Raw genomic sequence first — 57671 nt, 5'->3', positions numbered from 1 at the left:
TGCATCAAGCCACCCATTACCACATCACGTGTGATGCGTTCCGGCTCACTTGGTTGCGCCACATTGCATTAGAGGGAGTAACCATTACAGATCCGCAAAATAAGCCCCTATTGACCATGCATGCATGTAAAGGTCGGTTTAATCTATTGAGTCTATTTTTGCTAAAGCCCGATATAATTGATTCCGTTTCAATCGTAGGGGGGCAATGGTATGTAGAAAAAAACCTTGATCAAGATGTGAATTTAATCAGCCTATATACCAATGTTATTTTACCCTTTCTACCAGAAACAAATAGAGATCTATATCTTCATAAGATTCAATTACAAGACATCAACCTATCTTACCATGATCACATAACGCAACAAACGGTTAAGGTAGAAAATATAAAACTAGCTATAAGCCATTTCCGATATGTTGCGGATCATTATTCAGGTAACCTCACGACCCTTTCTTGTCAAGCAACCAGTGCCATACCGTTGGTATTACAAAACCTAGAGGCCCAATTTAGCATTACGCCCCATAATATAGTGCTTAAAGATTGCCATTTGATTACCAAGCATAGCGACCTACAAGGGGATGTTACACTGAGGTACGCGAAACCACTTGGTACTGAGAAAAATATTGCCTTGGAAGCCATATTACATCAAACAGCCTTATCATCGCTTGAACTCAGTAAGTTCTCGGATTTTTTTAAGGGTTCCCATACGTTATATAAGCTGGATGGTGTAATCTCCTGGACTCCTCATGCCACGGCATGGAAAAACTGTGCACTTGTGTTTGGCGATAGTTATATTGAAAGTACAGGTTGCTATAATGGAATAGATGCAGATCTCTTTGTACAAGCAGGTAGACTCTATATGCATGACCTTCCCAAAAAGCCAGCAGGTTATCCGCCTCAGTTGCAATACATCGGTATCACCAATGCCAGAGTGGTAGCTAATACCAAAAAGGCCACACTAGCTGGTTCGTTTACTACGGATATAGGTGCCGTACAAACCGATCTAATCGTAGACCATTTAGGTACACCTAGGCAAAGTGTAAAGGGTAATGTAACCCTACATAAGGTAACGATAGCAGCTGTGCTGCCCTCGCTGCCTATTCAATCCCTTTCGGGCAAAGTGATGATCAAAGTGGAAGGTAATCAACCGCATACTTTAGATGCAGTAGCCCATCTAACAGAGCTCACAATCAACCATTATAGTTATAAGCAGATAGAGGCCTCCTGTAGGCTTTCCGATGCAATGGTAACCTTTAAGCTACATAGTAAAGATCCTAATGCCCAACTAACCGTAGCAGGTAGTTACCATATGGCTCAAAGTTTACAGGCAGATGGAATCATAGAACAAGTTCGTCTAGAAAAACTTGGTTTTACCCGAACTCCCTTATCACTTAGTACGAAATTTTCACTCGAAATCAGAAATATAATAAGTAACCGTCCACGGGGTACGGTTAGGTTGCATCAATGTGTTCTTCAGGGAATGGACCAGAAAGTGATCTGTAAGCAAGTGGTCATACAGGCTATAGAAAATGGATACAAAGATCTATTGCTCCTCACCTCTCCATTGATAGACTGTAGCCTACAAGGGACCTTTACACTGCGTGACTTAGTCCATCATATCAGGTATCTCGTTGCACGGCTTAACCATCCAGCGCACCGCCTGACGATACCTACTAGGTTGCATCTAGACTACGCCATCAACTGCAAAAAGATATTACCAATACTAAGATGGTTTTCAGATGATTTATATATATCCGATGCGACAAACTGTTGGGGTCATTTTTCCTACGATAGAGACTATCATTTCTCTTTCCATTTACCTGCCGCATCCACTATCTGCTTTAAACAGTGTAGGTTGGAAAATATCAAAATAAAATTGAATGTAGGTCATCTGATGGATACTAAAAAGCGGTTGATCCGGTTATATATTGCTTCAAACCATCAAGATTGGCGTCAAATCGTGCAAACGGATCATCTATCCTTTCGTTTCCTTATGGATAAAAATGCATTTACCCTATCCAATCAGTTGTTCAATGGCCACAACCACCTATCTATTGCCTGCTCCGGTACCCTGATGGATGATGGCATACAAGTTGACCTACTCCCTTCTAGGTTAACGACTAAGGAGCAAGTGTGGGTTATACAAGCAGAAAGCAGCAGTTTGATTTCTAAATCTGCCATAGCCATTGGAAATGTATCTATAACGAGTGGCCAAGCATCCATTTGTCTAGGGGGGCAACTTAACCAATTGCCCACAACAGATCCCTTACACTGCACCATACGTCACTTTCCATTCAACTATTCTTCATCTGTAGGGCCGCTGAAAGCTATAGTAGACACCAAGCTCGTAGTCCATCGTAACAAAGATCAGCTCATAGCTACGGGTAGATTACGGCTACAAGAGGCTACGATTCAAGATCATGTGATGGGCACTTTATGCACGAAAGTAGATTGGCATTTATTTGAGCATAAATTATCCCTAGCAGGCATACTTCAAAAAGATGGTAAGCAACTGCTACAGATAGATGGTTGGTATCATCTCCTCCAACCCACTGATCAGCTAGCCATAACGACTACGTTCAACCAAATGGATCTGGACCTATTGAATCCTTTGTTTGCATCTGTCTGTTCAGATATAAATGGGAAATTAAGCGGCCAGTTTCAAGTAACAGGTAGCCTCATGGCACCTAAGATAAATGGTAAGGGCGTCATAGATCAAGGTACATTTAAAATTAACTATTTGAACACCTGTTATCAAGTGGCTGGAGCCATTACAATCCAAGAGAATGCCTTACAGGTTGACCAACTTACGTTGCATGATGGCGCATCGGGTCATGCCACCTTATCTGGTCATATCGTAATAAAAAATGGATTTCCATTGACCCTTTCAGGTCATATGCAAACTTTTCATCTGTTAGATACCACGCGCATGCATAATCCGGACTTCTATGGAGATCTATATGCCACTGGAACGATACAAATGGAAGGTTCTATCTATGATTTACTTCTTAAAATGAAAGTCACCGCCGATCAAGGGACCTTTACCATTGTTGCACACGATAAAGAAGACATGGAGAATACCACAAAATTGGTAGAGATTGTCTATAATAAGCCTAAAGATCAGTCAGATCAATTGGCTACAACAAATGAAGATAGGTCGGCCATTAAATTCATCCTTGACCTAACCATACTGCCTACTATAAAGGCCCAGGTATTATTTGGCGGATATAACCATATCAGCGATAGTTTACAAGGTCAAGGTTCAGGAGCCATTCACCTAGAAGTAGGTACCAATCGCAAGCCTTATATGATGGGCAATTACCTCTTTCAAAGTGGCACGTATACGGTCTCTGTTTATAATCTCATTCAAAAAACATTTACGATTACACCTAATAGTCAAGTTAACTTTAACGGCTATCCCCAAGAAGGGATCGCTCATATTGGCGCATCTTACAAACAGGTTGTCTCTGTAGCAGAGCTTTATCCCCAAAGTAATGATAAACGCCCCCTTCCAGTAGAAATTCTGCTTTCTGCATATGGTACACTAGCCCATCCACATATTGCTTACCAGCTTTTCTTCCCAGTAAAAAGTATGGATTTTGAACTCAATACTGCTTTAGAGGAGTGTGCCGCAAAAGCGTTATTAGATAAAACCTATCTCAATAAGCAGATTTTAAGTCTGTTAATAGCTAAAAGGGTCTATAATGAAAAAAAAATAGATGGCTGGGATGCACTAAGCAATAGCATTAATGATTTCCTTTCTCAAAGCATACAAAATTTAATAGCTAAGATTGACCATAATCTAGAGATAGAAACTGATTTAGGTATGAATCAATCGGGTCATCAAAGTATATGGAAAAAAACCAGTATTAAAGTAAGTTATCTGTTGTTATCAGAGCACCTTAAACTTTCCAGTACAGTCGGGAGGAACTCTCGTTTCATTAATGATTGGGAAATTTCCTATCGCATTTCAAAAGCCCACCGTATGCATGTCAAGCTGTATCAACAACCCTTAAGTAGCGCACGGGCTGATCTGACGCTTTTTGGTGTCAGCTTTGCTTATACGAAGCAATTTGGGTAATAAGATAGATGCATTTATTCATTCATCTTTAGCTTGCGTAACCGCTTGGATATATCCAAGTACGTTTTCCATGCCTAGTTTATTGTGTGTAGAGACCATAAAGATAGGTGGCATGGTAGCCCATTCTTGTTGCAAGGTACGTGTTAAGGCCATGTAGTGTTTATGAGCGACCATTTTATGTTTCTTATCCGCTTTTGTAAAAATAATGGCAAAAGGGATATGATGCTGACCCAGCCAACTGATGCATTCAAGGTCAATGGCTTGCGGTGCAATTTTTGCATCCATCAACAAAAAGGCAGTAGACATATTTGGTCTGTGCAAGAGATAGTCCCGCAACATTTTCCCCCATCTTACTTTTGTAGCATGGCCTACCTGTGCCCATCCATATCCTGGCAGATCTACAAAATAGAGTTGGTTGTTCACTAAGAAGTGATGGATCAGTGCTGTTTTCCCAGGCATTTTAGATACCCTAGCCAATTGTTTCCGCTGTAAAAGCGCATTAATTAAGGAGGATTTGCCTACATTAGAACGGCCTATAAAAGCAACTTCTGGTTTAGTATCCTGGGGACACATTGTATAGCTCGCATTACTAGATATTAGAGCAATAGAATGGATTTTCATATACAAATTTCTAGTCATTAACCCAATGCGTATCATCATCTATGATTCATCTGTATCTGTTCACGATACTGTCTCATAATGAATTTTATCCCACTTTTTTCTTGATAAAAAAGTGGACAAAAAATCAAGCCCTCGGTAAAAAACCGCTGAAAGTGCCATCTTACAGATGGAAAAACAGAAAGCACCCCCTTTGGGGGCTTCAAAGGAAACTGTTTTTCCAAATCATCTGTATGATGACACTTTCTACACCACGGCTTTTTACAGGGGCGGTTTTTTTGACGCAAAAAACCATTGCGCTGAACATATACCCAAAGTTAGTGTTTATTTTAAATGCACCATTACTTATAACCAACTTCATCGACAAAGCATTACTTTGGCTAGTTGCAGTAGTGCTCTTTTCTATCCCATCTTAGTTGGTGCTATATGCGCCTGTCCTATAAAAATCATGCGTATGACATGAAAGTAAAGCAAACTGAGATAAGGAAAATAAAATAGTATAGGTAAAAGATTGCCTATTGTTTTGTTTTTTACCGTTACTTATTATAAATTCTATACATAATAGGTATCATATAAAATAAGTAGCAAAAATTCAAGTTGTGCATTATTTAGGCTACATGCATTTCAAATAAAGAGGTAAGCAGTCTGTTTAAGCCACCTGAGTAGCAGGATATGAGCCGAGATAATAAATAAACAGGCGATGGCTGGCCTGTCTGTATCGTCTAATCGATGGAATATGCATAAGCATTGCACAGGGAACGTAGCGCAATCTAGTTATGCAGAAGGCATAGATATCTCCCATCATCAAGGCGCAATAGATTGGCATCAGTGCACCCCTGGTAGCAGTGGTAAAACGTTTGTTATTGCTAAGGCAACAGAGGGTGCCACCTACCAAGATCCTAATTTCTTACAAAATGTGCAGCAGATGTGTGCGGCAGGCTTCCGGCCTGGTGCCTATCATTTTTTAAGGTTTGGCTCGAGTTCACCTGAAGCACAAATGAAAAATTTTGTATCTCAGCTAAGCAGCACAGGGCTGTTGGCTGACAAGGCCTCCATTATCGCACTAGATGTAGAGGAACACGACGGCGCTGATTGCACTTTAGTGCAGCATGTCACAGAACAAAGTGTACGGTATCTGAACCATTATGCCAAGGTAATGCCTTACATCTATACAAGAACATCTTTTTGGGATACGCATGTAGCAGTGACCCCTGATATAGTGAAACAATGTCCATTATGGATTGCTAGATGGCGTGAACAGCCGCCCTTAGCAGATGAGCTGCCAAGGGGTTGGTGTGATTGGACCATTTGGCAATATGCTAGCGGAGGATCTGTCCGGGGTATTATGGGTGCAGTAGATCTGAATAGGATGAAGGGGGGTATGAATGTGATTTGGAGAGGGGAGTGATTTGACCTATTTGTTCAGCGTAATGGTTTTTAAGAGTTGGTAGTACCTGTTCACGCAATGTCGTCAACTTAAGGGACATCTATTCTAACACAGGGATAGACATGGCTAATGTGTATGCGTCGTTGCCCATGTCCGCCAATAAAATTTGGCACACAGTAAAAGTAATGAAACGAACGGTTGTGCAGTGGGAAAAACAGAGACCTCCCACCGCGTGGGCTTTTAATGAACTGTTTTTCTAATCCGCTGCACGACGGTTCGTCTAAAGACTACAAGTTTACTGAAGCGCCAAGTTTTTTTATCGGTGGACATGAACGCTTTAAATGGACGGAATGGAAACAAACGCCCATTAAAACGACAGATACCTAATAAAAACCACTGCGCTGAATACATGCCCGCTATTGCGTGCCCCCTGCCGGAATCGAACCAGCAACCTACTGATTACAAATCAGTTGCTCTACCAGTTGAGCTAAGGAGGCAACTAAAAATGGTATCTGTTCACATTACTGGTTAATGATGAACTTTATCCTATACCACGATTTTTTACAGGGGCGGTTTTTTTGACGTAAAAAACCACCGCGCTGAATACATACAAAAAATGCACTGCTAGAAACAGTAAATCCATATATAAATATACAAAAAGGACGTTGTAACGCCTATCTAAAAAGGTGAGGTAAAACGAATTCCTGAATGGAAAGAAAGGTTACAACAACCACTATAGGTATATGCAACAAAATGCCTTATCTCAACTCTTTAATACGTGCTGCTTTGCCTTGTTTGCCGCGTAGGTAATAAATTCTAGCTCTACGCACACGGCCTTTCCTCTTTACTTCTATTTTATCAATGTTGGGACAAAGCAAGGGGAAAATACGCTCTACACCAACCTCCTTAGATACTTTACGTACGGTAAAGGTTTCCCCATTAGTATTAGGGTTTTTCCGTTGAATAACTGCTCCTTGAAATTGTTGAATACGAACCTTGTTCCCTTCTTGTATTTTTACATGTACGTTGATGGTATCTCCAGCCTTAAAAGAGGGGAATATACGGGCAGGTTGAGGGTTACACATCGCCTCAACATATTTTATTAAGTTATTCATGACCGGTTAGAAAATTACATAAAAGTTAATGCAAAGATAATACTATTTTTTAAATTCCGTACCTTGCAGTACCATAAATGGTAAGACAGATCAAGACCTTGTTCCTTGAATTAACTAAGTTTAATGAAAAATATTCGAAATTTTTGCATCATTGCACACATTGACCATGGCAAAAGCACCTTGGCAGATCGTTTACTAGAAGCGACCAAAACGGTGGATATACGCGACCAAAAAAATCAAGTGCTCGATAACATGGATTTAGAGCGTGAACGTGGCATCACGATTAAAAGCCATGCGATCCAAATGGAATATATGTACGATGGTCAGTCCTACTTACTTAACTTAATTGATACACCTGGGCATGTAGACTTTACCTATGAAGTATCCCGCTCTATTGCTGCATGTGAGGGGGCACTCCTGGTAGTTGATGCGGCACAGGGGGTGGAGGCACAAACCATTTCTAATCTATATCTGGCCTTAGAGCAAAATCTAACCATTATCCCTGTTTTAAATAAGATTGACTTGCCAGGGGCCATGCCAGAGGAGGTAAAAGATCAAATCGTAGAACTCATAGGATGCGATCGAACCGATATTCTTGCTGCTAGTGCCAAACAGGGTATTGGGATTGATGCCATACTCGAAGCTGTAGTGAACCGTATACCTGCTCCTAAAGGGGATGAGCAAGCGCCACTTCAAGCAATGATTTTTGATTCATTATACAATACTTTTCGCGGGGTAGAGGTCTATTTTCGCCTCTTTAATGGAGCAATTAAAACGGGTGATCAGATTAAATGCATCAGTACAGATGCAGATTATAAAGTGGAAGAGGTGGGTATTTTAAAATTACAGCAAATACCTAAGCCATTTTTAGCAGCAGGTCATGTGGGCTATATGATTGCTGGCATTAAAAATGCAAGCGAAGTAAAGGTAGGAGATACGGTTACCCATGTAGATAAAGCGGGCCGTCCGGTAGGCACAATGATCAAGGGGTTTGAAGAGGTAAAACCTATGGTTTTTGCCGGAATCTATCCAGTAGATACAACTGAATACGAAGCATTACGAGATGCTATGGAAAAGTTAAAGTTAAATGATGCTTCATTGATTTGGGAACCAGAGAGTTCTGCTGCTTTGGGTTTTGGTTTTCGATGTGGTTTCTTAGGCATGCTCCATATGGAGATTATCCAGGAACGGTTAGAGAAAGAATTTAATATCATCATTATCACTACCGTACCGTCGGTACAATTTCATGTAATAGACGTAAAAGGTCGCCTAATAGATGTGCAAGCGCCTGCAGATATGCCTGATCCTACTACCATTGATCGGATTGAAGAACCACTTATGAAAGCACAAATTATCACAAAGTCAGAATTTGTGGGTGGTATTATGAAACTTTGTATGGATAGAAGAGGGATTTTTAAAAATCAAGTTTACCTAACGGCTGATCGTGTTGAACTTACTTTTGAGCTGCCCCTAGCAGAAGTGGTTTTTGACTTTTTTGATAGACTGAAAACCATTTCACGCGGCTATGCCTCCTTAGATTATGAAATATCTAGGTTTGCAGCTGCGGACCTAGTAAAGTTAGATATTTTATTACATAACGAAAAGGTAGATGCCCTTTCGGCTATTGTACATAGATCAAATGCTTATGAGCGGGGTAAGGTCTTATGTAAAAAGCTGAAGGAAATTATTCCTAGACATATGTTTGAAGTAAGTATTCAAGCAGCTATTGGTACGAAAATTATTGCCAGAGAAACGGTAAAATCATTGCGAAAAAATGTGATTGCCAAGTGTTATGGTGGTGATATTTCACGAAAAAGAAAACTTTTAGAAAAACAAAAGAAAGGTAAAAAACGCATGAGGCAAGTCGGTTCAGTAGAAATCCCACAAGAGGCTTTTATGGCGGTGTTGAAGTTGGATGACTAAACTGAAAGGGGTTTAGTGGGGGACTACGCTTTGGCACTTTCTTGATAGTAGGCGCAATATGCTTTAATAGGGCATGCCGTACAGTTGGGGTTTCGTGCTTTGCAAATATACCTGCCATGTAGTATAAGCCAATGATGGGCATGTCTGCGCCATTTTAAATCTATGATTTTTAATAGTTCGTTTTCTACTTTTTCTGGTGTGGTGCCCTTTGCCAGACCAATCCTTTTGGCTACCCTAAATACATGGGTATCCACCGCAATAGTTGGCTGGTTAAATAAACAATTTAATAGCACATTGGCTGTTTTTCTGCCTACACCGGGTAATTGCAAAAGTGCTTCAAAGCTGTTGGGCACACTGCTATTATAATGGTTGATCAATCGTTTGGATAGAGCAATAATATGTTTGGCTTTATGGTTAAACAAGCCAATGGATTTGATATACTTTTTTAATCCTTCTTCTCCCAGGCATACCATTTGCTCTGGTGTATCACACCATTCAAATAAAGGCTTTGTGGCTATATTTACCGATACATCCGTAGCTTGTGCAGATAATATGACCGTTACCAATAGGGTAAAGCCATTTTTATAGACTAGCTCTGTGGTAGGGTTTTGATTTTTATGGCTTAAAATCTCAAAAATTTTATCAACTATTGGTTTTTCCATAATATATTGATGGTGAAAGAATCATAGGGGTTACATGAACGTTACCATATACTGAATGGTTCCATCTATAGGTTGTAGCATAGATGATGCACCAACCTTGGCAATTTACAATAATAGCAGATCAACAATGAGTAATTTAATACATCCTGAAGCAGAGAGTAAAGTGCTACCAGTAAAAAAATTAGTAGTATTGTTGCACGGTGTCGGTTCTAATGGCCATGATTTGATCAAATTAGCTCCATACCTTAGGGAGGATTTACCAGATTGCCATTTCATGGCTCCACATGGAATAGAACCCTACGATATGGCCTCCTATGGACGGCAATGGTTCAGTCTACAAGATCGCACACCATATGTAATGCAAAGATTACTGGGAGGCAATGTAGCAGCAGTGACAGCTATTATTAAGCAAAAACAAATGACACTAAACCTTACCAATAAAGATACCATTGTGATCGGGTTTTCACAGGGGGCCATGATGGGTATCTATCTAACCCTTATACAGCCGGAACCTTTCTTATACACCATAGGCTTTTCTGGGTTATTGGTAGCCCCTTCGCAATGCATCAATGCCACTACACCCATTTGTTTGGTTCATGGCGTATTAGATAGCGTAATAACCGTAGACGCCATAGATCATGCCATAGACTATTTATCTGACCATAAGGTACCATGTAGCGCACATAAGTTAGCCGATCTTGCCCATTCGATAGACCATAGGGGGTTAGCCATTGCAGTTGATTTTATAAAAAATAGAGGGCTAAAGGCATAAAGGGTACAACAAACAAAGCAAGGGCAAACTGCCCTATAAGCTCCATTACCATAGAAGTGGTTATAAGGCATGGTTAAGCTGACCTTTTGTTTGATAAAAAAGTGGCCACCCTATGCCTTTACTTGGTACTATTTTTTTTACACAAAGATGCCAAATATATTTTAGTAATCGGTTTGATCATACCCAGTGAAAGCAAAGAGCATAAGACAAACCCTACAAACGGATGGGCTATACCCCATACAGGCGGAAGCACAATCCAAAATGGTACCAAAGTACCAATGCCATAAGCAAAAGATTTGACCACTGCATCCCCCACTAAAATAACATGGGCGAGTTTGTCCTTTTGCGTTAAAGCTTGCCCTATAATCGCAATAGCCGTTCTGAATAAATAGAGTCCCATGCCATACAATAATGCCGTTGCCTGAAGATAACCTGGCTGCTGCACATAAAAAGCGATAATCGAAGCTACTACGATACAAATAGGGCTAATATTAAAAAAACAAATAATACACTTAGGTCTTCTTTTTAAGATCCATGACCCACATATGCCACTTAGAATAAAGCCTAGGTGCATCAAACTCATGCTATAGCTATGCAATTGTGCATTGACTTCGCTATTGCCGTTAGCCATTCTAGCAACCAAAATGGGCAAACTGACCGTATAGGCTATCGTTGCAATGTAGCTCACCAGGCGAAAGCTCGTGATACGTAATAGGCCAGAGTTTTGAACGATTTCTTTAAAGCCTGTCAACATACCAGATGGCTGTACTGCCATTTCTTTTGCACCAAGGTCTCGGAGCAACTGCCAGGGTATGATACGCAAGATGTAGATACCACTACAAAGTAACAAAAGCATTTTGAAGCCCATCATGGCCAGTAAGTTTTTCGCTACTATAGGTGCCAACACATTAAAACACTGTAAAAAAATTTGAAAAGTGGAAAAAAAGAAAGGCTTATCATGCGCCCCTATTTGTCTACTCATAAAAGCAAAACCATTGGAGTGTTCAATACTCATAATGCAGGCAAGGGCCCATAATGTGAGGGTACAAATGCGTAGATTCACATCATTGTATACCGACAAGATGCACAAGGTAGCAGTTGCGCATAATAGCGCACCTATACCTATGGTATAGGAAGAAAAACGTTTGAAAAAAAAACCACCAATTAAACCAGCAAAACCAATCCCTAACAAACTAGCTGGCTCCAAGTAAGCTGCAGAAATACCACTGCTATCTTTTTCAAACAAAGTGATTGAAAAACCAAGTACTAAAATAGTAGGTACTATTGTACCCAGGCTATTTAAGACCATATAAATAGGAATAATGTGTTTTGTTTTCATAGACATACCTTATTTATTTGGGTTATCATGCCTAGTAGGCCGCTTGTGGAACGCGATGGCTGATGGCCATTTTGAGGCTTCTCTATGCTCCTCAAATAGCGTAAGTATGCTGCAGTGCACGACAGCGCTTTCCCTAAACATTGCTTGCCACAAATAGGTTGCAAAAACGGCCTATTTGTGGCAATGACGTTATCGATTTTGGCATTCGGTTGTGATCTACTATTTGGTAGCAGCAAACTTACGACCAAAATCTGCTAAAAGAGGGGCTGCAATGCAGATAGAAGAATAAGTGCCAAACAATACACCTAGTAATAATGCAAAAGAAAAGCTTCGTAATGCTTCTCCCGCAAAGCAGAACAGCACAGTGACAGTTAATAAGGTTGTAAAAGAGGTAATAACTGTCCTACTTAACGTTTCTCTAATCGCATCATTAATAATGGACCTGGATATATCCGTAGCCTTATTGGCTAACCTTTCCCTTATACGGTCAAAGATAACCACTGTATCATTTATGGAATAGCCAATAACTGTAAGGATAGCAGCTAAGAAGACTTCATTGACTTCATAACTCATGCCAAAAGCACGTGCGATACAAAATCCAGCTATGACCGCTAAAGCATCATGTATAAGCGCCAACACAGCTGCTAAGCCAAATGCCCACCTTCTGAAGCGAAATGTAATATAAAGAAATATACCTAATATGGAAAGAACCATGGCTTTTTTTGCGCTTTTTTGCACATCCTGTGCCACAGTAGCACCTACTTTGGTACTACTGGTAATCATAAAGGAATGGTCGGTTGCCAAGGTATGCTGTTCCTTCAATTTGGTTAAGGTTTGCAACGCAGTAACTAGTTTGTTACGTACTTTTGCATCGGAGGTAGCCATATCCTCATTGCACAAATAGTTGGTCGTGATTTGTATCACATTATTGGCACCATAGGTACGCGCCTCTACGCCTTGCTTAAATTGAGCAGATAGCCCCTCCTTAAGCATAGAGGCCTCTATAGGCTTAGCAAAATGAAACGTATAGGAACGACCTCCGGCGAAATCTACGCCCAGAGGGAGCCCTTTATAGTGGTAAAAGCAGCAAGCGCCAATGGCTATGAATAATAAAGAACATGCGTAAAAACGGCAACGATTTTTGATAAAATCAACCTGCACATTTTTAAAAAGTATAGGTAGGCATGGATACGAAAAGGTCAATTTTGGGGTACGATAGTGGTCCATAAAGAAAGAGAAAATCAACCTGGTAATACATATGGAAGCAAATACAGAACTGATGATGCCAATCATTAAGACAAGGGCAAAACCACGAACTGGCCCCTGTCCCAAATAATAAAGTATTATCCCAGCAAGAAAAGTGGTAATATTGGCATCAATAATAGAGCTATATGATTTGGCATACCCCCGTTGGATGGCTTCTTTAATGTGCACTTTTTGCATGCGTTCTTCTCGTATTCGTTCAAATATCAATACATTCGCATCTATGGACATACCAATGGTAAGGACCAAGCCAGCAATACCGGGCAGGGTTAAAGTAGCATCCAATTCCGCTAGAATACCCACAATAAATAGTAAATTAAATAAGAGGGCTACATTGGCTATAAGTCCTCCTTTTGCATAATAAACGAACATAAAAAGCAACACCAGACCCAAACCTACCGCTGTGGCCACCAGGCCTTGTTGTTGGGCTACTTTACCCAAACTAGGCCCTATAATTGCTTCTTCTACCATTCTAAGTGGCGCTGGCAAAGAACCTGTTGCCAACACACTGGCTAAATCTTTGGCTTCTTCTATCGTAAAATGGCCAGATATCTGAGAATGCCCATTTGGAATTTCTTGATGGACTACTGGGGCAGAATAGACCCGATCATCTAAAACGATCGCGATACGTTTGCCAACATAACTTGCCGTAATACGTTTCCAGCTATGTGCCCCTTTCTGATTCATTTTTATATTGACTATTGGTTTTCCACTATTTTGATCAATGTCTTGAGCCGCATGTGTAATAATATCTCCTTCTAAAAGGGGTTTCTGGTCTCTGGTGCGTTGAATCGCATAAAGGGTTACTGCCTGGGTATCATCGTTTAAGGTTTGTGCTTTTCTTTCCCACATCCAGGTAATCTCTTTAGGTAATAAAGCTTGCACTTCTTTGCTGCGCAGCAGGGCCTCTATTCGGTTCATCTCTTCAGGCGCATAGGCTAACATATAAGGGAAGGGGGCTTTACAAAGCCTTTTGAGTATCGACTCTTTAGGCATGCGTTGCGTTTTCTCGGCATCTGTAAGTCCAAGGGTTGCGGCTATGGTTGCTTTTTCCTTTTTCAGTAACAAGGCATTCACAGCTTCTAATGCGGAACGATAGGCATCAGCCTCTGCTACTGCCCAGAAACGCAACTGCGCTACACCCTGTAGTAATTTTCTAACCCGATCGGGATGGGTAACACCTGGCAACTCTATTTGAATTCTTTCACTGCCAGATAACTTTTGCATACTGGTTTGTGTAGCGCCAAAGCGATCTAATCTAGCACTTATAATGGTAAGCGAACGATCTAAGGCCTTGGCAATTTCTTGATCAATGGTTTTTATAATATCTTCTTCACTAGAAAAAGCCCTTACCCCAGCAGCAGTAAAAATATCGGTTAAGCTTCCGTTCGGGGCAAGCTTTTTATAAGTGGATACAAAAAGCTTGCCAAATGAGTCACCCGGTTTGCGCACCTGTTGTGCCAATTGGAGAGCTTCTAAAAAATGCGCATCTGTCGTATAGGCGGCCAATCCTTTTACAAGCTCTATAGGCACAAGCTCCATGGTGACATGCATGCCACCTTGCAAATCTAACCCAAGTTTAAGTGCACGCTCTTTGACCGCTTCGTAGGTATAGGCAGAACCAAACAGATTGTAAACAGGCTTTTTCCATATATCCATTAAATAAGTTTGACGTTTATCAAAGTCTATCCTACCCTGTGCATCCATGGCTTGTTGCTCCGCTTGGCGTTGTACCCGGTAGTCTACAAAGGTAAAAGAGAGGTAATAAAGTGAAAGAAAGGAAATAACAATGGTTAGAAAAAGTACTATTTTTTTAGATTGCATTGGATTTAAACAAGTTTAAACAAATTCAAACAAATATATTTTGTTTAATCTATTAAAGCAAATCATAATGGTCCACCTATCTGCACAGATTGAATCTACTGGTATACGCAGCCCCAATGGCGCTAACTTAAGGTGTATATTTTATTGATTGTCAAATAAAAATATATATTCGCGCCATTGGTTAATAATGAATTTTATTCCACTTTTTTCTTGATAAAAAAGTGGAATAAAAAATCAAGCCCTCGGTAAAAGCTACTTATCCATTATGAGAACGCTAGGCCTGCCCTACAACGGTTCTACGGGTGTATGGTGTTTTATACTATATAATGTATATAATTTAGATTTACCTATTGGTAATTTACTTCAGATTCTCTTAAATTTACCTTTCGTTAAGTCTTCCTCTTGACTCTACTTGTAGTTAGAATAGGTGGGGGCTATGTTTTAGTCTGGGAATCATGTTATTTTTTTTACAAGGTTCCTTTGGCTATGCTCGTTCTTTTAGGAGGGGTTACAAATCTATTCTCTCATCTAGGCTTGTTAAGCATGGTTGTGCCATATGGAACAAAAAAAACTACGATTATGAAACTAAAAGGGGAATATAAGTTTTTTAAGTGGATGCGTTTGCTCAAACAGCAGCAGGAGAAGCGGTTGACCTATTGTTTGGAGCGTGCATCACCTATCGAGGTGGCTAGATTCTTTGAAAATCAATCTTTTGAGTTGGTTATAGGAATATTTAGCACCTTATCTATCGCACGACAGGGCGAAATATTTGCCTTATTGAACGATAATGAGTTGCAGATGCAAATCTACCATAGCATTCCGAAAAGTAGTTTTGCAAAGATCTTTTCTTGTATGCCCTCTGATTTACGTGTTGATTTTTACCAACGACTGAATAGTAAAGACCATGCCCGTTTATTACCCTATTTGAGTAGAAAGGTGCGAGAAGATGTGATTATGCTCAATTCCTATGTACCAGATACGGCGGGGGGTATTATGAATACAGATTTTGCAACGGTCTTAAATTCAATGACGGTAGAAGAGGCCATCGCTAAAATCCGGGAGGATGCACCCTCTAAAAAGATGCTGTACTACATTTATGTAGTAGATGAAAAGATGAAGCTGGTTGGCTTTATTTCTTTAAAAGACTTGGTCATGCGTTCTCCTCAAGAGAAGATAGAGACCATACTCAATGTAAATTTTGTTTATGCTACGGTTGATGAGGATCAAGAAGTCGTTGCCAAAAAAATTGAACAATATGATTTGGTAGCTATTCCTATTCTCAATCAAGAAGAACAAATTGTAGGTATTGTCAGCTATGACGATGCTATAGCTATTATCAGGGCGGAGCAAGTAGAGGATATGGATAAATTTATGGGTATTACTTCAGAAGAAGATGCACCAGATTATCTAAAGGTATCTAGTTTACAGCACCTTAAGAAACGAATCAAATGGATTGTAGTAGTATTTATAGCCAGCATTGTGAGTCATTCTTTTACACATGCTAAAAGCACGCTTTTTAATCAATTTAATCTAATTTTTTATTTGAGTATGATTACGGATACTGGAGGCAATGTAGGCAGTCAAGTTGCTTCAGTAGTGCTCCAAGCATTGAATCGCGGCCAAGTCACGCTATCTGATTGGGTTAGGATTATTTTAAAGGAATTAAGGATTGCCATTATGTTGGCTTCTGTTTTATTTTTTCTTGCTTATATTAAGGTATTTTTAACTTCTAGTCTGGATGTAGAAACCAATAGACACTATCAGGTAATGTTTGTAGTGGCCTTGAGTATTGTATTACAAGTTGTTTTTTCTGCTTTTATAGGAGCGGCTTTCCCGCTGGCCGCTAAGTACTTTAATGGAGATCCTGCCGTAGCGGCAAGCCCTGCCATTAATACAACTGTAGAATTATTGGGCGTACTCATTTATTATATAATCATCTATTGGCTTATTTATCCAGTCAGTAGCTGTTAGTCCTGGTTACAAACCAGGCGTGGTTTTTAAATTTTTTAGCTGTATAATGAAGAATCTATCTTTACAGGTTCTATCCACTTTTTTTGCCTGACTTAGGAACTGTATGCCATGCGCTTAAGCTTATTTTATTTCATACAATATTGGACTTTGTTATCCGTGACAAGTATCTATTTTTCTTCCTGTTTCACAGGCACGAAATGCAGCGAGCTGGTGTTGCGCGATGAGCTGATGAGGCCCCTGCTAGAGGCATCTGCGTATATTACAGGCACGTACCAGGCAATGGATGAGCATGGCCATATAATGAGCGAAACAACCGATCATCCGAAGGATCTCGAAAAAGCGCATCAATCACTTGTAGCGTTAATGCCGCAACTAATCCCCTATCAAAAGACTATACAGCATCCAATTGCATCAACGCTCTTAGATGATATGCATAACCAATTATGCAAATTGGAAAAGGATATAGAAGAAAGGCTACCCGATGGCCTGGATAAAAATCAGTTCAGAAAAGAATTGAAGCAGTTGGCTCAATATCTCACTTCTTTAATGGATAAAAAAGATGTCTCCCTAAACTCCACGACTTATCATAGCCCAACGGACTAATGGTAGGGGTTTAATTTTTAAGTGTAGTTGGTATGTCCTTAATAACGCTTTACTTACCTAAGATGGGTGAAAGTGTGGTAGAAGCGATTGTGTTGCATTGGTGTGTCAAGGAGGAAGAAGTAGTGATGGAAGGGGCACCTCTGTTGGAGGTGGCCACAGATAAAGTTGATGCAGAGATTCCTGCTATTTACACGGGTAAGATTAAAAAATTATTGGTCAACAAAGGAGAAGTGGTCGCCATTGGCGCACCGATTGCTTTATTAGAAGCTGAAAATGAAGTTTCACCGTCTACAGCCCATGAACAATCTTTTGTAGACCCAAAACCTACTGTAGCAGCTATTACCCCATCACCTAATAGGGGGGGGGATTTTCCTACTTATAGCCAGGTAAAGCTCACACCTGTAGCCAAGCATATGGCCCACAAGCATCTGATTCCATCAGATGTGCTAACAAGACTAGCGGGAGATACTAGGGACAATCGGGTGACCAAATCAGTGATTGCAGACTATTTAAGTAAACATTTACCTACCCATACTACGGAGCACCATTTATTTCATGAGACCGTTACGCCCCTAGAAGGGGATGAAGTGTTCCAAATGGATCGTGTAAGAAAACTAATTGCAGATCGCATGGTGGCATCTAAGAAAATAGCGCCGCATGTTACCTCTTTTATACGTGCCGATGTAACGGAACTCGTTGCCTGGAAAAATCAGCATAAGACTGTTTTTGAAGAAAAACATGGAATTAAATTGAGTTACAACTCTATTTTTATGGCAATGATTGCGCGTGCCTTACAGCACTTCCCGCTCCTCAATGCCGTAATGGTAGATGATCAGATTATTAAACGCAAGCATATTAATATAGGTTTTGCGGTAGCACTGCCAAATGGTAATGTATTGGTTCCTGTGGTCCATCAAGTAGAGCAGCTTGGGTTGGTACCATTGGCGCGACAGATCGATGCTTTAGTTCAGCAAGCACGTAATGGGACGATTATGCCAGACGCATTAACCGGTGCCAGCTATACCATTTCTAATATCGGTTGTTTTGATAACTTGATGGGTACACCTATTATTGTGCAACCACAGGTAGCTATTCTTGCCTTAGGTCTTATTGAAAAACGCCCTGCTGTGGTTCATGTAGAGGGAAAAGCAACCATAGCGATTCGTGATGAACTTTTCCTATCCCATACCTACGACCATCGGATTATAGATGGGGCCATAGGTGGAGGATTTTTAAAATATCTGGCTAAGGCATGTGCATCGTTTGTCGAGAACATAAAACAGTATCCATGTACATAAAAAATATTCCATTAGACACCTCTGATCTATCTGCTGCTCAATACGCTGCATGCTTACTCAATAGAGGATGTGTAATAGCTGTACCTACCGATACGGTTTATGGCTTGGCCTGTTTGGCTCAAAATAAGAAGGCAGTAAAAAAAATATTTCAGATCAAACAGCGTAGCAATGATAAACCCATTGCCATTTGTATTGGATCTATTCAAGAGCTATCTAGATATGGTAAGATAGACGCAACGATTACGCCTTTGCTCAACGCATTGCTCCCTGGTCCGGTTACGCTTCTTTTCGAAGCATTACCATATATTAATAAAAGTTTGGTTTCCAAAACAAATTTGGTTGGCATCCGAATGCCATATCACCCATTCATGATGCATGTTGCGGGCATGTGTCATGCAGCCATTGCGTTAACCAGTGCCAATAAAAGCAGTGAAACCAGTTGTTTACAAGTGCAGGAATTTAAGGAGCTCTGGCCTGAATTGGACGCCGTTTTTGATGGAGGTATTTTGGGTGCCATTGATCCGATGCGGTTGGGTTCTACCATTGTGGACCTCTCTGTTAAAGGCTCTTTTCGGATTATAAGATATGGATGTGCGCTGGATTATGTACAAAAACATATGGACCTCATTTTAGGCTAAATATTTATATCTCTTCAAGTCACTGGTTTTTTTTAAAAGAAAGACACCTCTGTATGATGCCACTTTCAGCGGCTTTTTACCGAGGGCTTGATTTTTTGTCCACTTTTTTATCAAGAAAAAAGTGGGATACAATCCATTATTAACCAGTAATGTGAACAGATACAACCGCTGTTATGAATAGACACAAATATTTATTCAGCCAATAAGTCATTTTTACCTTGGTCATTAAGGTTTGGGATGAGGGGTTGGATGAAATAGACATAAAATAACTACCAATCCAGCCGATACAGCCACATCAGCTATGTTAAAAATGGGCAGACAATATATATAGTACCCACCCCAAATAGGTACCCAACTAGGCATCGCACCAGACCAAAGGTCAATATGTAACATATCAATGACCTGTCCGTAGAACCATTTCATGGGCGCATCAGTAGGTGCATTATTCAGATAGACACCATAAAACATACTATCTATGCTATTGCCAATAGCACCCCCTAGAACCAAAGCCCATCCGCAGATCCAAGCAACAGGTGCATGACGTCTGATGGATTGAATGATGTGCCAAAAAATATATAAAGAAGCCAAAACACGGAAGGTGGTAATCAATAACTTGCCATACTTAAACCCTAGATGGATGCTAAATGCCATGCCAGGATTTAAAGTATAGGTAAGCTTGAAAATATTTCCCAAAAGGTTAATGTGCCCATCTGTTCCCATTTCCATATGGTTGTAGACCCAAAGTTTAGAGGCTTGATCTGCCAAAACAATAAACAATACAATAGAAAAATATTTTATAAACCGTTGCATATAGAAATTTTTATACGATATAATCCGTTACTTGACCCTTGTTGTTTAATGGCACCAATGCCTTAAAAGAGCCAAACATGAACAGAAATCCGAGAAAAATAGCTAAATCTGCTATATTGAAAATAGGCAACACACAGATCTCTTGCCCGCCACAAATAGGTACCCAATGGGGTAATACACCAGACCAAAAATCAAGATGGAGCATGTCAATAACTTGCCCATGAAACCATTGCATGGGCGCTATATCAGGTGCATTATTTAAATAAACACCATAAAAAATACTATCAATGGTATTACCAATAGCACCTCCTAAAAGCAAGACCCATCCCCAAATCCAAGCGGCCGGGGTTGACCGAGCCAATGACCGAATGATATAAAGCATAATATAGAGGGAAGCAAAAAGACGCACACAGGTGATCAGTAGCTTTCCATATTTAAAGCCAAATTGTAACCCAAAAGCCATGCCATAATTCAGCACATAGGTTAACTTAAATAGGTTTCCTAATATTTTTATATGGTAATCTAGCCCTAACTCCATATGGCTATGGACCCAAAGCTTGCATCCTTGATCTGCAAAGACCACCAGCAACAATACTAAAAGATATTTTCCGTGTCGTCTCATGCTACCATAACGTCTCATATATGCTTTACAAGATTAAAATAGACTTAAGTTACGCTTTTTTGCGCAATATTTCCACAAGAAGTATGCTTGTTCTGCTGCAGTGGAATACGCAGCAAAACATACAAACTATAGCCAAAAGCATGGTCAAATGCTGCTAAACCAAAACCTGGAATATCAAATGGCAAAGCAAATAGCTTATTTTCTATTTTTTTGTTGAACTTATAGCGCATTGTACAACCGATAGATAGGGCACGCATCAGGCATACCTTTCCGCCTGCGACTACCTCCCACCAGTGCACTATTGGAGCACCTTTGCTATGCCGCAAAGCAACAGGTGCCATACATACTTGAGGCGGACAAGCTTTATTGGGTGGGTGGTTGCACTGAAACTTATTACTTTTTAGCTGAAAATCAAAAAAACTTCTAGCATAACGTAATCCTATAAAAAATTGATTGTGATGGGCAGTAGGTGTTAAAAAATTATACCCTAAACCTACCCTAAAATATTGACCACATACAGATGCAAAGGAACCATTACGTGGCCTGCCATCCCGCTGAATTTGGCCCAACCCATAGTCTACATCTAATAAGATTGGATGAAAATCAATAGAACTATGTATTTCATAGGCAGGGCCTGTTTTTTTGTACCAACCCACGCAAGTTTTGGCTACATCTATGCCAAGATACCAAGTAGTAGGCCAAATCCTATGGTTGGATAGTTGGACATTGGCCATTACACACTGAGGGAGCACAACAGACAACACCATATAACCTATTGACTTAATAATATAACGTAACATTGGGTTTCTCTTTCTCTGCTTTCAATGGTACTGGACCGTCTATAGTAATTTTCTTGAAGAAATCTTTTTTATTACATTGCACCCCCTGAATAGTATATTGTACTTGAAGCCCTCCAGCTTCAGTAGAAATCAGGGAAACCATACGTTCATAGCAAATGGTGACTTGGAGATAGTAGCGCGCATTTTCATCTATTAGCTCAAAACTGACTGCATCGGCATTGGGGTCAAGCGGTATAGATAAACCATCTTTTAGCAAAAAGGGTGCATCATGCTCTGTAAGGAGCGGCAACTGCCAAAAACGTAATGCCGAAAGTCGCTCGCTCTGCAAGTCTGCTAATGTCCCTGGGACTTTTTTATCCTTTGCTGGCAAAAATGCAATTTTTACTTGCTTTCCATATTTACTTTCCCAACTTTTAAAGTCTTTACAGGATAACACCCCCAATAACCCAAAGAGCATGCAAACTTTTCGGAGGTATTTCAATAGGACAAAAAAAACCGATAAAGAGACCAACATGTAGAACATACAATGAAATCGCTGCACGCCTAGCCTATGGCTTAATAGGTCTAAATCTTGACTAGGGCAGTGTAAACGAATATAAAATCGGCAATAAATTTACGCCTTAAAACCATAGCAAACAAATGAACCAAATGGATAAGAATGGCTACAATGGTCTAGCCTGTATGAGACCGGTCAATGGCGTCAACTTAAGAAATATCTATTCTAATACAGAGATAGAAATGGCTAATGTGTATACGCCGCTGCTCATGTCCGCCAACTTTTTTATCGGCGGACATATGCGCCTTAACTTGACGAAATAGCAGCAAACATATCTATTCAATTTACTGGTTTTTATGTAAAAAGAACAACGCCCCTGTAAAAAGTCGCGGTTTAGAAAGTGGCATTTTACAGATGATGTGGAAAAACAGTTTCCTTTGAAGCCCCCTTTGGGGGCGCTTCCTGTTTTTCCATCTGTAAGATGACACTTTCAGCGACTTTTTACCGAGGGTTTGATTTTTTGTCCACTTCTTTATCAAGAAAAAAGTGGGATAAAATGCATTATTAACCAATGGCGAGAATATACACTTTTATTTGAAAATCAATAAAAATTCATTAATTTAACGGCATTGTGAGACCGGTCATCGCTATTTGCTTACGCTTTTTTTAGCAGGCAGTTTTGTATCATTTAAGTTAGCGCATGGGCCTGCTTGAAGACGATAAGGTGCATAGGCTTGTTTTACATCAAAAGTAGTCGTTTGTATACCTGAAATTTCATGAATCAACTTTTGATGTTTTAATAGGTCTATGTATTGATCAATCACACTAAGCAAAACACGTACCCCTTTCAAACCTATACGGGTATCTTCTGCTACAATGGCATCTATTACATTTTGATGGAATAGCCGATCGATCTATACCTTTTTTAGTCAGTAGCTCATCCACATAAGTCGTTGCAATCGCGCACTTCCTTTCAGGGGTGAAACCTTCATCAAAACGAATGATTTTTATACGGCTTTCTAAGGCTGCTGCCTTATCTGCTGTCAAGGTTTCTGTAAAGGTTTTATTGGCAATTAAAACAATTTTTAGCTGAGAGATATCAGGGCATGCATAGTTTAACGAGACAACGGCACTGCTACTTCTTGTGCTTCTAAAATGGTATGCAACAGATTATATATGTCTGATCCATTGCTGGCTACAAATTGTCCATTGTTATCCATGGCTAGGGCTTTATCTATTTCATCTAATACAAGTATTTTATTGGACCAGTTCTGTGCTTGACTAGGCGCTCCTATCAGTGCTTCTGCTATGACTCCTTTTTCAGGACTAGAGGAATAAAATCGAGTGCCATGTACGCTCTTATACCTAGATATATCCATACCTTGCACAGGTAGCTGCAACAAGCCGGCCAATTGCTTGGCCAAATAGGTTTTTCCAGTTCCAGGTGGCCCTACAAACATAATCGGGGTTGCTTTTTTAGTTAATAGACTGCTTTTGGCATCCTCAACTATAGTGGCAACAAATTCACCAATAGCCAGACGAACCGCTTCTGGATAGTTGCGCATAAATTGGTTTATAATTATTGTATCAGGAACAATTTGCTTAGGTCCTATAGGAAATTGCAATACCTCTTGGATTACTTCTACATATTTATCGTCACAATGGTCAAATCGTTGTATAGCCCAGATATGCCAATTTAAGATCTGCTCTATAAAACTTTGCATAGTTGCCGAAAACGTGTGTTTCCTTGCTGCATACTGCCTTTTTAAGTCTATTGCTTGATTGAGTCTAGGTTTGGATAAAAATGGAAAAAATAACATGGCACAAGAAGTCCTATAGCTTTAAGTGGATCGGTAGCGAGATTGCCTATAAGTGGCGCCACTAAAGTAGGTAAGTCAAAAGGCTTGTTGGATAATTGATCCAAACCAAAAATTAAGCCAGTTGATGCGAAGAGTTGAATAGTAGACCGAAACAATTCATTCATTTGCTCCTTTACAAAACCATCCTGTTGACTGCTTTTCCTTTTACCAGGCTTAACCATGCACTTTGGCTTACGCTTTGTTTGCTTAGGTACCGTCTCTTGGTGATGCGCTATAGTAGGTAAATTGCCTTTACTTTTTGATGTTGCCTGGAGCGGTATTATGCCCAAAGTGCCAAGGATAAGAAGGGTAAGGTATAGATAAATTTTCTTGAAAAGAACTTGAAAATAGAAACAAATAGCCTGAAATAAATAACGCATTGCAACTGTATTTAATAACAAAAGAACACTATGCTGAAAATAGCTTTACATGAGCCACCCATAGCGCGCACTTGCTACAAAAAAGTAGACAGATAGCACGACAGAATCATAGCCTGTCATTCAGCACAGAGGTGAGCAAAAAAGTAGATCAGGCCCTTGGTGTCGATATTTTACAAATATAATTCTTTTTGTAAGCAATGACCCGTATAGCTCTCTGGTACTTTAGCGACGGCTTCTGGAGTACCTTGTGCAATTAGATACCCCCCCTCTCGCCCACCATCTGGACCAATATCAATCAGATAGTCTGCTACCTTGATCATATCCATATTGTGCTCTATAATCAGCACCGTGTTGCCTTGGTCTACTAACTTTTTCAATACAGATAATAGCGCTAGAATATCTTGAAAATGTAGGCCGGTACTGGGTTCATCTAAGATATACAGGGTATCCCCCGTACTCTTTTTGGCTAATTCTGTCGCCAACTTGACCCGTTGTGCTTCTCCACCTGATAAGGTAGTGGCATGTTGCCCCAGGGTAATGTATCCTAGACCTACTTGTTCTAAGGTACGGAGTTTAACCAATATAGATGGATGGCTTTCAAAAAAAGGAATCGCATTGGATACAGTCATATCTAAGATATCCGCAATAGATTTGCCTTTATATTGTATCTCTAATGTTTCACGGCTATATCGTTTGCCTTTACAGCTATCACACGTTACATATACCTCTGGCAGAAAACCCATTTCGATGCGTTGAATACCAGCGCCCTCACAAGTATTACACCGGCCTTCTTTTAGATTAAAAGAGAATCGACCTGGCTTATAGCCTCTAATCTTAGCCTCTGGCAAAATCGCAAAAAAGCTACGTATATCTGTAAACATACCGGTATAGGTACTAGGGTTAGAGCGAGGGGTTCTGCCTATAGGCGATTGACTGACCTCTATCACCTTGTTGATGTGCGCTAAGCCAAGTGCTTCTGTATAGGGCAAGGAAATGACACGGCTGTTATAAAGGTGTTTTTTAAGAATAGGCAAGAGGGTTTTACGAATCAGTGAAGACTTGCCACTGCCTGATACCCCTGTTACACAAATCATTAGACCCAATGGAAGGGTTAAGGTTACATTTTTTAAATTATTGCCCCTACACCCGCTAATGGTTAGGGTTTTACCATTTCCTGGTTTGCGATTGAACCGTTCATGGGTTTTATCGGTTAAAAATACAGCTGTAGCACTGGGTTGTGCCAAAAACGCGTTTAAGGGACCTGCTGCAACTACTTCTCCCCCATAAAGGCCAGCTTGAGGGCCTATTTCAATCAGATAGTCTGCTGCCAACATGATTTCTTTATCATGCTCTACGACCAGCACTGTATTACCGATATCTCTAAGTGCTTTTAAGGCACCAATCAAACGGCTATTGTCGCGTTGATGTAAGCCAATACTTGGTTCATCAAGAATGTAGAGCACACCCAGTAGCTGGGTACCTATTTGTGTAGCCAGCCTAATACGTTGTGCTTCCCCGCCGGATAAGGTACTTATACTTCTATTAAGATGTAAGTAATGCAAGCCAACATCAATTAAAAATTGTAGTCTTTTGGTAATTTCTTGTATAATCTCATGGGCAATGATTTGCTGTTTTTCTGTTAATAAAGTGGATAAGGTAGCAAACCATTGTTTGAGTGCATCTAAGTCCATTTCGACTAAATCCGTAATACTTTTGTCCTGAATCTTAAAAGACCTAGCTATTGGGTTTAATCTAGTACCTTGGCAATCTGGACATATAGTTGTGTAAACAAACCCCTCTTCTAGACTACCATTTCGTGCAGCCATTTCTCGTTCTTGTTGTTTGATGAGCACAGCGATAATGCCCTCAAAAGGCTCGGCGCAATCGGCAATAAGCGTAGAACGATAAGGTATAACATTGCCAAATAACAACAAGTTCAATACAGCTGGAGGTAATATTTCAACTGGATCGGTTAGTTTACATTGGAAAAACCTTAATAAGGCTTCTATTTTTTTAAATAATAATGATGTCTTATAGGACCCTAATGGTAAAATGGCACCATTTTTAATGCTTATGCTTTTATCTGGAATAATCGTATCTATGTCTACATGGGTAATTTCACCTAATCCGTCGCAGATTGGACAGGCGCCATAAGGCGTATTAAAAGAAAAAAGGCTTGGTTCTGGTGCATCATAGGCAAGCCCTGTCTCTTCATCCATTAAGTGAGTGGAAAAATAGTGTTCTTTTTGCGCAGGATCTACTACTAATAGGGTCCCTTTGCCATACTTTAGCGCCAATTGTAGTGCGTTTTTAATACGATCCAAGGCTTTTAAGTCTATTAAAACATGATCTATAATCAAGGCAACATCATGTTTTTTATGGCGGGCTAGCTTTAAGCTATCGGTCAATTCTATAAGGGTACCATTCACTCTAACCTTATTGAAACCGAGTTTCATAATACGTTTGAGTAGTGCTTCATGATGGCCTTTTCTACCTCTAATAACAGGTGCCATGAGTGTAACTCTTTGCTTAGAGAAAGCACGTAATAGATGGGAAAGGATCTGTTCCTCATCCTGTGTGACCATTCTATTACCTGTAGTGTAGGCATAGGCATCTGCTACGCGTGCAAAAAGCAACCGCATAAAATCATAGATTTCTGTAGTCGTCCCCACCGTAGAGCGTACATTGCGATTGGTTGTTTTCTGCTCAATGGCAATAACTGGACTTAATCCATTGATTTTATCTACTTCCGGTCTGGTTAAACTACCTAAAAAGCCGCGTGCATAGGCACTAAAACTTTCTCTATATCGCCTTTGCCCCTCTGCATTGATGGTATCAAAAGCCAAAGAGGATTTCCCACTGCCACTGACACCTGTAATGATAACCAATTGATTGCGTGGAAAAACCACATCAATATTTTTTAAATTATGGGTCCTTGCCCCTAATACTTCCACATAATCAAAGCCATAACGATCTTGCAAGGAGTGGTTAGCCTGTTCTCGATCCATTTTATCTATCATATCACTCAAGTAATTCCATTAGGCGCAACCTGAATAGCCTCACAAAGGGTTCCCTAGGAGGACCATTCGCACATACCAACCCGCAAAAAGTATACAAGTTTGCTTTCCATAATCGTGATTTACAAAATTTTATATATCCATTTTCTGTGAGAAACGCAAGATATAGCTTAATTTAGCGGGCAAATAATCTATATCTGATCAACATTAAATATGTATACGTATGCATAGCCTCTATCGATTTTGTATAAATAAGATGGCCACCTATTTTGTACGGATTAAGCAGGTGCCATACCTTGCTTGCTTGGCATTTGGCTACATGTTCGCGCCGGTTATATTACAAGCCAATAATAGGCAGGTAAATGACCCTAAAGTAAATCTAAGCTCCCCATATGATACCGTATATACCCATTTTATGCTTTTAAATCCGGGTAATAAAGCTGCTGCACATGTAGGGATTGTATTTCTACATGGCGAAACCTTTAACCAAAAAAGCAAAGAAATGGCCATTAAGTTAAAAAGGTTACTAACACTTAAGGGTATCAATATTGAAACCATACCGAAAGATCCGAACTATATGGATCCAACGATAAATGAAAATAGATTTATTTTATCTAAAAAGCTACCAAAAGTTTACTTAATAAAAGAGGGTGAACAATGGCGTTACAGTAAAGAAACACTAGATTTTATAAGGGAATATGAAGTAGCGGATCGTTTACACACGCTTTTATATCACTTTTTACCCGAAGCATTTTGTAAAAAACAGATATTAAACCTTGCCATTTGGCAATATATCATGTTGATCGGTTTTGCCATTATTATTTGGCTGACCTATAAAATTATGCCCTGCTTTTTGAAGCTGATGGTATATAAGTTTATAGGTAGTAAAAAATCATTTGCTATAGAGCGGTTACTTATGCTGGTCATTAGCATCTACTTCTTAAAAAGTGGTTTAACGATGTTTCAGTCTGAATCTTTAGCCTCTTTTATCAATCGGGTCATAGAGGCCACCACTTCCTTTTTATGGATGTGTTTGGCGTATGAATGTGTTAATTTAATGCAATATAGAATCAAAATTTCTAAGAAACACAATAAGTTTATGATCCATATATTGCCTCTTTTTAGCATAATGGCTAAAATTATCGTAGGGATTGTGGGTTTGGTACAAACGATTGACAACCTTGGATTTGCAACAGGCTCTTTAGTGAAGGCGCTTTCTTTTAGTACACTGGGTCTGGGTTTGGCTTGTCAAGATACCATTAAGAATCTATTTGGATCATTGATGATTACGATGGATCGGCCTTTTAGTGTAGGGGATGAGATTGTTTCTGGAGGTATTCGTGGCAAAGTAGAAGAAGTGGGTTTACGTTCTACTTTACTACGTACAAAAGAGGGATCTTTAGTTTACATCCCGAATGCAAAATTAGCGGATGCCTATATTGATAACTTTGGGAAAAGAACTTCGCGGATGGTTTCTTTAGAAGTACCATTAAATTATGCGATCTCTTTGGAAGTGTTGCCAAGGTTTATAAAGGGGTTACGTACCATTGCCGAATCGCAACCATTGGTACAACCAGAAAGAACAAACATCTACCTGGATAAAATGAACCAGAACGGATTGGTCATTATTTTTAATTTCCATTTGGATACCACGGAAAGTAGTATAGAATATGCGTGTAAGAATAATGTCATACCGCTTATCTTAAAACTGGCCCACCAACTTGATATACGTTTAGGTAACGTACAATATATTTCGAATATAGCAACACCACATCCCTAAGGATGCAACCATCAAATGCTTACCCATCGGGTCAGCTGCTCGGGCGTTTAGTTTACTACATTAAAACGTATGTATTCAGCGCAGTGGTTTTTTGCGTCAAAAGAACCGCCCCTGTAAAAAGTCGCGGTTTAGAAAGTGGCATCTTACAGATGATGTGGGAAAACAGTTGCCTTTAAAGCCCCCGAAGGGGGCGCTTCCTGTTTTTCCATCTGTAAGATGACACTTTCTAAACCGCGACTTTTTGCCGAGGGCTTGATTTTTTTGTCCACTTTTTTATCAAGAAAAAAGCAGCATAAAATACATCATTAACCAGTAATGTGAAAAGATACATTAAAATAGGAAAGAGCCCATTAACATGCACGCAAAGTAGCTTCCAGGGCATCGACAAGGTCTTGTGCATCTTCAATACCACAAGATACACGTACAAACCCTTCGCTTATGCCAATGGCTTGAAGTTGTGTGGCATCCATTGCCCCATTAGACATCACAGGAGGATAGGAAATCAAACTCTCTACACCACCTAAATTGGCGCCAAAACTCCATGGACGACACAGCGCTTGCATAAATTTACTACTTGCCTCAGCGCCTCCTTTGAGTATAAAGTATAACATACCACCATGCAGGCCATTACTATGTTGCCTATCTGCTAATGCTTTTTGTGGGAAATCCGCCAATCCTGGATACCCTACTTTATCTATCTTAGGATGGTCTGTTAAAAATGTAGCAATCTGTGTTGCATTGTTAGACTGTTCTCGTATGCGTAAATGCATGGTTTTAGTGGATTGCAAAGTCAAAAAGGCAACCATAGGACTCATGATACTCCCATGTCTGTTTCTATAAGCAAAAATTTGAGGACCATTTTCTTCAGATGCACATGCTACGGCGCCACCGATGGTCATATTATGCCCATCGTAGTATTTAGTGGTAGATTGAATCACTATATCTGCACCAAAGTTCAGCGGACAAATCACCATAGGTGAGGCGAGGGTACTATCGCACACATGTTTGGCACCTATTTGGTGGGCCAATGCACTAACAGCAGCTAAATCGGTTAAAGTAAGTGTTGGGTTGGTCGGATATTCTGAAAAAAGTATTTTCGTATTGGGTTGTATGGCTGCCTCTATTTCTACTAGACTGGAAAAGTCTACAAAAGAAAAAGTTACGCCAAGTTGGCCAAAAAGGTCACGTGCCACTTCTTGTGTAGTGGCATAACAACCGTTTGAGAGTATACAATGGTCCCCATGGCGTAAAAAAGTGGCCATGGTAGTAACAATGGCTGCCATCCCTGAACCAAAACAATAGGCAACTTGTGCTTTTTCCAGCGTAGCAATCTTTTCTTCAAGCACTGCAACAGTAGGGTTTCTTGACCCAGAATAGGAATGGCCCTTGGCTAAATAGGTTTCAATGGACTCCTGTACAAATACGGATGATTGAAAAATAGGTGTAAGGATAGCACCCGTATGGGGTTCTGGAGATACACCAGCATGTACCACTTCAGTAGCTACTTGTAAATGGCTACTTGCCCATGTGTGCGTGGCAGAAGATGGTAATGGATGGGGCATAGTCAAAATAATAAAGTAAAAATATAGGCTAGCAACGCATACCTAAATCTATCGCACGCAAGTTAAAAAAATAGCTTGGAAAAGAAAAAAGGTATCTGTAAAATGAGTGGAATATATTTAGTGGAAGCAATTTAATACGATCTGAGGTCATCAAAATATGGAGGCTCAACTTGCTCTCTGCTACTTGATGCCTATAGGTTAGATCTTTCTTTCGATAATTATGGGTAATGGTCAGGTATGTGAATTTTCAACAGAGACGTTACAAAAAATAATTTATAAAAATATAAAATTATAGTAGATTATGTGGGATTTTGGGTAAGGTGCTAAACCTATCCAAAATCCCACATAATAGCGTAATGGAGCATAAAACTCGTAAGGTTGCATATAAGATTTAGCTACGAACGTATGAAAAGCTGGGCTCTATAAGCAAGGCAGCTAGGCGCTGTGGTAAAGACAAAATTAGCGCTCTTAAGCATCAAAAAGATGAACTTGCAAAGGCCTTAGGCAAGGCTACAGTTGAGCGAGATTGGGCAGTGGAAAAGCTAAAGAGCTTGGATTCCTTAAGTAAGTAAAGTCTTGTTAGATTCAAGCTTCCCAACTTATCCAAGGCAAGACAATGTGTGTTATGATCGGTACACTGCTCTTTGAGATATTACAAATCTAGGGCAATGACTGTAATATAGCTGTTTAAAAAAAATAGATTCGATTTACAGGGCACACTCTAGCATATGGTATCTCTATATACACAATTAATTATAAGCAGATGAATTTAATATAGGCAGAGATTATGTGCTTAAGTATTTTTATAGGGGAGCACAAATGATAAGCCAAACCCGACCGCAACGCCTCCTAGATGGGCAAAGGTAGTGACAGCTGGTGCATGATAACTATAATAGACCAATGTAGCACTATTGAGTAGTATAGCTAAAAGCAAATGCCATTTCATTTGCTTTTGCATGCATAATCTATGAAAGAGCATCCCTGTTAAACCAGACCATACCAAAGAGACGCCGTAAGCGTCGCAAAAAACATAGGTGGCGGTTTGTAAACCGACTAAAATAGCAGCCGTTAAAAAGAGGGGCTTGGCATGCAATGCACGGCTTAAAGCGACCAAATTGATTAGATTCAAGCCGTGATTCCATAGTGCTGCATCATGGTCGCCTTTATAAAATAATCTATTATAGAGGTTTGTCTCTTTGCTGCCAGAGCAGTACACTACATAAGTAAGATAGAGCGCTATAGCAGCTATGGTAAGTGGGATAGGCTAAGGCTTTATAGAAGGAGCCGCCTGGATAGAAGCTGATGCAACGCAAGTAAAAGTAATACATGCACCTAAAAGCAGTGCCAAACGTTTTATTTTTATCCTTATGAGGAGTGAGTACATCTATTTACAAAGTTACGTTTGTCTGCCCTACCGCTAATGCTCCGATAAAAATTCCTCAGGCTCTATATCAATTTCTATGGCTAGCCTTTGAGAAGCAAGTAGTCCCTTTCCATCACCAGGTGTTTTTTCATATAACTCATCTACAGTGGCATCATCTAAGTTGCCCACTTTCACAATCCTACTGCCAAATAGCCGAAGTGAAAAAGCATCTATCCAGGTTAAATTTTCTGCAGCGTTGGCAGTGTTGTACCAACAAACTAATTCAAAAGGCAGCTTGTTAAAATAATCTATTACATCTTTATATTTGAAAGTAGCTATAGGCCGATCTAAATAGGTAGGCGGATTGTTTCTACCCGGTACAACTAACTGAATAGATTCAATATCATACTCTTGCCTAGCCGTAATTTTATTAAAGATTACATGTTCTACCAATCTTAAAGTAGAAATTTCCTTTGGGAAAAACTCATGCGCAGTGGTTGATGCATCTGCTCCTGAAATTTGTAAGTGCTTCAATAATTGCTCTAGAGGCATGATCTCTGCTAGTGTATCATCTGTATAAGGCACCAGTAATCCGTTTTTGGCTCCATCTATAATGACCTTGGAAATTTCCTTGCCAGGCATAAAACAAGGGCCATTTTGTTTTTCATTCAAATAAATTTCCCGCCAAACTTTCCTTGCATATAAAACATAGGCCCTAGCTATGGGGCGCGTGGCATGCGGACTATAATTTTGCGACAAATGATCAATACGCCCATAGGATGGGGCAAGGGCATTTAAGCAAGTAAATAAAACAAACAAACGTTTTTTAAGAGACATAATAGTGTACAATTAATGAAGTAGAATATTGAAGCATGAGCCATCTATAATGGTTTCAACTTCATTTTTAAAGTTTTGCCTTTCTATCTTTTTTATTTCAATAACCAATCGATCGCCTGGCCTAGCTAATGATGCTATGCTGTGCAAGTCCGCTACAGTATGGTTTACCGTTAATGTATGAATAGGACGGCTGCCTCTGGCCAATGTAATCGCCCATTCGGCTACGCGGTACCGGGCATCGTTGGGTAGAAAATCCTGAAAATATTTGTTGGGAATGACTTTTGCCTCCACTACCCTAGGGCCAGGCGCTGCTACGCCTTCTTTCATGTCAATGGGTTTGTTTTTAGTGGTAATCACAATTTGTGGAATGGGAATGTCTTGTACCATAAATGATTCTGTTCCTATTAAGGCGTCGGCGTTATATACCTTTAACTGAACCTGGTTCGCCTTAGGAATCACGGTGACTACGCCTCGTTTAGATCCAGGGATGAGGGTACCTCCTTCTATTTTAAACCGTGGGTTATAGCTGGCGCCAAGAGAAGGGACTTGAATATCTAACGCATTGCCACAATTCCGATAAAGTGACTGGACCGTAGCAGCCCTTATTTGAATCACAGGCTTGGCTACTAGATAAGCGATATCTTCTGTAATAGTAGACTCCTTTCCCCCAGATAGCCTTAACTTTATAGCAGCTTTAAAACTCTTTTTGGCCAATCCATGGCTGTCGTATTTACCAGGAGAAGCAGTAAAGGAGATTTTACCTATACCATCTTCTACCACAACGGGCTGGTCATCGATAAACATCTCTGGAGAAACGGCAGAGGAAGAGGCGGCTAAAATTAAATCCGCTTCATACTTGCTTCCAGCAGCAACGATATAAGACTTGGTGTTGGCAAGCAACTTAAGCGTGTCAAATTTAACATCAGAGGAACCAATAATATTGCCCAATGTGTGAATGGCATCTACTTCTGTAGTGACTACCTCAGAGGCAAACTGACTCAATGTAGCCAATGCAGCACCAAGCGGTGTGTGGCCAAAGTTTAAGGCAACAAAATCTTTGTTCGCTTGATTGGGATCATGACTAAAAAAGTCATGGTCTTTTGCATCAAAAGCAATAGGTGCATAAGGCTTATCCACCAGCTTAGTGAGCTGTGCTATATAGGTTTTTAATTTAGTTTTTAATATCTCCCCTGCTCCTTTGTTGATCATAAGACGGGCTACTGCTCCATCATTTTTGAGCCCTTTGGGTAATTTGGTTGCCTGATCTATACCGCCTTCTGCATCAATTAATTGTTTTTTTAATCCATCAATATACCCAACCAACGCTACGGTATCCTGATGCATAGCCAAGACTTCCCCGAGTATTTTCATATCTGCTGGACGATTACCCATATCTTTGACTGTATTTTTTAATGCCTGAATAGCACGTTGATTTTGGCTGAATTGTAGGGTTCTGCTTTTATCGATGCTACCACTCAGTGTTACGAACTTATCTAATACACCAGAGCTAACCTGTAGTGCCAACATAGCCGTTAACACTAGGTACATCACCCCTATCATTTTTTGCCTAGGACTTAATTTTGCTTTAGCCATACTATTTTAACATTTATGCGCAACTTTTTATCTCAACACTTCGTGATTGGCCTACAAAACAGTAGATTATATCTATACAACTTAGCTTTTAAATGCAGTTAAGGTCTTAGCATATATTTCGTTTAGGGCGGTCACTTTTTCATTGAGCAAAGTAAGCTCTTGTTTAAAGTGTATCGCCTCGTTACCTGCTATTTCCATCGCTTTTAAAGCGGTTTCTAAATGGGTATAGAGCGCACTAGTATGGGTATTCTGGGCTTCCATATGGGCTAAAGCTTGCTTGTAGAGCCCATTCATGGAGGTTAGTGTATGGGCCATTTCTTCCATTTGACTAAAATAATGGGTCAATTTATCTTCAGAGGATAAGGTGGTAAACGAACGAAGTGTATGCCCAACTGCATCATTTATTTTGGCAATATCTCCCATCACCTGCGTGGCCTGCCCTACTTGGTGCACATAGGCTTCTGTAACCTTACTAAGGTTCGCAAAAGAAGGCACATTTTCCATACGTTCTGCAAAACGACGCATAGTAGTGGCTAAATTTTCCAATAAAGCACTATCTATAGAGGCTTTTTCCAAGCATTGGTCCAATTGTTGGGTAATGGTAGGCGCTGCTTTTGCAGCACGATGGGCCAAAGCAGGCCCATTATAGTCAGGCGCTAGTTCAGGATAAACGCGCGACCAATCTATCCCTTGCTCCTTAGGTTCAAAAGCACTCAAAAGGAAAATCAATGCTTCTATAGAGAGGCCAAGCCCCAACATGATGCTGCCTCCAGGTAGGTTTAATAACTTAAACATGGCCCCAAAAATTACAATAGCTGCACCAATATTGTAGATAAAGGGCATGATGGTATCATAAAATTTGTGCTGAAAAGAATGGCTTACGAGATTATGTTTCATAATATTTCAAGAATTTTAGTAGTCGATAACGATAGGATCCATACAATCCATATCAATTAAAAGTTATATGGCAGACATCACGCATCTAAAGCCAATATAGGCACGTGCCATATCTTTATGTTCACAATCAGAAACGCCTGTTTGTAGTGCATAGGAATAGTCTTTCCAAGAGCCCCCTTTAATGAGCCTAAATACACCACCTTTATCTTTATAAAAGGGACTAATCGTCTCACTTTTATGGATCAACAAAGGGCTGTATATATCTTCACACCACTCTGACACGTTACCTGCCATATCATAAAGCCCATAACCGTTGGGTGCAAAAGCCTTGACCGGAGAGGTATAGGCATAACCAGATGCAGCATAGTTCCCCTTTGTAACCTGAAAATTAGCCAATAGGTTTCCCTTTTTATCTCTTACAGAAGGCCCTCCCCATGGATACTGGCCAGATTCTTTACCGCCTTTTGCCGCATATTCCCATTCAACAGCTGTAGCCAGCCTAAAGTTAGGTCCAGGCGGCAAACCCTTCGCTTCTAAATACTTATTCCTATAAATGGTACGGACGCGTGCAAACTGTTGTGCGGCTTCCCAATTGATACCTACTACAGGATAGCCATCAAAGCGCGGATCCTCCCAATAGCTTTTGCCAAATGAGTCGTCCATAAACATAAAACCAAAATCCCTTTTCCAAACAGTTAGATCAGGCATAAGCTTTTCATTGATATAGGCTTCGTCTAATCCATATGCGGCTGGGTCCGCTTGCACAATAGCTATGAATTTGCGATATTTTGCATTGGTAACGGGCGCCTCATCCATATAAAATGGCCCTACGGTTGCCATTTGGGTGATATTGGTTTTGGCCACTACACTTTGATTGACACCACCGCCCATTAAAAAGGTGCCGGCTGGAATGAGGACCATACCTAAGGGCGTCTTATTACTCCATTTTGGCTTATTGTTCTGGTCTACAATTTCTCCTCCATCATTAAGCAGTGTACCGCAACTACTTATCGTTATATAGGCAAGCCATAATAGTCTCGCTAGGCTATGCCTAAAGCGCTTAGGTAAAAAACAGTTGTAGGAAACTAGAAGCATAAACATATATTTTATGAAAAGTTTTATGAAAAGATGCTTTGGTGAAGTACCAAGCTGAACAAAGCTATTAACTTTTTTATTTTTCACAAAGCTTCCATAGCATTACCATCGATAAATAGGTGCATAAACCAACAGTAGCGGTTCAGCAGCAAGTCTAATAACTATATTATTTTGCTACTATTACAAAGGTAACCTTACCTGTAGAGATGCCGGATGGTGTCTCCGCGGTTTTGCTAAAGGTAAGGGCACGCAATGCATCTATATAAATCTTTTCTACCATAGGGGTCACTGTTTTCTCCATCGTTTGGATAGAGATAATTTCCCCATCTTCATCTACTTTAATTTCAAAAACTATTTTACCAAACTCCTCGGTAGTATCTTTTGGGTCAGGCAGGGTATCCCACTCCCATCCCCTTAATTCAAGAGTCGCACCGGCTTGTTTCCCACGGTTTTGTCCGCTGTGGTATAAACCCCGTTCATCTATCTTGGGGGCTTGATCAGGTTGTGATTTTTTCTGTGGTGCACCACCCATTTGCTTCCGGCGTCGCTGTGGCGGACGTAAAGGCTTCTTTTTGAATCGATTTTTAGATGGCTTATCGGCTTGGGTGACTGCTGAACGAACGGTTTGTATGGAGGCCTGAGGCACATGTTCAGGCTGGTGGTGGTTGGCTGCAGTATAGGCACTGGTCGGCTGCAGGGCAATCCTATAAGCTTGCCCGCTAGAGATGCCTGGAACTGGCGTACGCTGTATAAAATAGGCTAACCCTAAAACAAATAGATGTAACCCGACCGATAGCGTAATTCCTTTTCCATCTGGGGAAAATAACCAACTATTTCTCATCGTTTTTTTTAAATTCGGTTGCCATAGCCACAGCAGCCCCTAATTGATTAGCTATATCTGCTACTTTAACCATATGGGCTATGGCAAGCCCTTTATCCATATGTAATACAACCACTTTATTGGATGTTTTGGCTAATACATCCTGTAATGCATTTTGTAGTTGGTGAAAGGCAACGTGCCTCCCTTCTATATAATAAACCAACTGAGCTGTAACGGTTACATTGATGGCTGCAGATTCGGTTTTTTCATTCGTACTTAATGGCAAGTCAACAGGCAATGCTTTGGGGTTATAACTGGCTGTGATCAGTAAAAAAATCAATAGTAAAAATATAATGTCAGTCATAGACGCCATGCTAAAAGAAGCATTGATCTTATTTTTTGTACTGATTTTCATTTTTTACTTATTTTAAGTTATACCTATCTAACCTTAGCAACAAAAAGGTTCACGAGATAATTCAGTCTTGCAGTAGCTTTAGTGACCTGCGCAATGCAGTAATTATACCCCAAATAGGCTATAATCCCAACCACCAGGCCTGCTACAGTGGTTACCATTGCTTCATAAATGCCACTGGAAAAAACCTGAGCAGAGAGGTGATGTTTTTCTTGGGAAATGGCCATAAAGGTTTGAATCATACCTGTTACAGTACCTAAAAACCCAATCATAGGTGCAGCCCCAGCAATGGTAGCCAGTAGAGAAAGCTTTTCTTCTAAAAAGGAGATCACCCTACCAGATTCACTTTCTAAAATCAATGCGGCATGGGCAGTGTGCCGCTCCGCTATCCCTTTGCTGATTACTTTTTGAATGATGTTTGTTTGCTCAGCACAGATAGATTGTATTTGTGTGACATCTCCATGGCTTAAGTGTGTTTCTATCTCGGCTAAAAAATCGCTAGGGAAATGCAAATACCTTCGATAAGTCAACAGGCGCTCTACTAGTATGTAAAGACTTAGTAAGGATAACAAAGCAAGGGGAAACATAAGCCAACCCCCTTTTAAAAGTAGACCTAATAGTGTCTGTGAGGTAGATATATTCATAGTGATCAGTGGTATAGTGTGGCTAAAACGCAACCTCAGCGGATTAGTATTCTAAAATAAAGATATTATTGTATTTTGATTTAAATTGTTCAAGTTTTCGACTTGCTTCATAGTGGGTTTTACTATGCCCTATCGTTACACGGTAATATTTTTCTCCTTTATTGACTCTAGGTAGAATCAAATAGACGCCTAGGTTGTTTTTCATAAGTTGTTGGACTACTTTCATAGCAGATCGCTTGTCTAAGTGACTGACTACCACTAGGTGGTATATCCCTTGTGGTGCGCTTAACTCTTGATAGGTCCCTGGCTTAACCAATGGCTTGTGTTGTTTTGCTGTAAGCTGCTTTTGCGTGGCACTAATGCTTTTTTTAATTTTATTCCCTTGTTTAGGTTCAAACCCTTCAGCGCTGCGAACGGATGATTGGGCGGCTCTATGGCTATTTACACAGCCTGTTCCTGGAGTGGTGGCTGGTGATGCGTTACAGCTAGCTGTGTTTTGGTCAGTAGTGGAGCTATTATTTGCCGTTGCAGGTGGAGGCCCCGGTTCCACTTTAAAATAAAAATTATAGCCTACCTTTACTGCGATCAGCAGCACCACTATCGCTATAATAACCAGCACAGGCCATATAGCTTTTTTTTTAGGCAATGCTTGAAAGTCTGGTTTGGGCAACCCAAATTTGTTATCTGTGGCATTCATAGACATACTAAAAATTTGAAGTAGGGTTGCATTCCGCATGCTGGCCAATAGGTTACGCATGGAACGCATAGCAATATAATAAATTTCTATAAAAAGGTAATGATAGGCTACTTTTTGGTCCAGGAAAATATAGAATAGGTTGCCTGTTTCTAAGCTAGAATTTGTTGCACCAACTGGCAAAGTTCGCCATAAGATTCGGAAAAGAGTGGACACATATTGCCCGTTGGACTATTTTTAATCTGTATACGGTCGGCACTAAAGGTTGAACCAAACAGCAGGTCTAATTTACGAAGTGGATAACGGAACAACAAACGGTCCTCACCTGCTTTATTAGGCACGGGATCCATGACGATGGCAATAAGCTTGCATAGCTTATATTTATCTTTCATCCCAGCAACCAATGCTATAAAGTTATCCAATCCAACTGGTATCATATTGTTTTGCTCAGGAAGGATAAGCACGAGCTTTTCTATCATGGACAAGGTATCCTGTAGCGCCGTTAACTTTTCTGGTATAATCTCTAAAGGTTCGTTGGACGAAGAGGGTACAAACTGTTCTAAGCTAATGGTTTCTAATGCTGTATCACACCCCTTGGCCTCTAATGCACCTGCACACCAACAACTAAAATTTTCTGGAAAAGGATTACCAGGCTCAGTAGTAGTGAGAATAAGCACCTTGTTTTTCATCGTGTGGCATTTCTTTAAACTTTGACAGACGCAAATTACAGACCATTACACCGGGCTACTTATCCATCTATTCCTGAGCAGTAATGGCTTTACGTTTTTTTTCTAAATTTTTAAGTGGTTAATTAAAATAATCAAACAATATCTATTGTATTTGGATCATAGATCATAACCTGGAAGCAATAGGGTTTGCACGAATATAGGAATTATTCGTGCAAATAACTGTATATAACTGCTTACTAGGTGTTTTGGTATGGCTGCCCTTAGTTACTGACTTCAGTAGGCTTATTTAGGAACGAGTCGATAAAAGGCTATACATAGTATAGAAAAAATAATATTAGGCAACCATATGTCGAGGAGCGGATGCTCGCTTTGTGTTTCTGCTACAATTTTTGCAGAGAGAAAGAGAACGATATAGAAGCAAGCGAGTATACTACCTAAAGTAATGCGCCTGCCTACACTACCTCTTGGCTTATGCAATGCCACTAAGAAACCCAATACAATCAAAATAACAATGGCAAAGGGCGTCATATAGCGAATATGTTTCTCTGCTATGAAAAAACGTACACTTGCGCTGCCCTTATAGATCAATTTTTGAATATGCAACTCCAATTCAGGGAGGGTTAACCCATCTTTTAGATTGGGATTAATGGTAAAGTCTTCTGGATGTACGGCTAAGGGAATGGTTAGGCTGTCTCCTACTGTCAGTGCTTCATGATTTGGAAAAAGGACACGCTTTTGCCAAGATCGTAGGATCCATGTTTGGTCTGTTGTCTGCCATTCTATTTTTTTAGCATAGAGTCGTTCTATTAGGGCATGATCTTTAAAGGTATCTAAGCTTACATCATACCCTATATTATAACAACCATGGTATTTAGCGATATGAAGGTATTGATTCGTGCCTACCTTAAGCTGTACGTAGTCTGACCGCACAAAGAAACCCATACCCAGATATTCTGTTTCAAACCGGACACGTTCCTTATTTGCGCCAGCCAATAACCAGCCGGTTAGATAAAAATTGGCGCCAGTAAGTAGCCATGCAATGATTAAATAAGGTGTAATGATGCGATGCAAACCAATACCACTGCTGAGCAGGGCAATAATCTCTGATCGGTTGGCTAGTCTAGTAGTCACCCAAATAGTAGTCCAGAAGACAATAATAGGGGATAAAAGATTTACGATGTATAGAATGAGTACACAATAGTAGTGAAAGACTTCATGGAAAGAAAGGTGGTGTTTTTTTAAACTGCTTACATTTTCCGCTGCATGAATCACAACAATCACTAAGGTAGTGATGGTGAGTACAACGAAAAAAGTGGCAAAAAACTTTTTAAAAATGTATCGATCTAGTAACTTCATGTTGATTAGATTTTTTCCATAATGGTTTCGGATATACGGTTTTTCCATGCCACAAAGGTGCCCTGCTGAATGTGCGCTCTAGCTTGACGTACCAGCCATAGATAAAAAGTTAAGTTGTGCACACTGGCCAACTGGGCGCCTAATAATTCCTTAGCGGTAATCAAATGGCGCAAGTAGGCTTTGGAGTAGTAGCCACTCACAGGCCCACCTAGTGTGGCATCTATCGGACTAAAGTCATAGGCCCACTTTTTATTTTTGATATTGAGCATGCCTTGTGTCGTGAATAAAGTACCATTGCGTCCATTGCGTGTAGGCATCACACAATCAAACATATCAACACCTAGTGCGATACACTCTAAAAGATCCATCGGCGTGCCGACGCCCATTAAATAGCGCGGCTTAGCGCTAGGCAAAATGGAACAGACCAATTCTGTAAGCTCATACAGTTGACCCGTAGGGTGGCATACCCCTCCTATGGCGTTGCCGGGCCGATCAGCTGCCGCAATGGTTTCTGCAGATTGAATCCGTAGATCTTTATAGATACTCCCTTGCACAATAGGGAAAAGGGTTTGATGGGCATAGGACTCCGTTAAGGTGGCGTCAAAATAATTTATCCCTCTTTTGAGCCAACGATGGGTACGTTCCATAGACGCTTTCGCATAGTGGTAGCTACAAGGATAAGGCGTACATTCATCCAGTACCATCATAATATCTGAACCAATGCTACGTTGAATATCTATTACGCATTCTGGTGTAAAGAGATGTGTAGACCCATCTATATGGGAGCGAAAGGTTACACCTGCTTCCGTCAGCTTGCGGTTACCGGCCAGTGAGTAGACTTGATAGCCCCCACTATCGGTTAATATCGGGCGATGCCATCCCATAAAGGGGTGGAGACCGCCTGCTGCATCCAATACCTTGGTGCCTGGACGCAGATAGAGGTGATAGGTGTTGCCTAAGATTATATCGGCATCAATTTGGTCTTGTAGTACCTGCTGTGTAATTGATTTGACCGATCCTATTGTACCTACTGGCATAAAGATAGGGGTACGAATGGTCCCTCTACTAGTAGTGATCAGCCCTGCTCTAGCCTTGGAATGCCGATCTGCATGTTCTACTAAAAATTGCAATGAAGTATAGATGATTATATATTTAAGCCTATAGAGATAGGCACTGCCTACTGATCTGGAATCTTTTATGGATTTTAAGTCAAATATATGCTTTTTTACTTTTACCTTATAGGAAGTGCTGCTAAGCTCTTCTATGCATAATAGTAGTAAAATCCATATTTTCTCTTAAATTAGCAACGTGGATAGATATATTTATCGTACACCTCTATGCCATTATTAGCCAATGGGGCTATGACTCACCTGCTTTTTATCATTCCGTTCAGCGGCTATGCCTTTGAATTTGGAGGATGATCATGAATAAGCAAGTGCAGCGGATAGGCAGCCATTCAATACAAATATTTCTATGCAACTGCGTGCGGATTCGTTAATCAAAGAATATAAGGGTCGTAAGGTGGTAAAAGGGGTTTCCCTTACGGTTGCCTCTGGTGAAATTGTGGGGCTACTCGGTCCAAATGGGGCAGGCAAAACCACTACCTTTTATATGACCGTTGGGCTGATCAAGCCGAATAGTGGTAACATTTATTTAGATGACACCTGCATCACCCCATTGCCTTTGTACAAACGTGCCCAAAAAGGCATTAGTTATTTACCCCAGGAGGCTTCTGTCTTTAGGCAGCTAACCGTAGAGGAGAATATCATGGCGGTATTGGAAATGCGTGGCCTATCTAAGCAAACACGCAAAGAAAAATTAGAGGGTTTATTGGAAGAATTTAGCATTACGCATATCCGAAAAAGCAAAGGTAATGTGCTTTCTGGAGGGGAGCGGCGCCGTACGGAAATCGCCAGGGCATTGGCTACGGACCCTAAATTTGTTTTACTAGACGAACCTTTTGCAGGTGTCGATCCTATTGCGGTAGAAGAGATCCAATTGCTGATCGCTAAATTAAAGCATAATAATATTGGCGTATTGATTACAGATCATAATGTCGATGAAACGCTTTCGATTACGACTAGGGCCTATTTAATGTTTGCGGGTGCATTGCTCAAAGCAGGTACTGCAGAAGAATTGGCAGAAGATGAACAGGTACGCAAGCTGTACCTTGGCGAGAAATTTGAATTAAAACGTTATGAATAACCTATGCATGAGTCTATAAAAGAGCAGTATCACGTAGTTATTGGTTTAGAGATCCATATTCAATTGCTTACCGACAGCAAAATGTTTTCCTCCGATAGAGCTGAATATGGTGCCCTACCCAACACAAACCTTAGTCCTATTACTTTGGCTTGCCCTGGTGCGCTACCTAGGGTGAATAAAAAAGCATTTGACTATGCTATAAAATTAGGCTTAGCGTGTGGCGCAACGATTACAGATTTAAATTTCTTTGCAAGAAAGAGTTATTTCTATCCAGACTTACCCAAAGGCTTTCAAATTACACAAGATACGACACCGATTTGCCAGGGGGGCTTTGTAACCATTTATTCCAATGAGGGGGTAGCCAAACAAATTCCACTGATCCGCATGCACCTGGAAGAAGACACAGGGAAATCTTTACATGGTATGGTGGAGGACATTACTTTATTGGATTACAATCGAGCAGGGACACCCTTAGTGGAATTGGTAACGGAGCCAGCGCTGACTACCGGAGAGGAAGCCTATCAGTTTTTGGCTGAAATTCGGAAGCTGGTACGCTATTTAGATATCTGTGATGGCAACATGGAAGAGGCTTCTTTGCGTTGTGATGCCAACATTTCCGTAGCCCGCAAGGGCGCTCAGCGCCTAGGTACCAGAGTGGAGGTTAAAAACATGAATTCTATGCGCAACGTGCAGCTGGCCATAGCCTATGAAATAGATCGCCAAATCGATTTATTAGAAGCAGGGGAGGTAGTGATTGCAGAAACTAGAAACTTTCAAGCTACTTCAGGGGAAACGGTCAGTCTGCGGGCCAAGGAAACTGCCAGTGAGTATCGTTATTTTCCAGAACCAGATATTCCCCCTATATGGGTTTCACAAGAATGGATAGAAGGGATTCGAAAGACCATGCCTTTATTGCCAAGAGCTTATTTTAAAAAATTTACAGAGGTATATGGTCTTTCGGATTATACTGCTTCTGTGCTTACTGAAAACAAAGCTTTTGCGATGTGGTTTGATGAACTATGTCAGCATACGACCCATTATATAGCCGCAGCCAATTGGTTGTTGGGGCCTGTCAAAGGCTATCTTAATGAGTTGTCGCTTTCCTTAGAAGACTTTCCCCTTACGACTGATTGTTTTGTGGCACTGATCACTTTAGTAGAAAGTGGTACGGTTAGTTTTTCCATTGCGGCCAGTCAAATCTTTCCTTTGTTATTGCAGAAGCTAGATACCACGCCTATGGCGCTTGCCAAAAAGCTAGACCTGATACAGGATAGCGACGAAGGAAAGCTAAAAACACTGGTTGCCGAGGTATTAGCAGCCTATCCAGACAAAGTAGCCGCTTATAAAAATGGGAAGTCAGGGCTACTAGCAATGTTTATGGGCGAGATTATGAAAAAGAGTCAGGGGAAGGCCAACGCACCACTGGCACGTAAGTTATTAGAAGAGGCGTTGGCATAAACGACCTCTTTACCCTCGCTACAGCTGTTTTGCTGTATCTGTTCTAGTTACTGGTTAATAATGGATTGTATCCCACTTTTTTCTTGATAAAAAAGTGGACAAAAAATAAAGCCCTCGGTAAAAAGCCGCTGAAAGTGTCATCCTACAGATGGAAAAACAGAAAGCACCCCCTTTGGGGGCTTGAAAGGAAACTGTTTTTCCAAATCATCTGTATGATGCCACTTTCTACACCACAGCTTTTACAGGGGCGGTTTTTTAAACGCAAAAAACCAGCGACCTGAACAGATATATCCAAAATTTAATTCATGTGACCTACATACGTGCAATTCCCTTAGATATCTTCCTTTATGCACAGCAATAGCAAACGGAATCCGGATATAGTTGCTATACGCTCACAGCACCTTGTTTAAGCACTATGACTGCAAAATCAGCCTTTTTATAGCTAAGCTAACTCATCTTCCGGTGTACTATAGAGATCAACCAAGTGAAATGTATCAAAGATACATGATTTAGCCAATTCAGAATCAGAAAACATGGACAATAAGTTATTTGAACCTTTATATGCTTTTGGGCGATTATATATACAGATATTTAATATGACTGGTAAAAGAATATTACTTTTTTCTTTTAAAAGCAGTATACTACCTGCTTTTAACGGATACTAGGTCCCAGGGTAAAGTGATACTCAAAAGAACTTTTGGCACTTCGGATATCTTTTACAGGATCTAATCTGTAGCCACAATCCAGGCCAAGCATGGGTATCATGGGTATGGGCAAGATAAGACGAACGCCACCCCCTATAGACTTTTTTATATTAGATAGGTTGAAATAGTCATAACGTAACCAGCTATCCCCTATCTCTCCAAATCCTAATAGGTAGCAGCAAATAGGTGCAATCATAAGCGGATAACGCAATTCTAAGACAAACTTATTGAATAGAACCCCACCTTTGTATTGGCTCGTATAATCTTCTGGGGTAAGACTATCGTCTGGATAACCACGTAGTGAAACAAAATTGGCGCCTAATAATCTAGTGGGTATACTAGATGTACCACCCAAATAAAACCGTTCAAAAGGTCCTATTTCATTTTTAGAGAGGCTGTGTAAAAATCCAGCATGTCCACGTATATGTAAGACAAAATTGCCTAGTAAACGCTTAAAATAATATATATCAGTTATCAACTTACCAAATTCCTTTAAACGTGGTATAGCTGTTGGTGTAGAGGGCGCATAACCAAGCAAAGTGTAGGGAGGGGTAAGGGTTAAAAGGTTGGACCACATACAGCCACTAGTAGGATAATTTGGGTGATTAACAGTAGAATACATCCATGAAAGCTCTAACGTAAAATCATGTACGGCTCCCGATTTTTTGCTATGATCTTGTAATAATACGCAGTGTTGATACGCATGGTGATGGTAATCTATTCCTAAATGGGCTTCCCAATGTCTTGCCAGTTTTTTGCCTAGGCGTATTTGGCCACCAATAGAGTGAATTTTACTTTTTGTATCTTGTCTACCAATTGGAAACATATTTAAGTATACCCAATGGTCTAGTATATGATTTCCGATATTAGTTTCTGTTTGATAACCACTATTAAAGCTTATAGACAATATATAACGACTTTCCTTTAACCAAAACCAAGGTTCTTGAAAAGAAAAACTGAAATTTTTGTAATTTTTGCCATCCAGGTTAGCGGTTAAATGCAAATGCTGACCGCCCCCTATAGGCTTTTTTCCTGTAAAAATATTTTTTAAAGAAACATTATTAGAGCCAATTTCAAGTCCGGCACTAATGCCATTTGTATAGGTCCCATTGAGCTTAAAATCGAACCTGGGTTGTTCTTCTACTGAATAGATTAGGTCTACGGTACCCTTCGCTTCATCTCGCTGCATGTCTGGGACTAATTTTTCAGGCTTAAAGCATTGTAACATGGCCAAGTTGCGTAACGATTCTCGTACAAGGCCTAGGTTGACTTTTTCCCCAGGTAATGTCAGCAATTCACGTCGAATAACGTAGTCATGGGTTAATGTATTGCCTACAATATCTATTTGGCGGATGGTGACCTGCTTGCCTTCTTGCATTCTAATTTCTAGATCTACCTGATGACCTTCTAGAGACGTTTCAACCACTTCTGCACGAAAAAAAAGATAGCCATTGTTGGTATATAGATCATGAATGGTTAACCTTTCCAATCCAGGTGCCAATTGGCTTTTAATATAGATCGGATCATATATGCCGCCTTCCTTCAGGTTTAACAAACCATTTAGGGTTTGATCACTATATACGTAATTGCCTGCCCATTTGACACGACGGATTCTATATTGGTGGCCCTCATTGATTTTTAAATGAATATTTAGGTTCCCAGCAGTGTTAGGTTTCAACCATTCTGCTGCAATAGATACATCCCGAAACCCTTGTGACTGATAAAAAAGAATAAGATTTTCTTTCGCTTTTAAATATTTTTCTTCTGTGAAAAGAGATGAAAACAAAACAACATGCGTAAAAAAGTAGCGCTTTATATCATCTATCTTTTTAGGCAGTTGTAGCAGTATACCCCCTTTTCGAATGGGTGCCAGGGTGATGCTTTTCTTAAAAATATCCTGGAAAAGTGTACAATGCGGCGCTTCTTGTAGCGTCTTCATATGGTATATCAATAGCTGGGCATCTAAATGGTTATTCCCTTCAAAAAGGATCTGTTGTACTTTGCTTTTTTTTCCTTTACTTACCTTAATCTTTAAGGTAGCTTTGTGCGCCATGGCTTGATTTGGAATCAATGTTGTGGAAACCTTTACTGCTCTGAAGCCTTGCTCTAAAAATATTTTTCTAATCTTATCAGTTGTTTTTTGAAGAAAAAGCGGCGACAGCGCAACATGCTCCGCTATAGTAACTTTTTCAAGCAGTGCTTTTTCCTCTTTTTTGGTTAAGCCTTCTAAAAAATAGCTCGTTAACTGGGGATGTTCCTCTACATGAATCACACAAGTGGCTAAACCGTTTGTTTGATCAACTTCAGATAGGTAGATCGCAACCGATTTGATGCCATCCTGTTTGGCAATTTTTCGAATTGCATTACGTACTTGCTCAGTGGTTGGTGCTACCCTGGTGCCCTCTTGCAAGCCAGAGCGCGCAATCAATAGGTCAGACGCTATCGAAACATTGCCTACTACCTGAATCTTGCGTACAAGGTAACCGGTTGTGCCAAAGATAGGCTGTGCCCACCCTATACATAGGCAAAACAGGTATAACAAACGCTTAACTTTCTTGATATTTGTATCTATCATTATCATAATAAATAGCATAAATGTATATAAATAGCTTAGCCGCTCCATCTTGAAAAAATACAGTACCCATTGCCACCATCCATTGTCCAGCGTCCTGTCATAAAGCCATATAGACCACGGTAGCTTTCCCCCAATATAGGAAAATATGAGCGGTATGGCATATGCTAGGAGTTATATAATCAACATAGAGTCACCATATAAGAAAAACCGATACCCTTCCTTTATTGCTTCGGCATAAGCATCTAACACCAACTCCTCTCCTCCAAAAGCAGCTACGCTGACCAAAGAGATAGAAGAAGGAAGGTGAAAGGTAGTCAATAATGCATTGCAAACCTTAAAGGCGCAGGAAGGTAAAATAAATTTGTTCGTCCAGTCACTGGCTTCTTTTAGCTGGCAAGCCACCGAAACAGAAGACTCCATAGCCCTTAACACCGAAGTACCCACTGCACAAACCTTTTTTTGATGATTCAGGCTTTGGTTGACCACTTTTGTCGTTTCTTGCGTAATCATAAAACGTTCAGAGGAAGCCCTTACCTTCGTAAGATCTTCCATATCAATCGTGCTGAGTTCACCTAAGCCAATATGCAATGTAACCGGTACAACAGTAATGTTCTGTAAGGCTAAATATTTTAACAAATAAGGGGTAAAATGCAAACCAGCAGCTGGTAATACGATACTACCTATATTTTTTCCAAATATGGTCTGGTAATATTCCCTATCTTCTGGCTTAGAAGGACGTCCTATTTGATGGGGTAGAGGCATATGACCGATCTGGTTGATCAGCGCATAGAATTCTTCTTCTGGTCTGTCAAATAATAATTTAAGTGTGCGGCCTCGTGAAGTAGTATTATCTATAATTTCGGCTACCAATTCGCCATTGCCAAAATAAATTTTATTACCTATTCGGATTTTACGTGCTGGCTCTACAATGGTATCCCATAACCCATGTTCGTCATTCAATTTGCGCAATAAGAGTACTTCCACTTGCGCATTTGTTTTTTCTTTACAACCATAAAGTTTACAAGGTAAAACTTTAGAATCATTGACTACTAAGGTATCCCCTTCACTAAAATAAGTAGGCAGCTCTTTAAAGGTGGTATGCTCTATCTTTCCACTATCTTTATGTACAACCATTAAACGTGCATTTTCCTTTTCTTCAATTGGATATTGTGCAATGCTATGTTCTGGTAGCGTAAACTTAAAATTTGATAACTTCATAGTATAATATATTTTTTAAGAAAAAGTTAGCCTTTTTTGTAGGTTTTTTGGTAGCCTACGGCCTATTTTTTATGGTTCGCCTTAAGCCATTTCAGTTAGGTGTATAGCGGCACGTATGCTATTAAAATAAACAACAGATGTCAAGGCAAATAAAGTTGTTGTGACAATAACAATCTATTGGACCATTGTTTGGATCTTTTTTATACATTACACCAGGTAAATCCCAACAATAGCTTATCCCTAAGGCCAGGCTATTGGTTGGACTAAAATCATATTTTACGCCACCACCTAAAAGGATAAAACAGCCTAATGGTCGTTTGGTCAAAAAAGCCGGTCCATCTAAATGGGATGTAGCTCTAGCAGGTAGATGGATAGAGGGTATGATGCCTAACTTACAATAGATACTGGTATCAATCTTCACCTCACTGGTATAAAATCTGCATAGGCAAGGTATCCAAATATAATTTAAAGAATAGGCCTCATGTATAGGTGCTGATCCAGCAGTCGCATGCGTCAATGCAATATGGCCTAAAGCATAGGAAAGTCCTAGACTAACGCTACAATGCTCCTGTAGTGCAAGATGATAGGCACCACCAAAGTGCATCCTTATAGCCCCTCCTGTAGCATAAGGGGGCGATTGCATGTGGCTATACACCCTATTCGTAGTGTAGGCAGGCGCACATTCAGCACTAAAACGGCCAGACCATGCCATGGCATGGCTATACCCGATGGAAAAATACAAAGCCAACCATAGAACCCTTTTCATAGGGGACTAAATTACAGCTATTTTATGGTAAAAATAAATTTATATATATCTAATATGCTAAACGGTTATTGAATTTTTTATAAATTCTAAACTTGGCTAGCTACCAGTAAGTAAGGAATCAAATATTTTCCCCTACTGAAGTGGATTTAATGGATCTATTATGCTGTGATTTATTTATTTTGATATACTTCCTCGCTTAGAAATTATTTCTTTTAGGCTATCCAGGGTTAGTTTTTTTTCATGTGAATTATAGCTTAGAAAGTGAATTATATTTAAATAGCCGCTGCAAGATCCTGGACATCTGCATATCAAGTCCATACTTTGTCTCCACACAGAAATCATTTTTTCTACAAGGCAATTAACATGAACGTAATCGCCACATGGAAGTAAGCCTACAGATTCTGTTTTGTGACATATGGCACATTGGGCATCTTGTTCTTGCTTATTTGGGAATATAGATGGGTGCTTAGCAACTAAATTTATCATATCTTTTACCTGACGTTTGAATTGTGGCCTTCTAGACTCTACGAGATAGCCATTGTATCGCTCAACAATATCGCCTACTTCTCGCTCGTATTTCTCTTGATTCATTTCTAATACGTTAGAACTGCATCGTCCCATCGCATTGACCTTTTGACACATCTCCTTTGTGCCCTCAAATTCTTTGATTAACCGTTGTCTTTCATTAGGATCTACGATTTCTATTAACCTTTGGTTTAACATCCCTACACGCCGGTCTCTTTCTTTTACAAATGCTGCAATCATCTTATCCCTTTCATCCAGATTTTCTACTGGTTTTAATGCTTTACTAAATGTTTCGCCGTATGATTTTTCATTCTGTATGATCTGCTCCAAATGATTTATGATGGATATTTGATCCGTTTTCTTTGAACTGGCGCTATGCACAGGTGGTGGTGTTGGTGAAACGGGTCGTGTAGTATTCAAATTTGTACTTTGACCCTGTTTTAATGAATCGGGTGGCGTAGTATTTAAACCCTTTTTTTGAGCCACCTCTGATGAAGGAGAAGTGGGCAGCATAGCATTCGGTCCATTTTTAACCTGATTGGACAGGGGTAAATTGCGCTGAGTCGTCTTTTGTGGGCAGGATGTGGCCAAACTAAGCAAAACAGCTAAATAGAAACTATAGGGCAGATGGGTCTGTTTGGTAGGCATAATGTTCATCGATTAATTAACTTTTAATATAATTTTCTTTTAAACGAAACTTGCTTACAACCTGAGTTCTCTATTTATTTATCTGATTTACAGTTACTAAAAACAGGTTATTTGACTAATATCTTTACTAAAAACACACCTATTTTAACTACTTTTATCTACTAATTATATTATAATAGACTGATAATCAAAACAATTTGTATATAAGCTGTTTATATAATTGTGTCTAATAATAAATTTTATTAATTATTTTATAATTGATTATCAAATTAAAAAATAATCTAATCCCGAACTCAAGTTTAGAATAATACAATTATACGAAATAATTGGTATTGGATCAATTATACAATGAGATGGTGCAGCTAAAATAGGCTTTCATGGCATTATTTTTTAAGTTCAGATCAGTTATTCGTCTATAGTTATACTCTTAGTTTTAGCTCATGTCAATAAAAAACATTGCACAAGATTTTGGTCAATACGCAGAAAGGGTGGCAGCAGATTATTTGGTCGAAAAAGGGTTTCGGGTCATGACGCAAAACTTTCGTTATAAGCGTTTTGAAGTAGACCTTATTGTGCAAAAAGGCAAGCTCATTGTCTTTGTTGAGGTAAAAGCACGTAAAAATAACTTGTTTGGTAACCCAGAAGATTTTGTTACTCAAAAAAAGATGCGTGCCCTGCGTTTAGCCGCTGCACATTATCTACGCATCCAAAATAGTCAGCAAGCGATACGTTTCGATATTATCGCTGTGCTAGGCAGTAAAGAACAAATTACGGAGATTCTACATTTGGAAGATGGATTCTATTAAACTAGCTTCGTGAAATTAAGTAAGGGGCAAGCATGCCTTATTGGTATTCCCAATCTACACCGTTGGGATGGTCTTTTATTGCAATCCCCATTTTATGGAGTGCGGTACGTATTGCATCAATTTGATGGTAGCGCTTCGCTGCTTTAGCCTCTTGATAAATGGGGAGCAACATGGTTAACGTTTGGTCAGTAGTGGATGGATGTTCCTCTTTTAAACCCAATAGATCGCTCACAAAGGTAGTATAGGTATGACGCAATTGTCCCCATGCAGTTGTTGAGATTGATCCATCATCTAATGTGCCATTGTACCATCCATTTATTTTTTTGAGCAGATTAAACAAACAGGCTAACACCTTTGCCGTATTGAAATCGTCATTTATAGCGCTATAGCAAGCTACGCAATCTGCATCAATCGCTGCATCCAACAGGCCACTTGTGTGGGTGGGTGTTGCCCCTTCATGGGGGCGCTTAGTCAGCAGATGCAAGCCATTCATTAACTTACGATAGCCCTGTTGGGCTGCCTTTAAGCCCTCTATGGTCATAGCAAGTGTGCTTCTGTAATGCGCTTGTAACATAAAAAATCGCAATGCCATAGGGCTGTAGGGCTGGGCTATCGCCGGATGGCTGCCTGTAAAAAGTGCATCTAGCGTGATAAAGTTACCCAATGATTTGCCCATTTTAACGCCATCAATCGTAACCAAGTTATTGTGGATCCAATAAGTAGCTAAATTTGTTTGTAATGCTGCTTGTGCTTGTGCGATTTCACATTCGTGGTGTGGAAAAAGCAAATCCATCCCCCCCCCGTGAATGTCAAACTGGTTGCCTAAATATTTTGTAGACATGGCAGAGCATTCAATGTGCCATCCAGGGAAACCCTCTCCCCAAGGAGAGGGCCAACGCATCATATGCATAGGCATTGCTTTTTTCCATAAGGCAAAATCTACCCGTTGTTTTTTATCGGTTTGTTTGGCCAGTGTACGTGTTCCTGATCGGCTTGCCTCTATACCCCTTCCTGAAAGTTTTCCATAATGGTGCATCTGGTTGTATTGCATCACATCAAAATAGACCGATCCATCTATTATGTAGGCTAATCCTTGCGCAATAATCTTTTCAATCATCGCAATTTGTTCCAAGATATGTCCGCTTGCGCAGGGCTCAATGCTAGGAGGTAATACATTCAGCGCTTCCATGTTTTTATGGTAGGTATGGGTGTAGCGTTGTGCTACCTCCATAGGACTTATCGCTTCCAACTGGGCCTGCTGCTGTATTTTGTCCTTTCCTTCATCCAAATCTCTTTCCAGATGGCCTACATCTGTGATGTTGCGTACATAGCGCACCTTATAGTTCAAATGTTGTAGGTAGCGAAAGATGACATCAAAGGTAATTGCTGCACGTGCATGACCTAGATGTGCCTTGCCATAAACCGTAGGGCCACATAGATACATGCCTACAAAAGGTGGTTTGAGTGGCTGAAATACCTCTTTTTGCCTGGTTAAGCTGTTGTAGATCCGTAATATTTGATGCATCTTTGTATAGGTGAAAAATATTTTAGATTTTTGCTAGCGTACTTGTGCTTATAGCTGTCTATCGCATAGCCAATAGCACACGCACAGTTTCCCTTTTTAGGACGCAAAGAAAAAATGATTGTAAAAATACAAAAATAAAATAGCTATGTACGAACAATTTGGTAAACAGAGTGTAGTTAAAAAAATGTTTGGTGTGGTTGTTGTGGTTGCATGTGGCTTATCCCTATGGTTGGCCAGCCCTTATGCAGGAGAAAAAAGTTTAGTGCCTGTTACCTGTGTGCAGCCGGTTGCTGCTGTAGAACAGCATAAACCATTGGAACAAAGCCTACCAGCGCCAGAAGTTAAGCCTTTGGTCACATCCCTGCCCGATTTCACTTATCCAGCTAAAGTGGCTATACAAGCGGTAGTGCATATAAAGGCATCTCAAAACCCTAAGATACTGAAACGAGAATCTACCCATCCTTTAGAGGAGTTTTTTAAAGAATTTTTTGGACAAGGATTTTTGATGCCTAAAGAGTATCAACGGCCAGCCCAAGAAGTGTTTGGATCTGGGGTGATCTACAAAAATAATGGCCATATTATTACTAATAGCCATGTGGTTGAAGGAGCGGATCAAATAGAAGTGACCTTAAATGATAAGCGCTCTTATAAAGCAAAATTGGTTGGTGCTGACCCTGTTACTGACTTGGCAGTGTTAAAAATTGAAGCAACTAATCTCCCTGTTTTGGTGCTCGGTAATTCGGATGAGGTAGAGGTGGGGGACAACGTTTTAACGGCTGGTAATCCTTTTAACTTGGGTTCTACGGTTACCAGCGGGATTGTAAGTGCTAAGCATAGATGTTTAGATGCGTCTAGTAATGGGAAATTAGGTATTCAATCTTTTATTCAAACCGATGCAGCTATTAATCCAGGTAGTAGTGGTGGTGCGTTGGTTAATTTACGTGGCGAGTTAATAGGTATTAATACAGCTATTTATACCTCGCGATCCGCTTCATTTATAGGATATAGTTTTGCCATACCTTCTTCTTTAGTAAAAAAGGTGGCCGATGATTTCATTCAGTATGGTGCAGTGCAGCGGGTATTATTGGGTGTAATAATTCGAGATGTTAATGCTGAATTGGCTAAAAATTTGGCTTTAAAAGTAGTGAGTGGCGTCTATATTGATGCGGTAGAAGAGAATAGTCCTTGTGCAAAGGAACTGCAAAAAGGAGATGTGATTACGCAGATTAATGGCCACCCAATTAATAAAAGCTCAGAGCTCCAGGAAATAATAGCTTGTGCTAAACCGGGTGATAAAGTTGTCTTAACATTATACCGTAAGGGTAAGTTAAAAACGGTAGAGGTAGTGTTGAAAAAGCGGCCTGATGCGGTACAAGTCGTAAAAAAAGGAGATACGTTAGAAGTAGAAGGGGCGACATTTCAAAATCTAGATAAGCAAACAAAAGCTAAGTTGAAGCTTGCTAGCGGTGTTTTGGTGCAGGAGGTTGCCAAAGGAAAGTTTCAAGCTGCTGGCCTTAAAAAAGGTTGTATTTTACTTGCTTTTGATAAACAACCTGTTTCAAGTATATCGGACTTGGCTGAAATGGTTCGACGTACCACAGAACCTGTTCTGATCAAACTCATAGAACCTAATAAAGGCGTTATTAGTTATTTGGCAGTTGAGTTGGGTGCGGCATCTCATGCGTCGAAATAAGGCTTGCTACATCTTATGCATCATTGATAGATAATGATTCCTGGATACAATGGTCAAAAAGAACAGTTCTTTTAAGTTTAGGTATAGATATAGTAGCCTTATGGTCTTATTGTATGGGCTACTAATAGCGCCTTTTGTACCAGCATATGCAGCGTTGGAAGAAGCAGTTCCTCTATTAGAAACTACTCAATTTCAGCTATTAGGTACAGAGTATGGCAGGTTATCGTTAACCATTAAGGCAGATGAGATGCGCCAATATGAAAATGGAAATATAACCTTATCAGGCGGTATAGAAATTGTATTATTCAATCATAAAATGGATAAAGAGGAGGGGCCTATACATATTCACGCGGGTACCCTTTCTTATAACAAGGAAAAGGAGTTATGCATTATAGAAGGCAATGTGTTCGTAAGCAAGCCACAGCAACAATTTAGCATCACTACCGCACAACTCTGGTATGATATGAAGGAAGAGATCCTATTTACAGAATTACCCATTGTAATAGCGGATAAAGAAAATGTGTTAAAAGGTAGTGGACTACGTGCTACAAGGGATTTAACCAAATATACGATTACTGCTCCTAATGGAACAGTAGATATCAAGCAAGAGGAGGTTTTAGGGGGTTAATCCATTATACTACTTATGCGTATTTTGATAGGTTGTGGCGGTACGGGGGGGCATATTTATCCTGCTATAGCTATTGCTGATGGCATTAAGCAACAATTTCCTGATGCGGTCTTTTTGTTTGTCGGTACACAAGGTGGTAAAGAAATCGGGTTAGTAGTGGCTGCTGGTTATCCCATTATGCGGATCAGTATCAAAGGGTTTCAAAGGCGTAAGATCATTAAAAATATATTGTTGCCTTTTTTGCTTTTAAAAAGCCTATACCAAGCAAGGTCTATTATTAAATCGTTTAAGCCTGATATAGTCATCGGTACAGGGGGATATGCCTCTTTTCCCACATTGTTTGTAGCTGCTCTTCAAAAGATTCCCACCCTTATTCAAGAACAAAATAGCATTGCTGGGTTAACCAATAGTTTGCTTTCTAGGTTGGTACATAAGATTTGTACAGGCTATCCAGATGTTTTTTTTCCTTGTGAAAAGGAAAAAATAATCTTTACAGGCAATCCCGTACGTTCGTCGCTCTGTACCTTTCAGGAGGACCGAATGGATGCACTTGAATATTTTAGTTTTTCTGCTTTTCAGAATAAAAAATGTCTGCTTGTAATGGGTGGGAGTTGTGGTGCCCATCTATTAAATACTACCATTCTAGAGTGGAGAGAACAATTGTCTTCCTTAGATCTACAAGTAATATGGGTAACTGGAGAGCGGTATTTTTCGGCCATGCAAAAGGCTATGAAAGATTATCGTTATATAAAATGTTATGCATTTATAAGTAATATGGAGATGGCGTATGCAGCAGCGGATATTGTGATCTCTAGAGCCGGCGCCTTATCTATCGCAGAGCTCTGTGTCAGAAGAAAACCGACCATTTTGGTGCCTTCATCTAATGTAGTAGCAGACCACCAAACGAAGAATAGTTTACCATTAGCCTATCAGGGCGCCATGATACATATTACAGATCAGTCATGCCCCTTTTTACTTATTCCTAAGGTAATAGAGTTATTGAATGATGAGACGCAACAGTTAGAGCTCATCAAGCGAATGGAACCTTTTACAGTATTACATGCCAATGCACAAAATAAAATAGTTGAAGTAGTCGTTGATTTGGTTAAACAGCGTGCTAGTGGTGGTGCATCCGGGACTTGAAGAGGTTCTTTCTATTAAGTGTCGTACCTGTTTACCTCTTTCTTATGTGAAGGAACATTATAATTTAGGGGTCTATGCCTTTGTATTGAATGTGATAGGTATCGATAGGTGTCAAGAGTTAGATCATCCTTCGTTGCTTTATATTCAGAATAAACTGCAAGCAGCAATTAAAGAAGATCACGTACAGCTTTCTGTTCTATTTATAAAACCGGTTGAACGGATATATGACCTACGACATTCTTCAGGCTATATCCATTCTAACAGAGGTTCAACATATGGCGCAAGAAACATTGGCCATAGATGTACAAATAGCCAATACCTACTTGGGTCCAGAGATAGGAGAGGCATTAGAAGCAGCAGCTAAAGAGGCATTGGAGCTTGTTAACACTAAGAAAAAATAAAATAATAGTTAGAAGAATTGTTATTTAGTGCAATTGTAGTAGTCAAGATTTAATCTGACAGGCAGTAAAAATTTAAGTATTAAAGTTGTCCGTTAAGTTAAATGTGTCAGTTAGGTTGTTAAGATAAGCGATTTGATTATTTTTTTCAAAGACTAATT

At 40.0% G+C, this 57671-nt stretch carries 50 protein-coding genes and 1 tRNA gene (1 of these 51 running past the window's edge); 18 read left to right on the top strand and 33 right to left on the bottom strand.

All coding sequences use genetic code 11. The annotated features are described in order from the left end of the window. Positions 1-4079: the 3' portion of a translocation/assembly module TamB domain-containing protein gene (locus NLX65_RS00740; protein ID WP_260536097.1), read on the top strand. Its footprint begins 160 nt before the window's first position; 4079 of the gene's 4239 nt are visible here — the last part of the coding sequence; its start codon lies beyond the left edge, outside the window; the stop codon is at positions 4077-4079. Positions 4080-4097: 18 nt separating this feature from the next. Here the strand turns inward: NLX65_RS00740 and yihA are convergent, their stop codons facing one another. Then, positions 4098-4700 carry a ribosome biogenesis GTP-binding protein YihA/YsxC gene (gene yihA, locus NLX65_RS00735; protein ID WP_260536095.1) on the bottom strand — a complete coding sequence of 201 codons (603 nt, stop codon included), beginning with the start codon at positions 4698-4700 and terminating at the stop codon, positions 4098-4100. A gap of 41 nt (positions 4701-4741) precedes the next feature. Between yihA and NLX65_RS00730 the strand changes: the two genes are divergently transcribed. Further along, positions 4742-5113, top strand: coding sequence for a hypothetical protein (locus NLX65_RS00730; protein ID WP_260536093.1), 372 nt, complete (start codon positions 4742-4744; stop codon positions 5111-5113). Positions 5114-5397: 284 nt separating this feature from the next. Further along, on the top strand, positions 5398-6105 hold the full coding sequence (locus tag NLX65_RS00725) for a glycoside hydrolase family 25 protein (protein ID WP_260536090.1): 708 nt from the start codon (positions 5398-5400) through the stop codon (positions 6103-6105). 403 nt (positions 6106-6508) lie between these two features. Here the strand turns inward: NLX65_RS00725 and NLX65_RS00720 are convergent. Both NLX65_RS00720 and rplS read right to left on the bottom strand, forming a co-directional pair. Continuing rightward, positions 6509-6581, bottom strand: a tRNA-Thr gene (locus NLX65_RS00720). 261 nt (positions 6582-6842) lie between these two features. Next, a complete protein-coding gene (rplS, locus tag NLX65_RS00715; protein WP_114909981.1) occupies positions 6843-7199 on the bottom strand; it encodes a 50S ribosomal protein L19 in 357 nt (118 codons plus the stop codon). Positions 7200-7322: 123 nt separating this feature from the next. Between rplS and lepA the strand changes: the two genes are divergently transcribed. Then, positions 7323-9122: a translation elongation factor 4 gene (gene lepA, locus NLX65_RS00710; RefSeq protein WP_260536083.1), complete on the top strand. Its 1800-nt coding sequence runs from the start codon at positions 7323-7325 to the stop codon at positions 9120-9122. Between the two features lie 23 nt (positions 9123-9145). Here the strand turns inward: lepA and nth are convergent, their stop codons facing one another. Beyond that, positions 9146-9784, bottom strand: coding sequence for an endonuclease III (gene nth / locus NLX65_RS00705; protein ID WP_260536077.1), 639 nt, complete (start codon positions 9782-9784; stop codon positions 9146-9148). Positions 9785-9839: 55 nt separating this feature from the next. On the opposite strand from nth, the gene NLX65_RS00700 reads away from it, so the two are divergent. Further along, a complete protein-coding gene (locus tag NLX65_RS00700) occupies positions 9840-10556 on the top strand; it encodes an alpha/beta hydrolase (protein ID WP_260536067.1) in 717 nt (238 codons plus the stop codon). A 118-nt stretch (positions 10557-10674) separates the two neighbouring features. On the opposite strand, the gene NLX65_RS00695 is transcribed toward NLX65_RS00700, so the two are convergent. Both NLX65_RS00695 and secDF read right to left on the bottom strand, forming a co-directional pair. Further along, on the bottom strand, positions 10675-11895 hold the full coding sequence (locus tag NLX65_RS00695; protein WP_260536064.1) for a hypothetical protein: 1221 nt from the start codon (positions 11893-11895) through the stop codon (positions 10675-10677). A 219-nt stretch (positions 11896-12114) separates the two neighbouring features. After that, positions 12115-14982 (bottom strand): protein translocase subunit SecDF, encoded by a 2868-nt coding sequence (secDF, locus tag NLX65_RS00690; protein WP_260536061.1) that lies wholly within the window; start codon positions 14980-14982, stop codon positions 12115-12117. Between the two features lie 265 nt (positions 14983-15247). Between secDF and NLX65_RS00685 the strand changes: the two genes are divergently transcribed. The 5 genes from NLX65_RS00685 (at position 15248) to NLX65_RS00665 (ending at position 19492) form a co-directional block, all read left to right on the top strand. Beyond that, positions 15248-15388 (top strand): hypothetical protein, encoded by a 141-nt coding sequence (locus NLX65_RS00685; protein WP_260536058.1) that lies wholly within the window; start codon positions 15248-15250, stop codon positions 15386-15388. Between the two features lie 80 nt (positions 15389-15468). Continuing rightward, positions 15469-16953, top strand: a complete 1485-nt coding sequence (mgtE, locus tag NLX65_RS00680) for a magnesium transporter (RefSeq protein ID WP_260536055.1) — start codon at positions 15469-15471, stop codon at positions 16951-16953. 156 nt (positions 16954-17109) lie between these two features. Then, positions 17110-17556, top strand: a complete 447-nt coding sequence (locus tag NLX65_RS00675) for a hypothetical protein (protein ID WP_260536053.1) — start codon at positions 17110-17112, stop codon at positions 17554-17556. 32 nt (positions 17557-17588) lie between these two features. Then, positions 17589-18854, top strand: coding sequence for a dihydrolipoamide acetyltransferase family protein (locus tag NLX65_RS00670; RefSeq protein ID WP_260536051.1), 1266 nt, complete (start codon positions 17589-17591; stop codon positions 18852-18854). After that, positions 18845-19492, top strand: coding sequence for an L-threonylcarbamoyladenylate synthase (locus tag NLX65_RS00665; RefSeq protein ID WP_260536049.1), 648 nt, complete (start codon positions 18845-18847; stop codon positions 19490-19492). The genes NLX65_RS00670 and NLX65_RS00665 overlap by 10 nt, the downstream gene beginning before the upstream one ends. Before the next feature lie 225 nt (positions 19493-19717). Here the strand turns inward: NLX65_RS00665 and NLX65_RS00660 are convergent, their stop codons facing one another. From NLX65_RS00660 to uvrA, 8 genes are all read right to left on the bottom strand, one after another. Next, complete coding sequence (locus NLX65_RS00660; protein WP_260536047.1) at positions 19718-20302, bottom strand: lipoprotein signal peptidase; 585 nt, start codon at positions 20300-20302, stop codon at positions 19718-19720. 10 nt (positions 20303-20312) lie between these two features. Next, on the bottom strand, positions 20313-20942 hold the full coding sequence (locus NLX65_RS00655; RefSeq protein WP_260536045.1) for a signal peptidase II: 630 nt from the start codon (positions 20940-20942) through the stop codon (positions 20313-20315). Positions 20943-20968: 26 nt separating this feature from the next. Continuing rightward, on the bottom strand, positions 20969-21724 hold the full coding sequence (locus NLX65_RS00650) for a DUF6048 family protein (protein ID WP_260536042.1): 756 nt from the start codon (positions 21722-21724) through the stop codon (positions 20969-20971). Further along, complete coding sequence (locus tag NLX65_RS00645; RefSeq protein WP_260536040.1) at positions 21705-22238, bottom strand: hypothetical protein; 534 nt, start codon at positions 22236-22238, stop codon at positions 21705-21707. Before NLX65_RS00645 ends, NLX65_RS00650 begins: the two co-directional genes overlap by 20 nt. A gap of 629 nt (positions 22239-22867) precedes the next feature. After that, complete coding sequence (locus NLX65_RS00640) at positions 22868-23071, bottom strand: hypothetical protein (RefSeq protein ID WP_260536038.1); 204 nt, start codon at positions 23069-23071, stop codon at positions 22868-22870. 264 nt (positions 23072-23335) lie between these two features. Next, entirely contained in the window at positions 23336-23944 is a 609-nt protein-coding gene (locus NLX65_RS00635) for an ATP-binding protein (RefSeq protein ID WP_260536036.1), read from the bottom strand. Between the two features lie 47 nt (positions 23945-23991). Then, positions 23992-24459 carry a hypothetical protein gene (locus NLX65_RS00630; protein WP_260536034.1) on the bottom strand — a complete coding sequence of 156 codons (468 nt, stop codon included), beginning with the start codon at positions 24457-24459 and terminating at the stop codon, positions 23992-23994. Between the two features lie 170 nt (positions 24460-24629). Next, positions 24630-27479 (bottom strand): excinuclease ABC subunit UvrA, encoded by a 2850-nt coding sequence (uvrA, locus tag NLX65_RS00625; RefSeq protein WP_260536032.1) that lies wholly within the window; start codon positions 27477-27479, stop codon positions 24630-24632. Between the two features lie 220 nt (positions 27480-27699). Here uvrA and NLX65_RS00620 point away from each other — a divergent pair, with 220 nt between their 5' ends. Beyond that, complete coding sequence (locus NLX65_RS00620) at positions 27700-29256, top strand: mechanosensitive ion channel family protein (protein WP_260536029.1); 1557 nt, start codon at positions 27700-27702, stop codon at positions 29254-29256. A 350-nt stretch (positions 29257-29606) separates the two neighbouring features. Here NLX65_RS00620 and NLX65_RS00615 read toward each other — a convergent pair whose 3' ends face one another. From NLX65_RS00615 to tgt, 13 genes are all read right to left on the bottom strand, one after another. Then, positions 29607-30818, bottom strand: coding sequence for a trans-sulfuration enzyme family protein (locus tag NLX65_RS00615; protein WP_260536027.1), 1212 nt, complete (start codon positions 30816-30818; stop codon positions 29607-29609). Positions 30819-31611: 793 nt separating this feature from the next. Further along, a complete protein-coding gene (locus tag NLX65_RS00610; protein ID WP_260536025.1) occupies positions 31612-32034 on the bottom strand; it encodes a hypothetical protein in 423 nt (140 codons plus the stop codon). A 201-nt stretch (positions 32035-32235) separates the two neighbouring features. Beyond that, positions 32236-33018, bottom strand: a complete 783-nt coding sequence (porN, locus tag NLX65_RS00605; RefSeq protein WP_260536023.1) for a type IX secretion system ring protein PorN/GldN — start codon at positions 33016-33018, stop codon at positions 32236-32238. Between the two features lie 12 nt (positions 33019-33030). Continuing rightward, positions 33031-34611 carry a type IX secretion system motor protein PorM/GldM gene (gene porM / locus NLX65_RS00600; RefSeq protein WP_260536021.1) on the bottom strand — a complete coding sequence of 527 codons (1581 nt, stop codon included), beginning with the start codon at positions 34609-34611 and terminating at the stop codon, positions 33031-33033. Between the two features lie 81 nt (positions 34612-34692). After that, a complete protein-coding gene (porL, locus tag NLX65_RS00595) occupies positions 34693-35508 on the bottom strand; it encodes a type IX secretion system motor protein PorL/GldL (RefSeq protein WP_260536019.1) in 816 nt (271 codons plus the stop codon). A gap of 63 nt (positions 35509-35571) precedes the next feature. Further along, the gene (gene porK, locus NLX65_RS00590; protein WP_260536017.1) at positions 35572-36609 is read right to left on the bottom strand and encodes a type IX secretion system lipoprotein PorK/GldK; all 1038 of its coding nucleotides are present in this window, start codon (positions 36607-36609) and stop codon (positions 35572-35574) included. Positions 36610-36769: 160 nt separating this feature from the next. Continuing rightward, positions 36770-37444 carry a cell envelope integrity protein TolA gene (locus NLX65_RS00585; RefSeq protein ID WP_260536015.1) on the bottom strand — a complete coding sequence of 225 codons (675 nt, stop codon included), beginning with the start codon at positions 37442-37444 and terminating at the stop codon, positions 36770-36772. After that, positions 37434-37838 (bottom strand): ExbD/TolR family protein, encoded by a 405-nt coding sequence (locus NLX65_RS00580; RefSeq protein WP_260536013.1) that lies wholly within the window; start codon positions 37836-37838, stop codon positions 37434-37436. Before NLX65_RS00580 ends, NLX65_RS00585 begins: the two co-directional genes overlap by 11 nt. 23 nt (positions 37839-37861) lie before the next feature. Beyond that, complete coding sequence (locus NLX65_RS00575) at positions 37862-38479, bottom strand: MotA/TolQ/ExbB proton channel family protein (RefSeq protein WP_260536011.1); 618 nt, start codon at positions 38477-38479, stop codon at positions 37862-37864. Between the two features lie 43 nt (positions 38480-38522). Next, positions 38523-39245 (bottom strand): SPOR domain-containing protein, encoded by a 723-nt coding sequence (locus NLX65_RS00570; RefSeq protein ID WP_260536009.1) that lies wholly within the window; start codon positions 39243-39245, stop codon positions 38523-38525. Between the two features lie 80 nt (positions 39246-39325). Beyond that, positions 39326-39862, bottom strand: a complete 537-nt coding sequence (locus NLX65_RS00565; RefSeq protein ID WP_260536007.1) for a hypothetical protein — start codon at positions 39860-39862, stop codon at positions 39326-39328. Positions 39863-40144: 282 nt separating this feature from the next. Continuing rightward, complete coding sequence (locus tag NLX65_RS00560) at positions 40145-41218, bottom strand: LptF/LptG family permease (RefSeq protein WP_260536005.1); 1074 nt, start codon at positions 41216-41218, stop codon at positions 40145-40147. Positions 41219-41223: 5 nt separating this feature from the next. Continuing rightward, positions 41224-42348 carry a tRNA guanosine(34) transglycosylase Tgt gene (tgt, locus tag NLX65_RS00555; protein WP_260536003.1) on the bottom strand — a complete coding sequence of 375 codons (1125 nt, stop codon included), beginning with the start codon at positions 42346-42348 and terminating at the stop codon, positions 41224-41226. A 343-nt stretch (positions 42349-42691) separates the two neighbouring features. Between tgt and lptB the strand changes: the two genes are divergently transcribed. Then, complete coding sequence (gene lptB / locus NLX65_RS00550) at positions 42692-43423, top strand: LPS export ABC transporter ATP-binding protein (protein WP_260536001.1); 732 nt, start codon at positions 42692-42694, stop codon at positions 43421-43423. Positions 43424-43426: 3 nt separating this feature from the next. Then, a complete protein-coding gene (gatB, locus tag NLX65_RS00545) occupies positions 43427-44881 on the top strand; it encodes an Asp-tRNA(Asn)/Glu-tRNA(Gln) amidotransferase subunit GatB (RefSeq protein ID WP_260535999.1) in 1455 nt (484 codons plus the stop codon). 442 nt (positions 44882-45323) lie between these two features. On the opposite strand, the gene NLX65_RS00540 is transcribed toward gatB, so the two are convergent. The 5 genes from NLX65_RS00540 to NLX65_RS00520 all read right to left on the bottom strand — a co-directional run bounded on the left by NLX65_RS00540 (position 45324) and on the right by NLX65_RS00520 (position 51317). Then, positions 45324-45464: an Rpn family recombination-promoting nuclease/putative transposase gene (locus tag NLX65_RS00540; RefSeq protein ID WP_260536133.1), complete on the bottom strand. Its 141-nt coding sequence runs from the start codon at positions 45462-45464 to the stop codon at positions 45324-45326. Between the two features lie 68 nt (positions 45465-45532). Beyond that, the gene (locus NLX65_RS00535) at positions 45533-48160 is read right to left on the bottom strand and encodes a BamA/OMP85 family outer membrane protein (RefSeq protein WP_260535997.1); all 2628 of its coding nucleotides are present in this window, start codon (positions 48158-48160) and stop codon (positions 45533-45535) included. A 171-nt stretch (positions 48161-48331) separates the two neighbouring features. Next, a complete protein-coding gene (gene queA, locus NLX65_RS00530; RefSeq protein WP_260535995.1) occupies positions 48332-49378 on the bottom strand; it encodes a tRNA preQ1(34) S-adenosylmethionine ribosyltransferase-isomerase QueA in 1047 nt (348 codons plus the stop codon). A gap of 121 nt (positions 49379-49499) precedes the next feature. Then, positions 49500-50144, bottom strand: a complete 645-nt coding sequence (locus NLX65_RS00525; RefSeq protein WP_260535993.1) for a hypothetical protein — start codon at positions 50142-50144, stop codon at positions 49500-49502. Between the two features lie 174 nt (positions 50145-50318). Beyond that, a complete protein-coding gene (locus NLX65_RS00520) occupies positions 50319-51317 on the bottom strand; it encodes a hypothetical protein (RefSeq protein ID WP_260535991.1) in 999 nt (332 codons plus the stop codon). Positions 51318-51757: 440 nt separating this feature from the next. Here NLX65_RS00520 and NLX65_RS00515 point away from each other — a divergent pair, with 440 nt between their 5' ends. Next, positions 51758-52123: a YraN family protein gene (locus tag NLX65_RS00515; RefSeq protein WP_260535989.1), complete on the top strand. Its 366-nt coding sequence runs from the start codon at positions 51758-51760 to the stop codon at positions 52121-52123. Positions 52124-52160: 37 nt separating this feature from the next. Here the strand turns inward: NLX65_RS00515 and cysS are convergent, their stop codons facing one another. Further along, positions 52161-53648, bottom strand: coding sequence for a cysteine--tRNA ligase (gene cysS, locus NLX65_RS00510; RefSeq protein ID WP_260535987.1), 1488 nt, complete (start codon positions 53646-53648; stop codon positions 52161-52163). Positions 53649-53793: 145 nt separating this feature from the next. Between cysS and NLX65_RS00505 the strand changes: the two genes are divergently transcribed. The 4 genes from NLX65_RS00505 (at position 53794) to NLX65_RS00490 (ending at position 57513) form a co-directional block, all read left to right on the top strand. Continuing rightward, positions 53794-55341, top strand: coding sequence for a Do family serine endopeptidase (locus tag NLX65_RS00505; protein ID WP_260535985.1), 1548 nt, complete (start codon positions 53794-53796; stop codon positions 55339-55341). A 100-nt stretch (positions 55342-55441) separates the two neighbouring features. After that, positions 55442-55969 carry an LPS export ABC transporter periplasmic protein LptC gene (gene lptC / locus NLX65_RS00500; RefSeq protein WP_260535983.1) on the top strand — a complete coding sequence of 176 codons (528 nt, stop codon included), beginning with the start codon at positions 55442-55444 and terminating at the stop codon, positions 55967-55969. A gap of 15 nt (positions 55970-55984) precedes the next feature. After that, positions 55985-57112 carry an undecaprenyldiphospho-muramoylpentapeptide beta-N-acetylglucosaminyltransferase gene (murG, locus tag NLX65_RS00495; RefSeq protein ID WP_260535981.1) on the top strand — a complete coding sequence of 376 codons (1128 nt, stop codon included), beginning with the start codon at positions 55985-55987 and terminating at the stop codon, positions 57110-57112. Between the two features lie 224 nt (positions 57113-57336). After that, entirely contained in the window at positions 57337-57513 is a 177-nt protein-coding gene (locus tag NLX65_RS00490) for a hypothetical protein (protein WP_260535979.1), read from the top strand. Positions 57514-57671: the final 158 nt, after the last annotated feature.

Origin of the sequence: Candidatus Cardinium sp. TP (assembly GCF_025215055.1) — a bacterium.
In the GTDB taxonomy this organism is placed as follows: domain Bacteria; phylum Bacteroidota; class Bacteroidia; order Cytophagales; family Amoebophilaceae; genus Cardinium.
The sequence above is the reverse complement of the archived record's forward strand: the minus strand, read 5'-3'. Positions and strand labels throughout refer to the sequence as shown.

Bases quoted from the DNA above. Each gene is read 5' to 3' on its own strand.
- yihA (WP_260536095.1), bottom strand. From the start codon at position 4,700: ATGAAAATCCATTCTATTGCTCTAATATCTAGTAATGCGAGCTATACA.
- NLX65_RS00730 (WP_260536093.1), top strand. From the start codon at position 4,742: ATGATTCATCTGTATCTGTTCACGATACTGTCTCATAATGAATTTTAT.
- NLX65_RS00725 (WP_260536090.1), top strand. From the start codon at position 5,398: ATGGCTGGCCTGTCTGTATCGTCTAATCGATGGAATATGCATAAGCAT.
- rplS (WP_114909981.1), bottom strand. From the start codon at position 7,199: ATGAATAACTTAATAAAATATGTTGAGGCGATGTGTAACCCTCAACCT.
- lepA (WP_260536083.1), top strand. From the start codon at position 7,323: ATGAAAAATATTCGAAATTTTTGCATCATTGCACACATTGACCATGGC.
- nth (WP_260536077.1), bottom strand. From the start codon at position 9,784: ATGGAAAAACCAATAGTTGATAAAATTTTTGAGATTTTAAGCCATAAA.
- NLX65_RS00700 (WP_260536067.1), top strand. From the start codon at position 9,840: ATGGTTCCATCTATAGGTTGTAGCATAGATGATGCACCAACCTTGGCA.
- NLX65_RS00695 (WP_260536064.1), bottom strand. From the start codon at position 11,895: ATGAAAACAAAACACATTATTCCTATTTATATGGTCTTAAATAGCCTG.
- secDF (WP_260536061.1), bottom strand. From the start codon at position 14,982: ATGCAATCTAAAAAAATAGTACTTTTTCTAACCATTGTTATTTCCTTT.
- NLX65_RS00685 (WP_260536058.1), top strand. From the start codon at position 15,248: ATGAGAACGCTAGGCCTGCCCTACAACGGTTCTACGGGTGTATGGTGT.
- mgtE (WP_260536055.1), top strand. From the start codon at position 15,469: ATGCTCGTTCTTTTAGGAGGGGTTACAAATCTATTCTCTCATCTAGGC.
- NLX65_RS00670 (WP_260536051.1), top strand. From the start codon at position 17,589: ATGTCCTTAATAACGCTTTACTTACCTAAGATGGGTGAAAGTGTGGTA.
- NLX65_RS00665 (WP_260536049.1), top strand. From the start codon at position 18,845: ATGTACATAAAAAATATTCCATTAGACACCTCTGATCTATCTGCTGCT.
- NLX65_RS00660 (WP_260536047.1), bottom strand. From the start codon at position 20,302: ATGCAACGGTTTATAAAATATTTTTCTATTGTATTGTTTATTGTTTTG.
- NLX65_RS00655 (WP_260536045.1), bottom strand. From the start codon at position 20,942: ATGAGACGTTATGGTAGCATGAGACGACACGGAAAATATCTTTTAGTA.
- NLX65_RS00650 (WP_260536042.1), bottom strand. From the start codon at position 21,724: ATGTTACGTTATATTATTAAGTCAATAGGTTATATGGTGTTGTCTGTT.
- NLX65_RS00645 (WP_260536040.1), bottom strand. From the start codon at position 22,238: ATGTTGGTCTCTTTATCGGTTTTTTTTGTCCTATTGAAATACCTCCGA.
- NLX65_RS00635 (WP_260536036.1), bottom strand. From the start codon at position 23,944: ATGCAAAGTTTTATAGAGCAGATCTTAAATTGGCATATCTGGGCTATA.
- NLX65_RS00630 (WP_260536034.1), bottom strand. From the start codon at position 24,459: ATGCGTTATTTATTTCAGGCTATTTGTTTCTATTTTCAAGTTCTTTTC.
- uvrA (WP_260536032.1), bottom strand. From the start codon at position 27,479: ATGATAGATAAAATGGATCGAGAACAGGCTAACCACTCCTTGCAAGAT.
- NLX65_RS00620 (WP_260536029.1), top strand. From the start codon at position 27,700: ATGCATAGCCTCTATCGATTTTGTATAAATAAGATGGCCACCTATTTT.
- NLX65_RS00615 (WP_260536027.1), bottom strand. From the start codon at position 30,818: ATGCCCCATCCATTACCATCTTCTGCCACGCACACATGGGCAAGTAGC.
- porN (WP_260536023.1), bottom strand. From the start codon at position 33,018: ATGTCTCTTAAAAAACGTTTGTTTGTTTTATTTACTTGCTTAAATGCC.
- porM (WP_260536021.1), bottom strand. From the start codon at position 34,611: ATGGCTAAAGCAAAATTAAGTCCTAGGCAAAAAATGATAGGGGTGATG.
- porL (WP_260536019.1), bottom strand. From the start codon at position 35,508: ATGAAACATAATCTCGTAAGCCATTCTTTTCAGCACAAATTTTATGAT.
- porK (WP_260536017.1), bottom strand. From the start codon at position 36,609: ATGTTTATGCTTCTAGTTTCCTACAACTGTTTTTTACCTAAGCGCTTT.
- NLX65_RS00585 (WP_260536015.1), bottom strand. From the start codon at position 37,444: ATGAGAAATAGTTGGTTATTTTCCCCAGATGGAAAAGGAATTACGCTA.
- NLX65_RS00580 (WP_260536013.1), bottom strand. From the start codon at position 37,838: ATGAAAATCAGTACAAAAAATAAGATCAATGCTTCTTTTAGCATGGCG.
- NLX65_RS00575 (WP_260536011.1), bottom strand. From the start codon at position 38,479: ATGAATATATCTACCTCACAGACACTATTAGGTCTACTTTTAAAAGGG.
- NLX65_RS00570 (WP_260536009.1), bottom strand. From the start codon at position 39,245: ATGCGTTCCATGCGTAACCTATTGGCCAGCATGCGGAATGCAACCCTA.
- NLX65_RS00565 (WP_260536007.1), bottom strand. From the start codon at position 39,862: ATGAAAAACAAGGTGCTTATTCTCACTACTACTGAGCCTGGTAATCCT.
- NLX65_RS00560 (WP_260536005.1), bottom strand. From the start codon at position 41,218: ATGAAGTTACTAGATCGATACATTTTTAAAAAGTTTTTTGCCACTTTT.
- lptB (WP_260536001.1), top strand. From the start codon at position 42,692: ATGCAACTGCGTGCGGATTCGTTAATCAAAGAATATAAGGGTCGTAAG.
- gatB (WP_260535999.1), top strand. From the start codon at position 43,427: ATGCATGAGTCTATAAAAGAGCAGTATCACGTAGTTATTGGTTTAGAG.
- NLX65_RS00535 (WP_260535997.1), bottom strand. From the start codon at position 48,160: ATGATAGATACAAATATCAAGAAAGTTAAGCGTTTGTTATACCTGTTT.
- queA (WP_260535995.1), bottom strand. From the start codon at position 49,378: ATGAAGTTATCAAATTTTAAGTTTACGCTACCAGAACATAGCATTGCA.
- NLX65_RS00525 (WP_260535993.1), bottom strand. From the start codon at position 50,144: ATGAAAAGGGTTCTATGGTTGGCTTTGTATTTTTCCATCGGGTATAGC.
- NLX65_RS00520 (WP_260535991.1), bottom strand. From the start codon at position 51,317: ATGCCTACCAAACAGACCCATCTGCCCTATAGTTTCTATTTAGCTGTT.
- NLX65_RS00515 (WP_260535989.1), top strand. From the start codon at position 51,758: ATGTCAATAAAAAACATTGCACAAGATTTTGGTCAATACGCAGAAAGG.
- cysS (WP_260535987.1), bottom strand. From the start codon at position 53,648: ATGCATCAAATATTACGGATCTACAACAGCTTAACCAGGCAAAAAGAG.
- NLX65_RS00505 (WP_260535985.1), top strand. From the start codon at position 53,794: ATGTACGAACAATTTGGTAAACAGAGTGTAGTTAAAAAAATGTTTGGT.
- lptC (WP_260535983.1), top strand. From the start codon at position 55,442: ATGGTCTTATTGTATGGGCTACTAATAGCGCCTTTTGTACCAGCATAT.
- murG (WP_260535981.1), top strand. From the start codon at position 55,985: ATGCGTATTTTGATAGGTTGTGGCGGTACGGGGGGGCATATTTATCCT.
- NLX65_RS00490 (WP_260535979.1), top strand. From the start codon at position 57,337: ATGACCTACGACATTCTTCAGGCTATATCCATTCTAACAGAGGTTCAA.